The following is a 55,993-nucleotide window of genomic DNA, read 5'->3' as shown; positions in this document are numbered from 1 at the left end:
CTGATCATGATCTGCGGCGGGCGCGGCCTGCCGGTGCCGCCGGAAGTGCGGACCATGACCCTGGCCAGGGAACCGTCGTTCGTCGCGCTCCCGGCCGGGCACCCGCTCGCCGACGAGGAGGAGATCGAACTCGCCGACCTGGCCGGGGAGGACTGGATCGTGTCGAACGGTGGCGACGGCTGCCGGGTGGTGTTCCGCGAAATGTGTCTCGCGCACGGTTTCGACCCCCGGATCGCCCACGACGTCGACTTCGACACCGCGCGGGAGGATCTGGTCAGCGGCGGATACGGCGTCGGGCTGGTCCAGCCGACCCGCCCGCAGACGGACGGCCTGGTCATCCGGCCGCTGTCCGGCGCGCCGATGTGCGTGCGACACGTGCTCGCGTGGCGCGAAGACGGGCTGTGCACGACGGCCGCCGGAGAACTCGCCACCGAGGCGACCGCGGGATATTGGCGGCTGGCCGAGCGGACGGCGCCGTACCGGACCTGGCTGCGCCGGTACGGCAGGCTGGCCGTCGGATAACCCACTGGCATGCCGAGGCGGCACTAGAGCGTCCTTCGGGAAACGGCCGACGATGGAAATCGTCAATCACGGTCGTGGAGAGAAGGGGCACCATGCTGCCGTTGATCACTCGTACGGAACTGCGCTCCCGAATGGAGGCCGGAACGGTGGTCGTCGTCGACACCATGCCGGTCGCCTATTTCGAAAAGGAGCATCTTCCCGAAGCCCGCAACATTCCGGGATTCCCGTACGAACTGGCCGCCGAGTTCACCGACCGGCTGGCACCGAGGGTGTTACCGGACAAGGCGGCCGAGATCGTCGTCTATTGCGCGAACACACCCTGCCGCAACAGTGAATTCGTCGGACGGCGGCTGCTGGAGCTCGGATACACGAACGTCCGCAAATACCGCGAAGGCATCGAAGACTGGGTGGCAGGAGGATTGCCGACCAGTTCTTCGTCCTGAGTGGATTTCCCGCATCGAAGGAGAATGTCTTGTCGAAGTGTAAACGGTTCGTCTGCGTGCTGGCCGGTGTGCTCGCGCTCATCACCGGCTTCGGTTCCGGCGCGGCTTCCGCCGCACCGTCGCCGACGGCCGAAAACGTGGTCACGGTGACTTCGGCCAACTACGCCCAGGTCATGGACATCTCGCGGCAGAAGCTGGTCATCATGGACTTCGGCGCGACCTGGTGCCCGCCGTGCCGCCAGATGAAGCCGGTGATCGAACGGCTCGCCGCCGAATACGGCGGCCGGTTCCTGCTCGGCGAGGTCGACGTCGACCAGAGCCGTGATCTGTCCAGCCGGTACAACATCCGCTACCTCCCGACGCTGGTCGGTGTCCGCAACGCCGCCGAACTGCCCAACTCGCGCAACATCGGCTACCCGGGCGAGGCGCGGTTGCGTGCCTGGATCGACGCCCAATTGGCGAAGGGCTGACCAGGACTATCCGATGACGTCGGAGAGGAACGCTTCGACGGCACCGAGATAGGTCTCCGGCGCTTCGTCGTGCACCACGTGCCCGGCGCCTTGGACGACGATGTGCCGTCCAAGGCCGCCGGGCACCCGCGCGGCCAGTTCGGCCTGCTGGCCGTGCGGCATCGCCGTCCGCTCGCCTTCGATGGCGAGCAGGGGGCACTTGACACGCTCGACGTACTCCCAGAAATCGCGCCGACCCCATTCCGCGGCGATCTCGTACAGATCCGGAAGCGACGCGATCAGGTGATAGCCGTCCTCGCGTTCTTCGACGCATTCGATGAAGTAATCCCCGGTTTCGCCGAAGAACTCACGCACCTGGGCCAAGGAGCGGAACGGGACCGGCCAGGATTCGAAGTAGCCACGCCATTCGTCCACGGTCCGCCCGCGCTGGTCGGGCGCGAAGTCCTCGCAGACCACGGCGCGGACGAGGTCGGGATGGATGGCCGCGGTGACCCACGCGTGCAGGCCGCCCATCGAATGTCCGATCAAGACCGCGGGCTCGTCGAAGGTCCGCAGCACGGCGGCGACGTCGTCGGCGAACCGCTCGGTGCGCCACGGTCCGCCACGCGGGCCGCGTCCGTGCCCGCGTGCGTCCAGACCGTGGACACGCCCATACGGTGCGAGCCTTCGCGCGACCCGCCACCACGTCGTCGCCCTGCCCATCAACCCGTGCAGGAGGACGATCGGCGGCCCGTCACCGCCGAAAGTGATCAACCCGTCGCGCTGAATCACCACTAAGCTCCCCTCCATGCGCAGCCGTGTCCCCGCCGCCGGTCTGGTCCTGGGGGTCGTCAGCGCCCTGATTATCGGTTGCAGCGTCGATGATCCCCCCGCGGCGCCCCCTCCGCCGCCGCCGATGAACCCGGTGCCGGGTGCTTCCGGCGCGGGCGACCCGTACTACCCGATGGACGGAAACGGCGGTTACGACGCCCTCGAATACCAGGTGGGGATCACTTACGACCCCGCCAAAGGGCGTCTCGACGGCGACACCACGGTGACCGCGAAAGCGACCCAAGACCTCAATCGGTACAACTTGGACTTACGCGGCTTGACGGTGCAATCCGTTCAAGTGGAGGGAAAACCGGCCAAGTTCACCCGCGAAGGCGAATTCGAGCTGGTGGTGACACCCGCCGAACCGATCCGGACCGGGACCACGTTCAAGACGAAGGTCGTCTACGGCGGCGACCCGTCGGCGACCCCGAAGGCGGGCGGCAGCGAGAACGGCTGGCAGAGGTCGAAGGACGGCGGCGCGTTCATCGTCGGCGAGCCGCATTCGGCGTCGTTCTGGTATCCCGTCAACGAAACCCCGCGTGACAAGGCGATGTTCACCCTCACCGCCCGGGTGCCGGACGGCTGGACCGTCATCTCGAACGGACGCGAGATCCAGAAGACCACGGCCAACGGCTGGTCGACGACGTCTTGGCAGGAACGCACCCCCGTCGCGGCCTACCTGACCACGGTCGCGATCGACAAGTTCACCGTCGACCGGATGTCACTCCCCGACGGGACGCCGCTGGTCAACGCGTACGCGCCGGGCGCGGAGGACCGGCGCGACACCGGCAGGCGGCTGCCGGAGATCATCGGCTTCCTGACGTCGAAATTGGGGCCCTACCCGGTCGACGCGGCGGGCGGGATCTACCTCGACGAGGACATCCACTTCTCGCTGGAGACCCAGACCAGGCCCACCTACGCGAAATGGGCCGACCTGATCACCGTCGTGCACGAAACCGCACACCAGTGGTTCGGCGATTCGGTGACGCTGAACTCGTGGTCCGACATCTGCCTCAACGAATGCCTCGCCTCGTACGCGCAATGGCTGTGGCAGGAATCGAGGGACAACGAGAACCTCGACGACCGCTACCGCGCCGCACTCGACATCATGCGGGGCAGCCCGGACTTCTGGGCGTCGAAGCTGGTCGACATGGGGGCCGGTCAGGAATTCCACGGCGTGTACGACAAGGGCATCCTCGCCATCCACGCGCTGCGGCGGAAGATCGGCGAAGGGGCTTTCGCGCGGCTGCTGAAGGAGTGGCCGGCGGCGTACCGCAACGCCAACGCGTCGTGGGCGGATTTCGAGTCGTTCACGATCAAGCTTTCGGAACAGGACCTGCGGCCGTTCTTCGACGCCTGGTTCCACGGCACGACGATCCCTCCGGACGCCGAACTGCTGCCCGGCACCCTGCGGGGCTAGCGGTAGAACGCGTTTAGTCCTCTAAATGCGGGTAGGTGGGGGGCGGGTTGTGAAGGCCTCCTTGCTTACCCTCAAGGTAGGGAAGGAGGCCTTCACGGACTTCCTGGCTTGAGGCTTTCGACGTGGGGCGGGCTGAGTTGGTCGTGAGTGGCGATTCGGGTTAGAACCCGAATCGCCACTCACGACCAACTCGACCGACGACCCACCGCCGCCCTCCCGCCTTAACGCATTTAGTCCTCTAAATGCGGGTAGGTGGGGAGGTCGATGCCGCTGACGACGTCCTGCGTCTTCCGTGCGGCCAAAGCGGCGATCGGCTTGAACCGCATCGCCCGCATGGCCAGGTACTGCATCCGCAACGCCAGCCGCGACTTCGCGAACATCGTCTTCGCGTTGGCACGCCCCATCGCCTGCGTCTTCTCGACGAACTCGCGCATGATCGCCTCGTACCGCTTGAGCCCGGTGTCGAGGTCGGCGGCGAGTTCCCCGGCGAGGACGTACGCGCCGACGAACGCCAGGCTTGTGCCCTGTCCGGAAAGCGGCGAGGGGCAGAAGGCGGCGTCGCCCAGCAGCCCGATCCGCCCGCGCGACCACGAGTCCATGATCACCTGCGCGCACGAGTCGAAGTAGAAGTCCGGCGCGTCGTCCAGCTGTTCCAGCAGCCAGGGCGCCTCCCATTCCATCCCGGCGGCGAACCCGCGCACCAACGCCTTCTGTGCCTCGACGTCGCGATAGTCGTAGTCGACCTTCTCCGAGGCGAACCCGAAGTACCCCATCGCGACCTCGCCGTCGCGGACGCCGCGGATCCCGGCGGACCGGCCGACGTCGCTGAAGCCGATCGCCCAGTCCCGCAGGCCGAGCCGGTTCGGCACGGTGAAGAACGCCAGGTACGCGCCGAGGTGCCGCACATAAGCCGGCTCATCCCCGAAAGCCAGCGCCCGCACTCCCGAATGCAGCCCGTCCGCCCCGATGACCAGGTCGAACGTCCGCCGAGCCCCACTGGCGAAGGTGACGTCGACGCCGTCGGCCCGCTCATCCAGCGCGGTGATCCGATCGCCGAAGACGTACTCCGTCTTCTCCCTGGTCGCCTCGTACAGCACCTCGGTCAGGTCGCCGCGGAGGATCTCGATCTCGGCGATGAGGCCGTCACCGCCGAAGTCGTCGGCGCGCAGGGTGGCCTTCGTGCGGTTCTTCCGGTCGACGAGCGTCTCGCCCTTGGTGTCCGTGCACGCCGCGCGAATGCGCTCGTCCAGCCCCATGCGGCGGACGACCTCCTTGGCCGTTCCACGCAGGTCGACGGCCTGGCCACCGGGACGCAGGGACGGCGCGCGCTCGACGACGGTCACGTCGAAGCCGTATCGCGTGAGCCAAAAGGCCAAAGCCGGACCGGCGACACTCGCGCCGGAGATGAGAATCTTCGCGTCCACCATTCTCTGAAAGGTCCCACGCATCACATCGCGGCGCAAAAGAGTTTCGTCGTAGGCTGACGGCATGGCAGTCGTGAAGATCAACGCGATCGAGGTCCCCGAAGGCGCAGGCCCCGAGCTGGAGAAGCGGTTCGCCGCGCGGCTGCACGCCGTCGACAACCAGCCCGGCTTCCTCGGCTTCGAACTGCTCCGCCCGGTCTCCGGCGAGAGCCGCTACTTCGTCTACACCAAGTGGGAGTCCGAAGAGGCGTACCAGGCGTGGGCGTCCGGCCCGGCGCGGGAGGCGCACGCGGGCGAGCGCGCGAAGCCCGTCTCCAGCGGGGCGAACCTGCTGGAATTCGAGGTCGTCCAGGCTTCGAAGCCGGGTGAGTGAGCTCGAACGAGCCGCGGAACTGATCGACGGCGCCGGCGCGCTGCTCGTCTGTGCCGGCGCCGGGATGGGCGTCGACTCCGGCCTGCCCGATTTCCGGGGTGACGAAGGTTTCTGGAAGGCGTATCCGCCGTACGAACGGCTGGGCATCAGCTTCGTCGAACTGGCCGACCCGCGGCATTTCGCCGAAGATCCCGAGCTGGCCTGGGGTTTCTACGGGCACCGGCTCGCGCTGTACCGCGCCACCGTCCCGCACGCGGGGTTCCGGCTCCTGCGGTCCTGGGGAGCGCGGAAACCCGGCGGCGTACGCGCGTTCACGTCCAATGTGGACGGTCAGTTCCAGAAGGCGGGCTATCCGCACGTCGCCGAGGCCCACGGGTCCATTCACCACCTGCAATGCCTCGACCGGTGCACCACCGACATCTGGCGGGCGGACGAGGTCGAGGTCCCGATCGACGAAAACACGATGCGCGCGCTGAAGCCGCTGCCGTCGTGCCCGCACTGCGGCGGCCTCGCGCGGCCCAACATCCTCATGTTCGGCGATTACGAGTGGCTCGACCAGCGCAGCCAGGCTCAGCTCGACGAGCTGACCGCGTGGCGGCGCGCGCATCGCGACCTCGTGGTGGTGGAACTCGGCGCCGGGCAGGCCGTGCCGACGGTGCGGCGTTATGCGGAACTGGCCAGCGCCGCGACCGGTTCACTCATCCGGATCAACCCGCGTGAGCCGCAGGTCCGGCACGGCCGGGGTGTCTCGCTGGCGAGCAACGGCCTCGAAACCCTCGAAGCGCTGGACGCGCTGCTCACTCAGGGCAGGACGACCTCGGCGTAGACGGCGTCGTGATCGCTGCCCGGCGTCTCCAGCACTCGGAAGTCCGCGATGGCCGCCCGCTTGTCCGCCAGCACGTGGTCGATCGGCACCGGCGGCACCACACCGTTCGTCCAAGTGCCTGACAGTGCCTTCCCCACCTGGTCGGCCGCGTCCACATATCCCCTGGTCAGCAGCTCACGAAAGAGCGCGTGGTCGAGGCTGGCGTTGAAGTCGCCCGCCAGGATCCGGATGTCGTGCTCGGCGTCGGCGTAGGGCAGGTCCTTGGCCTCGTCGACCCACCGGTGCCTGTCCCACATCGGCGCGGCCGGATGGACCGCGACGACCTCGATCCGGACGCCGTCGCCGAGGTCGACACTCGCGCTCGGCTGCTTGAAGTTCGAAGCGCCGGCCAGCTTCAGCGGTGTGAGCGGATACTTCGAAACCAGCCCTGAGCCGGACGCCCACGCCGCCGGGTGCAGTACGTGGAACGGCAGGAGCTCGAACAGTCCGGCTCGCTCCAGCCCGGTGACCGCCTCGGGCGTCATCTCGGTCAGGCTCAGGACGTCGACCTGGTGCTCCTTCACATAGCCGACGATTCTGGCCGGGTCCGCCTGTCCCCCGAGCATGTTCGACGCCAGCACGCGGACGTGCTTGCCGTCGAGCGTCTTCTGTTCACCTCCGAAGGCGCGAGGCAGCACGAGCGCGGCGATCGTGCAGGTCAGCACCAGCGCGACGGCCCCGGTCCACCAGCGGCGCAGCCCGAGCGCGAAGAGAGCGAGCACCAGTGTCGCGATCCCCGCGTACGGCGTCAGCGCGAGCGCCGCGATCGTGTACGTGTTGCCGTCGTAACCGATCAGCCGCAACCCCGTCAGCACCGCGAACGGCACGACCGCCCCGATGAGCAGCCCGCTGACCAGCGTCCCGCGGGGGCCACCACGCGTCCGGCGGACGACCGCGGTCGCCCGTTCTTCGATCACCATGCCGTCGAGTATGCCGATCAAGGACGGCGTGACGGCGGTCTCCACAACACCTCCACAACCTCCTCACACCGCGTCTACCAGCGCTTATCAGCTCCTGCCAGCGCGCTGTGCGCCGTCTGCCAGCGAGGAAGGGCACCTTTGTCCGCGGGGCGAGATCCACAGGAGGAAACATGTCGCACGCGATCAGGGCCGAGGGCCTGGTCAAACACTATGGGGAGACGAAAGCACTCGACGGGGTCGATCTGGAGGTCCCGGCGGGCAAGGTGGTCGGGGTGCTGGGGCCGAACGGCGCGGGGAAGACGACCGCCGTCCGGATCCTGGCCACCCTGATCCGGCCGGACCGCGGTCACGCGAGCGTGTTCGGCTACGACGTCGTCAAGAACCCGATGCAGGTCCGCAGCATGATCGGGCTGACCGGGCAGTACGCGTCGGTCGACGAGGACCTGTCCGGCACGGAGAACCTCGTCCTGATCAGCAGGCTGCTGGAGCTGTCGAGGGCGGACGCGAAGAAGCGCGCGGCCGACCTGCTGGAGCGGTTCGAACTGACCGGCGCCGCCGGACGCGCGATCAAGACCTACTCGGGCGGCATGCGGCGGCGGCTCGACCTCGCCGCGAGCCTGGTCGGCCGTCCCAAGGTGCTCTACCTGGACGAGCCGACCACCGGTCTCGACCCGCATGCCCGCAACGAGGTCTGGGCCGTGGTCCGGACGCTGGTCGCCGACGGGACGACGGTGCTGCTCACCACGCAGTACCTGGAGGAGGCCGATCAGCTGGCCGACACGATCACCGTGTTCGACCACGGCCACGTCGTGGCGAACGGGCGGGCCGACGAGCTCAAGCGGCGGACCGGTGGCCAGACGCTGCAGGTCCGGCCGACCGCGCTCGGCGATCTCGACGCCGTCGAGCGCATCCTGGCCGGGCTCACCGGGGTCCGGCCGAACCGGGACGACGACACCGGGCTGCTCACCGCGCCCGTCGCCGACCCGGTCCTGCTGTCCACCCTGGTCCGCAAGCTGGACGAAGCCGGGATCACCGCGGACGAGCTGGCGCTGCGGCTGCCCAGCCTCGACGAGGTGTTCCTCGCGCTGACCGGCAAGAAGACCGACGAGTCCACCAAGGACACGACTCCGGAAGGGAGCCTGGTATGACGACCATCGCCGCGCCCGCACCACCACGGCGCGTTTCCCCGTCCAGCGGCGTTCAGCACGGGCTTTCCCTTGCCTGGCGCGGCATCCTGAAGATCCGGAAGAATCCGGAGCAGTTGGCCGACGTCACCATCGCGCCGATCATCTTCCTCGTCATGTTCGTCTACCTCTTCGGTGGCGCGATCATGGGCAGCACCGAGGGCTACCTGCAGATGATCGTGCCCGGCATCATGGTGTTCAACATCCTGCAGGCCAGCATGACCGTCGGCGTCCAGCTCAACACCGACGTCACCAAGGGCGTGTTCGACCGGTTCCGCGCGATGCCGATCTCCCGGTCCGCGCCGCTGGTCGGCGCCGTACTGGCCGACATCGTGCGGTACCTGGTGTGCATCACCGTGCTGATGATCGTCGCGACGATCATGGGCTACCGGATCCAGACCGGCCCGGCGGAATTCGCGCTCGCCGTCGTACTGGCCATCGCGTTCGCGCTGTCGTTCTGCTGGGCGTCGGTGTTCGTCGGGATGCTGGTGAAGAGCCCCGGCGCGGTGCAGGGCCTGATGTTCGTGGTCCTGATGCCGCTGACCTTCGGCAGCAACGTCTTCGTCCCGACCGGCACCATGCCCGGCTGGCTGAAGGCGTGGGCGGACATCAGCCCGGTGACGCAGATGTCCGACGTGTTGCGGGGGTTGATGAACGGTGGCGCGATCGCCGGTCCGCTGACCGGCTCGCTGATCTGGATGGCGGCCGCGATCGCGGTCTTCTTCCCGCTCGCCACCTGGGCTTACCGGAAGCGCGTCTAGAGATGTCGTGAGTGATTCGGGTCGTTCTAACGACCCGAATCACTCACGACATCTTCCACCCACGAGAGCAACGCGTTTCGGGACAGCCCCGCGTCCTGAACGAGCAGCGCTTCGTAACGCTCCTCGCCGAAACGCTCGCGGAGATCGTCGGTCAACCGCCGGATGGCGGGCTCGCCGAGGTCGAGCCTGCCGCGGAGAAGCTTCGCCGCGCCGAGCAGGCGAACGGCGACGCCCGCGCGGCCCTGCCGGAACCGGATCAGGCCGAAGACCTCGACGATCCGCCCGAGATCGGCCATGTCGGCCCGCTTCATGGTGGACTTCACGACGATCGCGGCAGCGCGCTCGGCCCCCTCCAGGTCTTCGGCGGCCAACGCCACCTCCGTGTCCATGTACCCGCCGTACTCGTCGGCGAACATGCCCGGCATCGGCACCTTGGCCATCGACTCCCGGAACCGGGCGGCGACCTCGCGCGCCTCCGCCACCCGGCCGGCGCGGCTGAACAGATCGGCCTTGCCCATCAGCACCATCACCGCGAGCTGATCGTTGCCCGTGTCGATCGAGTACCGCTCCGCCTCGTTGATCTCGCGCATCGCGGTGTCGAGGTCACCCGCCCGCGCGTATTCCGTCGCGAGCCGCCAGCGCTGCTGGATCACGTCGTCCTGCGAACCCAGTTCGAGGGCGAGGTCGAGCCCTTGCCGGTACAGCGACAACGCGGCCTCGTGGTCGCCGGACATCGAGATGTCGGACGCCTTCATCCCGACCGTCATCGCGGTACCCCAGCGGTCGCCCACGGCCGTGAATCCGTCGAAGGCCCGGTCCCTCGCCTCGTTCGCGCCCTCGGCGTCGCCTTGGTCGGCGAGGATGAAACTTCGGGCCCACAAAGCGGCGGAACGAGCCCACAGGTCCGGGCTCGTCAGGGCCCGCGCGACCTCGCGAAGGGCGAGTTCCTTTTCCTTGCAGAAGAACGCGAGCATCGGCAGGCCGATGGCCAGCCCGGCGAAGCGTTCGTAGGCCTTCGTCCGCACGCAGTGGTCGATGAGCGCGAGAGCCTCCTCCGGGTCACCGACACCGGGGGCCATCGCCATCATCGCGCGGAACGCCCGGAACGCGGCGACGAAGTCCTCGCCGAGGCGATCGCCGAAGGTGAGCACCTCGGCGACGAACGCCTCGGCCCTGGCGCTGTCCCCCTTGATCAGCCAGTACCAGAAGATGCCGCTGAACAGGCGGGCCGTCATTTCGACGTCGTCGGCGTCGATCGCCTGACGCAGCGCGGTCACGATGTTGTCGTGCTCGGTGTCGTACCGCGAGATGGCGGTGAGCTGGTCCCTCGTCCGCAGCGACGGCTCCAGCCGCTCGGTGAGATCGGCGTAGTAGCGGTGATACGCCTTCGCGAGCCGCTCTCGCTCATCGGCCTCGTCGAGCCGCTCCGCCGCGTAGGCCCGGATGGTCTCCAGCATGCGGTATCGAGGCTCGCCCTGTTCGCCGGCCACCGCGTCCACAATGGACTTCTCGACCAGCGAACCGAGGACGTACAGGACGTCTTCGACCGGCAGGTCGTCACGGGAGCAGACGGCTTCGACCGCTTCGACCTCGGCACCCGCGCCGAACACCGACAGCCGTCTGGCGAGGACGCGTTCGGCGTCGTCGAGCAGGTCCCAGCTCCACTCGACGACGGCACGCAGCGTGCGCTGCCTCGGCAACGCCGTCCGGCTGCCCGAGGTCAGCAGGCGGAACCGGTCGTCGAGGCGCTGCGAGATCTGCGCGACGGTCATCGAACGCAGTCGCGCGGCGGCCAGTTCCAGCGCCAGCGGCATTCCGTCGAGCCGTCGGCAGATCTGCGCGACGTCGTCCACAGTGGACTCGTCGAGGACGAAATCCGGGCGCACGGCCACCGCCCTGTCGACGAACAACCGGATCGCGCCCGCCTCGGCCGCCTGCGGAACGGTCGGTGTTCCGTCCGGAACGGACAACGGACCGAGCGGGCACAGCGTCTCGCCGTCGATGGCCAGCGCCTCGCGGCTCGTGGCGAGGATCCGCAGGGGCGGCACGCGTCGCAGCAGGGTGTTCGCCAGCTCCGCCGCCGCGTCGACCAGATGCTCGCAGTTGTCCAGCACCAGTACCGACTCACCGGCGCCGAGCGTCTCCACGACCCTGGCCAGCGCGTCCACCGGGCGCCGCATCGGGTCGCCGCCGTGCGAGAGTCCGAGGTCCCACAGTTCCAGCGCCGAGAAGACCGCCCCGGGCAGGTCGCCGGGGTCGCGGACGCCGGCGAGCGGGACGAACCAGACGCGTCCGCGCGCGTGCGCCGGATGCCGTGTCGCGACCTCGGTGGCCAACCGGGTTTTCCCGGCACCGCCTGGCCCGACCAAGGTCACCAGCCGGGCACCGGCGAGGAGTTCGGCGACCAGCTTCAACTCGTCGTCACGGCCGACGAAGCTGGTCAACCGCACCGGGAGATGGTCGGCGGCCGCGGGCGGCGGGCCGAGTTCCCCGCGCAGCGCGGCGAGGTGGAGCTGGCGGAGTTCGGCCGAGGGATCGACGCCCAGCTCGTCGGCCAGCGCCCTCCGGACCTCTTCGTAGACGGCGAGGGCGTCGGACTGCCGGTCCGCCGCGCACAGTGCCCGGATCCACAGCCCGGCAAGGCGTTCGCGCAGCGGATTCCGCGCGGCGGCCTCCTTGAGGTCCGCGAGGACCCGGTCGTGCCCGCCGATCCGGATCTCCGCCTCGAAGCGATCTTCGGCGGCTTCGAGACGCAGATCTTCCAGCCGCGTCGCCTGTGCCTGCGCGAAGGGGGCTCCGAGCACGTCGGCCAGTGCCTCACCACGCCAGAGACCGAGCGCTTCGGTGAGGATCGCGGCCGCGCCGGAGTCCCGGCCAGCCGCCAGCTCCGCGCGGCCATCCGCCGCCAGCCGTTCGAAACGGAAGACGTCGACGTCCTCGCGGGCGATGCCCAGCCGGTAACCGCCAGGCCCCGAATCGAGGGCGACGTCGTCGGCACGCAGCACCTTGCGCAACCGCGAGACCAGGGACTGCAGGGCGTTCGCCGCGTCGGACGGCGGTTCCTCACCCCAGAGACCGTCGATGAGCGCCCCCGCCGGGACCGGCCGTCCGGGGTCCAGCGCGAGCTTCGCCAAGAGCATGCGGAGGCGGACACCGCCGATGTCGACCGGGGTGCCGTCACCGGCCTCCGCTCCGACCGGGCCCAGCAGCTTGACACGCACGCCCCCAGCTTTCCAGAACGGCGAACGGATGGCCCGAACGGCGACGGAAGTGGGGATTATCCGGGCACGGAGGAGCTTTCCGGGCGGTCGGCCGAGGTCACCGGGTTAGGTTCGGGACCAAACGACAGCCGATCGACTGGGAGCGTGAATGAGGTACCGGAGTGTGGCCGTCATCGCCGCCGTGCTGGCCGCGAGTGTCCTCGGCGGTGGGACCGCCCTCGCCGACACCGGCAAACCCGGGGCCGACGGCGCGGGCGACAGCTACTACCCGCAGGACGGCAACGGCGGCTACGACGTCGGCGACTACCACCTGAAGATCGGCTACGAACCGGCGACCAAGCAGCTCACCGGCCTGCAGACGATCACCGGCCGGGCGACACAGGCGCTCAGCTCGTTCAACCTCGACCTGCACGGGTTGACCGTCGACTCGGTCAAGGTCAACGGACGGAAAGCGACCTTCACGCGGACCGGTGACCACGAGCTGGTGATCACCCCCGCGCGTCCGCTGCGGAACCACGAGCGGTTCACCGCCGAGATCGCTTACCACGGCGTCCCGCAACCGATCGAAGATCCGTCGCTGGGCCCGAACGGCTGGCAGTACGCGAAATCCGGTGGCGCGTTCGTCGCGGGCGAGCCGAAGTCGGCGACGACCTGGTACCCGGTCAACGACACCCCACGCGACAAGGCGACCTTCCACCTCGCGGTCACCGTGCCCTCGGAATGGGGCGTCATCTCGAACGGCCGCGAGCGAGGGCAGTTCGTTTCGGGTAAGGACACCACGTACGTCTGGGCCGAAGAGACCCCGGCCGTGCCGTACATGACGACGGTCGCGATCGACAAATGGGAGTTCGAGCGGACGAAGCTGTCCGACGGCACCCCGGTCGTCAACGCCTACGCCCCGGGCACGCCCGCCGCGACCAAACAGGCCGAGGCACGGCTGCCGGAGATCATCGACTTCCTGTCGTCGAAGTTCGGCCGGTACCCGGTGGACGCCGCTGGCGGCATCTTCCTCGCCGAGCCGATCGGGTTCTCGCTGGAGACGCTGAGCAGGCCGATCTACTCGGGCGCGGCGGGCAACATCCCGACGATCGTGCACGAGAACGCCCACCAGTGGTGGGGCGACTCGGTCGCCGTCGACAAGTGGAAGGACGTCTGCCTCAACGAATGCTTCGCCTCGTACGCGGAGTGGATGTGGTCCGAGGCCAAATCGGGTCAGGACCTCAAGGCGCGTTACCTGTCCGCCGTGCAGAAGGCGACGGACCGGTTCTGGGCCGGGAAACTGTACGACATGGGGCCCGGCAACGAGTTCACGTACGTGTACTCGAAGGGCCCGGTGGCGCTGCACGCGCTGAAGAACTACATCGGCGCGGCCCCGTTCGACCGCGTCCTGAGGACGTGGCCCGCCCTGCACCGGGACGGCAACGCGAGTCTGCCGGAGTTCCAGAAATTCGCCGAACGCGTCGCGCACAAGAACCTCCAGGGTTTCTTCGACGCGTGGTTCTACGGCAACACCAAGCCGGCGCCCGAGTTCCTCTACCCCGGGGACCTCAAGCCGGCCGCCTGACGACCATCACACGTTAGGGTGAGCGGCATGACGTCAGTGCTCCTCACCGGCTTCGAACCGTTCGGCGGTGAGCGGGTGAATCCGTCGTGGCAGGCGGTTTCCCTGCTCACCGGCCGACGGCGCGACACCGTGGCCGTCGAGCTGCCGTGTGTGTTCTCGCGTTCGCTGCTCACCTTGCGCGACGCGATCGACGAATACCGCCCGGAACTGGTGCTCTGCGTCGGACAGGCGGGCGGGCGCCCCGACGTCACCCCGGAACGCGTCGCGATCAACCTGATCGACGCGCGGATCCCGGACAACGCGGGCTCGCAACCCGTCGACGTCCCGGTGATCCCGGGCGGGCCCAACGCGTACTTCACCACTCTGCCGGTGAAGGCGTGCGTCGCGGGGATCAAGCACGCGGGTCTTCCGGCGTCGGTCTCGCACACCGCGGGGACGTACGTGTGCAACCAGGTCTTCTACGGGCTGATGCACTTGCTGGACAACGACTTCCCCGGCGTGCGGGGCGGTTTCGTGCACGTGCCCTACACGCCGGAACAGGCCGCGCGGACGACGGCACCGAGCCTTGCCGTGCATCGGGCGGCGGAGGCGCTGGGGATCATCGTGGACACCGCACTGTCGGTCACCGAGGATCTTTCGACCCCGGCGGGCACGCTGCACTGAGTTCAGTAGAGGTTGTGCCGGTAGTCCACAGCGGTTCCGGCGCGCAGTAGCCGTTCGCCCGCCATTTTCCGCACGGCACTCGCGGCGATCCCGGTGGTCTCGTTGAGCTTGACGTGGTCGGACCAGATCTCGGACGGCTTCGGCAGATCCTCGGGACCGACGTGGTTCTCCGCGTCCCAAAGCCGGGCGTCGCGCAGTGCGGTGCTGTGCGTGAGCCACGCATGCTCCACCTCGACGACCAGCGCCGCCTTGGGCGTGCGTCCGCGTTCGGACATCGACTCGCGCAGTGCGGTGTCGGTGCTGATGCTCGCGACACCGGTCAGTTCGAGCGTGCGTTCGTCACCGGGCGCGATGGCCACGATCGCCACTTCCGGGCGATCGAGAACGTTGTGGAACGTGTCGGTGCGGCGATTGCCGGGCCGGTCCGCGATCGCGATCGTCGTCGGCCCGATCCGCCGGATGACACCGGGCGGGTCGCCCTTGGGACTGGCGTCGGCGTGACCGTCGCCGTCCCGCGAGGTGATCACCGCCAGTGGCGCGGTGGCGAGGAAGGCGGCCGAAGCAGGGCCGAGGCCTTCTTCTTCGGCGTCTTCAGCCGAGCCGGTGGCGGGTCCCCAGACGTTCGAGCGGATCACCGCCTTGCCGCAATGCAGGAACACCTCCTCGACAGCGAGGCCGCCGTCATCGACAGTTCCGTTGATCCGCAACGTCTCCCGCCAGCCGGGGAGCAGAACCAGCAAGGCGGCGCCGGTGCCCTGGACGGCGTCCGGCGGCATCGGCAAGCGCAACCGGGCAGGCGTCTCCGGTACCGCGAAACCCGGTGTGCCGCCGACCACCGCCGCCCTCGGCCCGCCGCCGTCGTAACCGAGCACGGCCACGGGAGAACGCCCGAGCAGTGTGACGCTGTGGGGATCGAGCCTGTCAATCGACTTCAGCATCGCCGGCAGCTGTCTGCTCCCCACGACCCGTTCGAGTTCGGCCAGGTCACAGATGGGTTCCATGAGGCCAGGTTAGCGTTGCTCAAGGCTTGAGCTGTGCGGTGAAGAAGTCGACCATCTCCTGCGTGGTCCGCGCGGTCCCGTCATGGCGGGTCGAGACGAGCATGGCGCTCAACGGCGCGTCATCGGTCCCGAAGAGCACAATGCCGCTTCGCTTGCCGACACCGGCCAAGTAGCGGCCACGCAGTCCGTCGGCGGCCCAAGTGCCCTCCACGGGCTTGCCCTTGGTCATCTGCCGTCGCGCGTCGGCCTCCAGACCGGTCATCGCGACACCTTGGTAGTAGTTGATCGCGTTCGACGCCTCGTCGTTCTTGAACACGCAGGTGACCGCGGACGCGGCCCCCATCGCGGCGGCCGCGTCCGGCGCGTCCCGGCAGTCGTCCCGCTGCGGGATGACGGCGGCGATCCGGCGGAGACAGTCCGTGAACCCCTGAGCGTCCTTCTGGCCCGGTTGAGCGCAGTTCGGCTTCTGTGCCGGGACGGCGGGGTTCGGCGCCGCGACGGGTTCTTCCTCGCCGCCGGTGAGCAGGACGATGGTCGTCACGATCGCCGCGAGGGCGAGCGCGATGACGCCGTAGGCCGTGGGCTTCCGCCAGTTCGGGCCGGGCGGCGGCGGGGGCGGCGTCCACCGCGGCGGTTGGGGGCGCCGAGGCGGCTGAGGTGGCTGGTGGACGGGCCGTTGCTGGACCGGCGCGAACGCGGGCACGGTCAGCTGGGAGTCCTCACCGCCCACCGGCACGTGGTGCAGCCCGAACGCGACCGCCGTCTCCGGCTGGTCCTGTGTCGTCGGCGCGATCCGGAGCTGGTTCGCCAGCAGACTCGCCAGCAACGGCATCCGGCTCGGCCCGCCGACGAGGTAGACGCCGCCGAGCTGCGCGGGGGTGAGCCCGGCGCGGTGGATCGTGGTGGCCAGAAGCTCGGCACTGCGCAGGAAACTCGGCCGGACGAGCGCCTCGAGCTCCGTCCGCGTCACCCGCACGTCCCCGAACGGCTCCGGCATCGGGATCTCGGTCTGCTGATGCCGCGACAGGCTTTCCTTGGCATCACGGACGTCCTGGAGCAACGACCGGCGCGTCCGGCGGTCCACGACCGACTGCGGGCGCAGCACCCGCTGCCACACCGCGGGATCGGAATGCGAAACCTCGCGGCCGATGTGGACCAGTATCGCCTGGTCGATGTCGAGGCTGCCGAGGTCGGGCAGGCCGTCCTCGGCGAGCACGGCGAAGCCCTGAGCGCTGACCCCGACGACGGCGCAGTCGAAGGTGCCCGCCCCGAGGTCGTACACCGCGATCGGACCGGGCGGCCGGACCTGGCCGTGGTTGAGCGAGGCGTAATGCGCGGCGGCGGCGACCGGCTCGGGGATCAGCAGCGTGGTCCCGAACCCGGCCTTGAGCGCGGCGTCGCGGAGGATCTGCTTGCGATCCGGGCCCCAGCCCGCCGGATGGGAGATGCGCACCTGCGCGGGCGGACGCTGGAGAAGCAGCTCGGCCTCCTCGCCGACTCGGCGCAGGACAGCGGCGAAGGCGTCGGTGATGGGGAGCGTGACGTCGCCGAGCTGGAGAGCGCCCTCGTCGATACGGCGCTTCGGATTCGCTTCGAACCGGCTCGGATCCAGCCGGGCGCGGCGTTCGGCGTCGCGGCCGACGAAGACGGTGTCGTCCTTGTCGACGTAGATCGCCGACGACATCGTCACCGACCCGTCGATTTCGACGACCTGAGTCCCCCTGCCGTGGATCGAGAGCACCCCGACCGTGCTGGAGGTACCGAAATCGATCGCCAGAACGTCCACCTGACCCCCTCCCGGACCCGGTGGCATCGTCTCACGCGGCGATCAGACCTCCTGGAGCGGTCAGACGGCGGTGGAGATGGTGACGTCGTGATCGTCGAAATCGGCGACCACCCGCATTCGGCCACCCAAGGCGACGATGTATCTGCGGAGGGTGTCCAGCTCCATCTGGCTCGGATCCCCCTGTTCAAGCTGGCTGATTCGCGGCTGGCTCACGCCCATGCGCTTGGCGACCTCGGTCTGGCTCAGCCCGACGTCCTCGCGAAGTTGCGACAGGCGAAACCCGAAAATGTAAGCCTGCGTGGCTTCTCGCGCCTCGGCCCGGGCGGCTTCGACGTCGCGGCCCGCCTCGCGATCTGCAGCCAGCTTTTCGGCCTTGACCTCTTTCCAGGACCGACCCATTTCAGCTTTCCTCCGTCGCGTCCAGATGCCGCCGGTATCGCTCCTCCGCGATCGGGATGTTGATGTCGTACCACCGTTTCCAGTTTCCGGCTTTGTCCCCGGCGACCAGAAGCACGGCTCTCCGCGCCGGATCGAAGACGAACAAGATCCTGATCTCGCTGCGCCCGGCCGATGCCGGACGCAGCTCTTTCAAGTTGTGCCTGCGCGACCCGCTGATCCGATCGACCAGCGGCCGTCCGAGCCGCGGGCCCTCACAAGCCAGCATGTCGATCGCTTCCTCGACTCGATCCGCTGTACCAGGATCCTCTCTGCACAGCGACCCGAACCAACGATCCACTTCGTCGTGAAGCTCGATCTCCCACCTCATCAGACGACCATAATGCAGACCTTATATCTATTGACGCTCGAAGGCCAGAGTTCCCACGAAAGCGCGCACCGGCCTCGTGAGTGGTAATGACGGTTAGAACCGTCATTACCACTCACAAGACAGGGAAAGCCCGCCGCGGCGAACCTGCGACGGGCTTTCCCTGAACCACCGAAACTTACTCGCTCTCGGCTTCGCCGTTCTCTTCGCCCGTGCCGGCGCCGATGCTGACCGGCGGGGCGTCCGGGACCGACGAAGGCCGGGCCTCACCGCGGAAGACGAAGTGCGCCTTGTCGTCCTTCTCGCCCTCTTCGTCGTTCCAGCCTTCGACGTCGACCAGGATGATCTGACCGGCCTGGATCTCGCCGAACAGGATCTTCTCCGACAGCTGGTCCTCGATCTCGCGCTGGATCGTGCGGCGCAGCGGCCGCGCGCCCAGCACCGGGTCGAAGCCGCGCTTGGCGAGCAGCGCCTTGGCCTTGGGCGTGAGCTCGAGCTCCATGTCCTTGGCCTTGAGCTGCTTCTCGACCCGGGCGGCCATCAGATCGACCATCTGGATGATCTGGTCCTTGGTCAGCTGGTGGAAGACGATGATGTCGTCGATCCGGTTCAGGAACTCCGGCCGGAAATGCTTCTTCATCTCCTCGTTGACCTTTTGCTTCATCTTCTCGTACCGGTTGGCGGTGTCGCCTCCCTGCGAGAAGCCGAGCGACACGGACTTGGAGATGTCCGAGGTACCCAGGTTCGAGGTGAAGATGAGCACGGTGTTCTTGAAGTCGACCGTACGACCCTGACCGTCGGTGAGCCGACCGTCTTCGAGGACCTGCAGGAGCGTGTTGTAGATCTCCTGGTGGGCCTTCTCGATCTCGTCGAACAGCACCACCGAGAACGGCTTGCGCCGCACCTTCTCGGTCAGCTGGCCACCCTCTTCGTAGCCCACGTAGCCCGGAGGGGCACCGAAGAGCCGCGAAGCGGTGTAGCGGTCGTGGAACTCGCCCATGTCGATCTGGATGAGCGCGTCGTCCTCGCCGAACAGGAACGCCGCCAGCGCCTTGGACAGCTCGGTCTTACCGACGCCGGACGGGCCGGCGAAGATGAACGAGCCGGAGGGGCGCTTCGGGTCCTTCAGACCGGCGCGGGTACGGCGGATCGCCTGGGAGACGGCCTTGACCGCGTCCTCCTGGCCGATGATCCGCTTGTGCAGCTCGTCCTCCATGCGGAGCAGACGCGTGGTCTCCTCCTCGGTGAGCTTGAACACCGGGATACCGGTCCAGTTGGCGAGGACTTCGGCGATCTGCTCCTCGTCGACCTCGGCGACGACGTCGAGGTCGCCGTCCTTCCACTGCTTCTCCCGCTCACCCTTCTGCCCGAGGAGGGTCTTCTCCTCGTCACGGAGGCGGGCGGCGCGCTCGAAGTCCTGCGCGTCTATCGCGGACTCCTTGTCCCGGCGCACGTCGGCGATCTTCTCGTCGAACTCGCGCAGGTCCGGCGGCGCGGTCATCCGGCGGATGCGCATCCGGGCACCGGCCTCGTCGATCAGGTCGATCGCCTTGTCCGGCAGGAACCGGTCGTTGATGTACCGGTCCGCCAGCGTCGCGGCGGCCACGAGCGCCGAGTCGGTGATCGAGACGCGGTGGTGCGCCTCGTACCGGTCACGGAGACCCTTCAGGATCTCGATCGTGTGCTCGAGCGACGGCTCGCCGACCTGGATCGGCTGGAAGCGGCGCTCCAGCGCGGCGTCCTTCTCGATGTACTTGCGGTACTCCTCGAGTGTGGTCGCGCCGATCGTCTGCAGCTCGCCACGGGCCAGCATCGGCTTCAGGATCGACGCGGCGTCGATCGCGCCCTCGGCGGCACCCGCGCCGACGAGCGTGTGCAGCTCGTCGATGAACAGGATGATGTCGCCACGGGTCTTGATCTCCTTGAGCACCTTCTTCAGGCGCTCTTCGAAGTCACCGCGGTACCGGGAACCGGCGACCAGCGAGCCGAGGTCGAGGGTGTAGAGCTGCTTGTCCTTCAGCGTCTCCGGGACTTCGCCCTTGACGATGTTCTGCGCGAGCCCCTCGACGACGGCGGTCTTGCCGACGCCGGGCTCACCGATCAGGACCGGGTTGTTCTTGGTGCGCCGCGACAGCACCTGCATGACTCGCTCGATCTCCTTGCCACGGCCGATGACCGGGTCGAGCTTGCCTTCGCGGGCCTGCACGGTCAGGTTGCGGCCGAACTGGTCGAGCACCAGCGACGACGACGGGGTGCCTTCACCGCGTCCGGAGCCGGTCTCGGTCGACTCCTTGCCACCCTGGTAGCCCGACAGCAGCTGCAGAACCTGCTGACGCACCCGGTTGAGGTCCGCGCCGAGCTTGACGAGCACCTGCGCGGCGACGCCTTCACCCTCGCGGATAAGCCCGAGCAGGATGTGCTCGGTGCCGATGTAGTTGTGGCCGAGCTGCAGCGCTTCGCGCAGCGACAGCTCAAGCACCTTCTTGGCCCGCGGGGTGAAGGGGATGTGCCCGCTCGGGGCCTGCTGCCCCTGGCCGATGATCTCCTCGACCTGCTGGCGGACGCCCTCCAGCGCGATGCCCAGCGATTCCAGCGCCTTGGCGGCGACACCTTCACCCTCGTGGATCAGACCCAGGAGGATGTGCTCGGTGCCGATGTAGTTGTGGTTGAGCATCCTGGCTTCTTCTTGGGCCAGGACGACCACCCGCCTCGCGCGGTCGGTGAACCTCTCAAACATGTGCACTCCCTCGACTGCTGCGACGGCGGCCCGTTTCCATCGTGCTTTCACCGCGATGGATTCAGCACCGTGAGACCACTCTAGTAGCCAAGCGGTCGCGCTGGCGTACCACTACGGCTGATTGCGGCCCGTTCGCGCCCCGGCCGTTCTCCGGCCGTGCGCGCTTTCATCTTCCGGTTGCCCTGCACCTTTACGTCAAGCCCAACGTGCGAAGCCGCACTTGGATTCCGCTGAATACCCCTTGTCCGCTGAGCGCGAACATGACCGATCGAGGAGAGGGACACCCGACCGGAGTAGTCACGGACCGTGTATAAGGTTAGGCGTACCTAATGAAGGGAGGATCGTATGGGGCATCTGCGGTCCTCTCTAGCGCTCGCGCCGTCCGAAGACGGCCTCCGTGCCTCGATCTCGAGGATGCCCGAAGAGGCCGGGCTCCGCAGCGCGGTGCCGGAGGACGAGCCGGGCTGGGTCCACTGTGCCGACCTGCTGGGTGAACCGGCTCGTCTCGTTCGCTGGCGGGAGCGCCTCGGCGGCTGGCTGGCCGAGCGGTACCCGGAGGCGGCCGGGATACCCGAACGGATCCCGGCGAGCTGGATCCTTTCCTGGTACCTGCACGTCCCGGCGCTCGCCGGCGCGATGCTGCTGCACCACGAACGCCGTGTCCCGTCGCTGGCGCCGTCGGCGCTCGCCTTCCGGATCGGCGGCGACCGGCCGCATCCCGATTCGGTCGCCGTCCTCGGTGACCGGTTCCACTGCCTGCCGACCGATCCGGGTTCGGCGCGGCCGGGAGCCGTCGCCGTACCGGACGAGCGAACACTGGCGACCGTGCTGCGCGGCCGGTTCGTCGCACACGCGAACCGCTTCATCGACGTCTACGGGCCGCTGACGAGACTCGGACGGCGGCAGTTGTGGGCGGCCGCCACGGACGCCCTCGACAACGCGCTGTGGTCGGCGGGACGGCTGGGCGGGACCGCGGAGGCCGAGGGCGCCGGGGTCGCGGATGCCGCGCTGGTCCTCGAATCGCGGTTCCCGCCACTCACGTCGGCGTCGAAACTGCGGCTGGCCGAGGGTGCCGACGGGCGCCGCGAGTGGACGAGAAACCGCGAAAGCTGCTGTTACAACCATCTGTTGCCCGCGGAATCGGAATGCGGCGGTTGTCCGCGAATCCGGGAAAAGGGTTAACGCTTCCATCCCGGGTCACGGCCCGAAGCGCCCAAAGCGCGTTCGAAGGTCGACGCGTCTTCCGCCACGGCCACCTCTTCGCCGTAGACCTTCATCGCCCGCGCCTGCTCTCCGATCTCCAGCGCGATGGCGTGGACGGCTTCAGCGACTTCAGGGCGGACGGTGAACTCCGCGCCGGTCGCCTTGGCGAGATCCCAGCCGTGGAAGACGAACTCGTCCAGCACCATGTACCCGGCCATCGACGCGGGCATCGGGCTGTCACCGAAGGTGGTCTGCCCTTGCCACGCCTCGGGCGCCCCGAAGACGTCGACGAGCCGCGCGGTCTGTTTCTCGATGTCGCCGAGCCATCCGTCGCCGACGAGCGCCGCCTCCGCCTCACCGGAGGACACCGCGGGCGGCACCGTCTTGCGCCCGGCGGCTTCGAGCCAGGGACCCCAGTAGAGAAGGTGGTTCAGCAACGCGCGGACGTCGTATTCGGCGCACGGGGTGCGCGCGGCGAGATCGGTCTCGCCGATCCTCCGCAGGACGGCGGTGAACTCGGCGGCGGCGGGGGCGATCAGGGCAGCGTGTTCGGACATACGGGCATGAGTACCCGGAGACGGGCCGAGCCGTCTTGTAAAAACGCGACACGGTTACGTTGAGCGGATGAGCGGGCATCGGATCCCGGCAGGGATCGTCAACGCGCGGGAGGCGAGCGCGAAGTTCAGCCTCGTCCGGCATCCGCCCGCGCCGGAACTGCGCCCGTTCGTCGATCACCACTGGGTGCTGCGCTGGGAGCTGACCGGCCATGACCCCCATGAACAGCCGGTACTGCCGAATCTCGCGGTCAACGTGACGTTCTTCCGCGACGCGGCAGGCGCTTACGGGCCGGGAAAACGGCCTTTCCGCTACGTCGTCGACGGCGTAGACCAAGGTATCGGCGTGCGATTCCGGCCAGGGGCTTTCCGGGCATTCCTCACCGGGCCGGTCACGATGATCTCCGGCGGTTCCGTTCCACTCACCGATCTCTTCCCTGGCGCCGCCGGAGTGACGGAATCGGTACGCAATGCGACGAACGACTTCGAAATGGTTCGCGTCGCGGAGGAACTGCTCCTCGCGAAACGCCCCGTCCTCACCCCCTCGGCACGGACGGCCATCGAAGCGGTGGAAACAATCGCGGGCGATCCGGCCATTACCAGGGTCGGCGAGTTGTCAAGCCGAACAGGTCTGTCTCAGCGAAGCCTGCAACGACTGTTCGCCGAACACGTCGGCGCCGCCCCCAAATGGGCGATTCAGGTATACCGGTTGAACGAAGCGGCGGCACGGATCGCTGCCGAGGAACGGCCGGACTACGCGAAACTGGCGCTCACGCTGGGCTATAGCGACCAAGCGCACTTCACCCGGGATTTTCGCTCCGTGACCGGATGGGCGCCCACCGAGTACGCCCTCTTGAACCGTGTACAAGAACAAGAAAACCGCCGGGAATAGGTTCCCGGCGGCTTGAGGGTCAAGCAGACCTTCAGTTCTTCTTGTGGTACGCCTCCACGACCTCGGACGGGATACGTCCACGGTCGGAAACCTGGAAGCCGTTCTTGCGGGCCCAGGCGCGAATGGCCTGGTTCTGCTCACGGTCCACGGTCGCGGGGCGGGCGGCGGCCTTCACGCCGGCGACCGGACGAATGGCGGTGCGCTTACGGCCACCCGCGCGGCGGGCGTGCTCCACATACTGGGCCAGCGCGTCACGAAGCTCTTCCGCGTTTTCCGCGGAAAGGTCGATCTGGTAGCTCACACCGTCCAAACCGAACTCGACGGTCTCTTCCGCCTCGCTGCCGTCGAGGTCGTCAACGAGCGAGACGAGCACCTTCTGTGCCATCTGTTTCCTCCTGCTGGGGGCTTACACGAATGATCTGGTACGGGGCATGCCCCGGACAGAAGACTTTGTCTAGCGACATTAATACCCGCTACCGACACATAATGCAAATCTTGTTTACGAGAACGATCGAGGTATCTGTCACGCGGACGGGTTATTCAGGTCGGACGAGCGGGAACAGGATGGTCTCCCGGATACCAAGACCCGTCAGCGCCATCAGCAACCGGTCGATCCCCATTCCGACACCACCGCTCGGCGGCATTCCGTACTCCAGCGCACGGAGGAAATCCTCATCCAGGTTCATGGCCTCACTATCGCCCTGCGCACCCAGCCGAGCCTGTTCCACCAGACGCTGACGCTCTACCACGGGATCGACCAGCTCGGAGTATCCGGTTGCCAGTTCGAAACCGCGTACGTACAGGTCCCACTTCTCCGCAACACCCGGCTTGCTGCGGTGTTGCCTGGTCAGCGGGGATGTCTCGACCGGAAAATCACGGACAAAAGTAGGTTCGTGAAGATGATCGCCGACGAGGTGTTCCCACAGTTCCTCGATGAGTTTGCCGTGCCCTAACTTCGGGTCGAACTCCAGCTCTCGCGCTTCGGCATAGGAACGGAGCTTGTCCACCGATGTCTCGGGAGTGACCTCTTCCGACAACGCCTCGGACAACGACTCGTACATTCCGAGTGTGGTCCACTCGCCGGACAGGTCGTACTCCGAACCGTCGGCGAGAGTGACCACCTGGGTACCGAGAACGTTCTGCGCCGCCTCCTGGATGAGCTGCCGCGTCATCACCGCATTGGAGTCATAGGTCGCATACGCTTCGTAGTACTCCAGCATGGCGAACTCGGGCGAGTGGGACGAGTCGCTGCCCTCGTTCCGGAAGTTCCGGTTGATCTCGAAGACCTTCTCGATACCGCCGACCACGCAACGCTTGAGGTACAGCTCCGGCGCGATCCTCAAGTACAGATCGAGGTCGAAGGCATTCGAATGCGTCACGAATGGCCGAGCCGCGGCACCCCCGTGCAGCGTCTGCAGCATCGGGGTCTCGACCTCGAGGAATCCTCGACCGTGAAACGAGTCACGCAGGGAACGCAGCACACCGGCGCGGGTACGGACCACGTCCCTGGCCTTGGGACGCACGATCAGATCGACATAACGCTGCCGGATCCGCGTTTCCTCGGCCAGCTCTTTGTGTGCCACCGGCAGCGGGCGCAATGCTTTCGAAGTGATCCGCCACGAGTCGGCCATCACGGAAAGCTCGCCGCGCTTGGAGGTGATGACCTCGCCGGAGACGAATACGTGATCACCGAGATCGACATCGGACTTCCACGCGGCGAGCGCGTCCGCGCCCACCTTCGCGAGGCTGATCATCGCCTGCAACTCCGTGCCATCGCCTTCACGAAGACTCGCGAAACACAGTTTGCCGGTATTGCGCATGAACATGACCCGGCCGGTGACACCGACGATCTCGCCGGTGGCGGTGTCGACAGGAAGGTCCGAATGCTTCGCGCGTACTTCGGCAAGCGAGTGCGTCCTGGGCACCTCGACCGGATACGGATCGATACCCTCCGCGATTATCCGGTCGCGCTTGTCCCGGCGCACCCGCATCTGTTCCGGCAGGTCTTCGTCGGGGCTCACGCCCTCGGATGCGGGGATTTCAGTCATGGCGCACAGCGTACGAACCCGCCGCTTCCCTACGCCAACCGGATTACCTTTTCCGGCTCCGGCGCGGCCGGTTTTTCTCTCCATTAACCTCAGATCACGTGAACTCATCCACTCCCGGCATCGAAGCCGAACTGCACGCTCGCCGCGCCGCCTCGTTCGGCGCGAAGGCGGCCGCCTATGCCGCGCACCGGCCGGACTATCCGGAAAAGGCACTGGCCTGGGGGCTGGCGGGCGCGAGGAGAACGCCGGAACGGGTCCTCGACCTCGGCGCGGGGACCGGCAAGCTCAGCCAAGGGCTGCTCGCGCTGGGCGTCGCGGTCACCGCGGTCGAACCGGACGCGCAGATGCTCGAAGAGCTCACCAAGGCGTGCCCGGCCGTGACGCCGCTCATCGGGACCGCCGAGCGGATTCCACTGCCGGACGCGGCCGTGGACGCCGTGTTCGCCGGGCAGGCGTTCCACTGGTTCGACCTCGACCGGGCCTATCCGGAGATCGCCAGGGTGCTCAAGCCGGGCGGGGTCTTCGCCGCGTTGTGGAATCACGACGACGTGTCGGTGGGCTGGCTGGCGGAGTTCAACAAGCTGATCAAGACCTCGGTGAGCAGGCGCTGGCTGAGCGACTACGAATCGCTGCCGGAACACGAGGCCTTCGAGCCGTTCGAGAAGGAGACTTTCGGCCACAAACAGCCCAGGACGGCGGAAAGCCTGGTGGAAACACTCGCCACCCATTCGCACATGCTGGTGGCCCCGGCGGAGGAACGCGAAGCCAAACTCGGCCTGGCACGGGAATTCCTCGACCGGAACCCGGAAACCGCCTCGGGGGAATTCGACCTTCCGCTCACCACCAAGGTCTTCCGGACGCGGCTTCGATGAACACCGACTGGAAGGCCACGTTCACCGCGACGTTCGGCGCCCCCGCCTCCGCGGTGTCGGCGGAGATCTGGGCCGAGGTGTACGGCGACGACTACCCCGCCGAACTGGACACCTACAGCTTCGTGACCCGGACCGACCTGCACCGCATCGCGGCCGAAGCGCGGTTGGAGCCCGGAGGACGCCTGGCGGACATCGGCTGCGGGCGCGGCGGGCCCGGGCTGTGGGTCGCCGCGCGCACCTACGCGACGCTCACCGGCGTCGACATCGCGGAGACCGCACTGGCTTCGGCGCGACGTCGTGCCGAAGCGATGGACGTCGAAGCGGCCGAGTTCCAGGTCGGCAGCTTCTCGGACACCGGTCTGGACGACGCGTCGTTCGACGCGGTGATGAGCGTCGACGCGTTGTTGTTCGCGCCCGACAAGGAGCGCGCCTTCACGGAGTTCGCCCGGATCCTCGTGCCGGGCGGGCGGTTGCTCGTCACGACGTGGGACTTCGACGGCCGGCCCGAGAACCGGCCGCCGCAGGTGCCCGACCACCGGCCGCTGCTGGAGTCGGCCGGGTTCGAGGTCCTCTCTTACGAGGAGACGCCGGACTGGCGGGCACGGCAGCAACGGACCGCGGAACTGTCGCTGGAGCGCGCGGCGGAGTTGGCGGCGGAATCCGGCTCGGATCCGGCGAAACTGCGGGCGAGCATCGAACTGATGCTGCGGAACCAGGACCTGATGACGCGGCGGGTGCTCATGATCGCCTCGCGCCGCTGACCCCGACCACCCGCGTTTAGTCCTCTGAATGCGGTAGTTGCGCACGCAAGGACCGCATTCAGAGGACTAAACGCGGTGGTTGCGGTCGTAGACCAGGCGCAGGCCCAGTAGCGTCAGATCCGGCACGTGCTCGGTGATCGTCTCCGACTCCTCCAGCACCAGGGGCGCCAGGCCCCCGGTCGCGATCACCGCGACCGGGTCCGACCCGTCCGGCGAAAGCTCGCGCTTGATCCGCTTCACCAGGCCGTCGACCTGGCCGGCGAAGCCGTAGAGGATGCCGGATTGCAGGCATTCCACGGTGTTCTTCCCGATCACCGACCGCGGCGGCACCAGTTCCACCTTGCGCAGCGCCGCGGCCCGCGCGGCCAGGGCGTCGACGGAGATCTCGATCCCGGGGGCGAACGCGCCACCGAGGAACTCGCCCTTGGCGGAGATGGCGTCCACATTGGTCGAAGTCCCGAAATCCACCACCACACAGGCGGTGGTCGGGTGCAGATGGTGCGCGGCGAGGGTGTTCACCAGCCTGTCCGCGCCCACCTCCTTCGGATTGTCGACCAGGAGCGGCACCCCCGTGCGCACCCCCGGCTCGATGACGATCTTCGGCAACCTCCCGTAATACCGCGAAAGCATGACGCGCAGCTCTCGCAATACGGCGGGAACGGTGGACAGCGCGCTGATCCCGGTGACCGTGTCCGCGTGCGTGCCGAGGAGCCCGCGCATGGTCAGCGCGAGCTCGTCGGCGGTGATGCGCGCGTCGGTGCGCATGCGCCAGTCACCGATCAGCGTGGGCCCGTCGTAGAGCCCGAGCACGATATTGGTGTTGCCGACGTCGACCGTGAGCAGCAACGATTCAGCTTTCGGCGTGCAGCAGCGCGTCGAGACGGCGGGCGTCGGCGGTTTCGGCGACCGGGAAGGTCATCGTGTCGTCGTCGGCCAGCGTCACGGTGCCGCTCAGCAGTCCGGAACCCTCCGGCGCGTGCCCGGGGTTGGCGCCCTTCTCGACGATCCGGTTGTCCGCGTCGACGAAGATGACCCGGGGGCGGAACGCGGCCGCCTCGGCGTTCTCCATCTGCGCGTACGAAATCAGGATCACCAGATCACCGGGGTGCACCAGATGCGCCGCGGCACCGTTGATGCCGAGCACCCCGCTGCCGCGTTCGCCCGCGATCACGTAGGTTTCGAGCCGGGCGCCGTTGGTGACGTCCACAATGGACACCTGTTCACCCGGAAGCAGATCCGCCGCGTCCATCAGGTCTTCGTCGACCGTCACCGATCCGACGTAGTGTAGATCGGCCTGGGTGACCGTCGCCCGGTGGATCTTCGATTTCAGCATTGTGCGGTACATCGTGGACTCTCCCTTATTCCCCTGCGTCCAGCGCGTGTTCCGGATGGTCCGCGGCGGCACCGAGCACCACACCGACGTTGTCGATCAGCCGGGTACTCCCCACCCTGGCCGCGATCAGCAACCGCGCTTCACCGTCGACGGGCGCGGGCCCGAGGTCGGTTCCCCTCAATTCCAGATAATCGACCTCGACCGCCGGTCGCGCGGCGAGGGTCTTCCTGGCGGTCGCCAGCACGGCTTCCGCGCCGTCGCGTCCGACGAAGGCACCCGCGGTGAGTGCCGCCGACAACACGATCGCGTCCTCGCGCTGTTCGGGAGTCAGGTAGACGTTGCGCGAGGACAACGCCAGCCCGTCGCGTTCCCTGACCGTCGGCACCCCGATGACCCGGGTGTCGAAGTTCAGGTCACGCACCATTTTCTTGATCAGCACCAGCTGCTGGTAATCCTTCTCCCCGAAGAAGGCGTAATCCGGCCGCACGATGTTGAACAGTTTCGCCACCACGGTGAGCACGCCGGCGAAATGACCCGGCCGCACCGCCCCTTCGAGCTCGTCACCGAGCGGACCGGGATGCACCGTGACGGTGGCGCCGTCCGGGTACAGATCCGACGCCTTGGGCAGGAAGCCCAGTTCGACGCCGTCCTCCTTCAGCACCTCGAGGTCCTTGTCCAGCGGACGCGGGTACGCCTCGAAGTCCTCGCCTTCCCCGAACTGCAGGGGGTTCACGAAGATCGACGTCGCGACCACCGTGTTCGGCAGCCGCTTCGCGCGGCGGATCAGTTCGCGGTGTCCCGCGTGCAGGGCGCCCATGGTGGGCACCAGCGCGACCTTGCGGCCGACCCCGTGCAGGGCACGCGTCACCTGGCTCACCTGTTCCGGCGGCTGGAAGGTGTGCAGCGTGCCTCGGGCGAATTTCGGTGTGGTCACTGGTTTTGCTGCCCTTCGGCGGGATCTGCGGGGTCATTGAGGAGTTCGGTGAGCTCGGCGGCGGCCGAGGCGTCCAAGAGCCCGGCGGCGTCGCCGCGCGCCAGCGTGCGCTTGGCCAGCGCGCGATAACTCGGAGCGACGTCGGGACCACGTTCGGCCAGCACCGCGAGATGCTTACGCACGGTGCCGAGATCACCACGGGCCACCGGCCCGGTCAGCGCCCGGTCCCCGTGCCGCAGAACATTATCCAACGCCGCCGACAGCAACGGAGCCACCAGGCGTTCGGGCTGGGCGATTCCCGCTTCCCGCAACAATTCCGCGCAGTCGGCAACCAAGGTCATCAGGTGATTCGCGCCGTGCGCCAACGCCGCGTGATAGAGGGCTCGCGCTTCGTCAGGAACTCGGACGGGCTCCGCACCCATCTCCACGGTGAGCGCCTCACCGACATTCCAAGCGGCTTCGTCACCCTCTGTGGCGGTGACACCGACACTGCAGGTCGCCAGCCTGTCCAGGTCCTCCGTGCGGCCGGTGAAGGTCATCACGGGGTGCAGGGCCAGCGGCAGCGCCCCGGCCTCGGCGGCGGGCGCGAGGACGTCGATGCCGTGCGCTCCGGACGTGTGCACGACGATCTGCCCCGCACGCAGGGAACCTGTCGCGACGAAGCCACGCACCATCCCGGCGAGGGCGTCGTCGGGCAGCGCGAGCAGGACGAGATCGGCGCGGCGGGCGACCTCGTCGGGTGGCAGGAGTGGCACGCCGGGGAGCAATTGCTCCGCTCGGCGTAGCGAAGCGTTGGAAAGGCCCGAAGCGGCGACGACCGTGTGCCCGGCCCTCGTGAGGGCGGCGCCGACGACGCTGCCGACCCGGCCCGCGGAAACGACACCCACGGCCAGGCGAGCGGGCCTTGTCATGGCGTGCGCCAGTGGACGCTCATGGTCGAAAACTCCTCAACTCGTTCCAGTCCCGCTCGGTGGTCGCGGGTACCAGACGACGGCGCGAGAGTAACCCTCGAGCCCGTGTCTGAAACGACCGTCGTGACCAGCTTCACCTGACCGAGGTCACCTGCGGGGAGCGGCGTCCGCCAGCCGTACGGCCTCGGCGCGCGAGGTCTTGAGCATCCGCAGCAGCTCACGCTGCCGCTGTTTCCCCTCGTCGGTGAGTTTCCGGCCGCGGCGCAGGAAGGCGAGTTCGGTCACGCTGGCCTGATAGCGGCCGACGGCCTTCGCCGCGTCCCGTCCCGACTGCTTCCGCGCCTGCTTCCGCCACGACCGCCGTCCGGACAGGCTGGCCAGCAGCGGCACTTCCGACGGCGCGATCCAGCGCGCGTCGACCATCATCGGCAGCGCGGCCGCGACGATCCGCTGCTCGCGGCGCCGCTGCATGACCACCACCGAGAAGACCCCGATGAACAGCGGCACCATGATCAGGAAGTAGACGTTCAGGAAGGTCTTGGCACCACCGAGGAGCGCGGCGCCGTTCCAGAGCGCGTGCAGCAGGACTGCGACGACGTAGCCGCCGATCGGCGCCAGTATCCGCAGGGAGCGCACCTTGCTGCTCGCGGCGATGCCGAGCCCGATCCCGGTCATCACGGCGAACAGCGGATGTGTGAACGGCGAAAGCACCCCACGGAGGAAGAACGCCGCGAGCACGCCGGCGCTCGTGCCGTCACCGAAGCCGTGCTCGGCGAAGGCGCGGCCGAAGTAATAGATGTTCTCGGTGAAGGCGAATCCGGCCGCGGTGAAGCCGGCGTAGACGATGCCGTCCACGACGCCGTCGAACTCGATCGGACGGCGCCACCACAGCAGGAGGATGAACGCGGCCTTCGCGGCTTCCTCGACCAGCGGCGCGGAGACCAGACCGCTGATCTTGCCGCCCGCACCGGTGCCGAGCAGCAGGTCACCGACGGCCTCGGCACCACTGTTGAGCAGCAGCGCGATGATCGTCGCGACGCAAGCGCCCCAGACGAAGGACAACAACAGGAGCTTCGGCGGTTCCGGTTCCCAGCGGTCCACCCACAGGAACGCCGTCACCACCACGCCGACCGGGACGAGTGCCGCGAGCACACCGATCGTCACCGCGGGCAGACCGACCTTCGCGGTCACCGTGCCGAAGACGAACAGCCCGCACAGCGCGACGGCGATCAGCCCGAGCACCGGCAGCAGCACGGTGATCGACCGAGACCGGCGAGGCCGGTCGAGACCGGGTGCCGGGGAGGAAGGCTCGCTCACAGCGGGTCACCCTACCGTCGGTACGGGACACGAGCGGGACGTGGAGTTGAAGTCCGCGGCAGTACCCGACCACACGCGTGAACCCGCTGTCTCGATTGCGGTCGCGGGTTCACCATCTGGCGGGGTCAGTCCTCTGCGCGCCGCCTGCGCCGCGGTGTGGACTCGTTCGCGCCGTTGGCGGCGAGCAGGTCCATCACCGATCGGCCGGAGGCGTGCGAACCGGCGGCGGACGTTTCAGGCTCGGGACGGCTGTGCGACGACCCGTTGCGGGACGGCGCCTCGTCGTCGGGCTTCGCTCGCTTGCCACCGTGACGGCCGCCTGTCTCGGCCGCGGCGCTCTGCCACGCCGGAGGCTCGCCATCCGGACGGCGGCGACGGCCACCACCGGTGGGCTCCGCCACGTTGGGGGCGGGCGTGAGGGAGGTCGAGGAGTCCTCAGCTGCCCGGCGACGACGTCCGCCGGGACGGCTCTGCATCGCGCGGACCTCTTCGGGCAGCGTCGGGTTGACCGCGGGCGGCTCCTCGCCGCCGCCACCGTGCCGCGAAGGCGTCTCGGCGGCCGGAGGGCGCACGGGTTCGGGCTCCGGCGGGCGCACCGGCTCGGCGCGACGCGGCGGCGGCTCGGACACGATCGGGATCGGCAGAGGAATCGACAGGGGGGTCGGGGGCTCCGGCTCGCGGCGAGGCTCAGGGCGCGACTCGGGACGCGGCGGAGGGTTGGTGGCCTGAGGCCTCGGCAGGGAGGCCGACGACTGGGGCTTCGACGGCGGGGGCTTCGACGGCGGGGTGGGGCGCAGCCGGTCCTGGAAGTCGTCCTTCCTGGGGAACGCGGCGCTCAGATCGGAGACCGGGCGCTCCTGCGTCCACGACGGCTTCCACTCGCCGGTGGCCTCCATCGGCTCCGGCTCGGCGGCGGGCTTGTTCACCGGCGGCGGCGTGCCACCGGCCGGACGCGGCCGTTCGACCGGCTTCATGCCGGGCCTGGTCAGGCCGAGCTCACGATTCGGCCGGGGACGGTCCGGCTCGACCTTCTTGACCGGCTTCGCCTGCGCAGGGGGCTTCACCGGTGGAGTCTGCTTGCGCGTCTGCTCCTCCGGCCGCGGGGCGGGCGGACGCTGGACGGTGCCGGCGTCGAGACGCTGCTGCAACGAAGGCTGCTGCGGACGTCGCTGCGGCTCCGGGCGCTGGGCCTCTTGACGCTGGGCTTCCGGTCGCTGCGGCTCCGGGCGCTGGGCCTCTTGACGCTGGGCTTCCGGTCGCTGCGGCTCCGGACGTTGGGGCTGCCTGCCGATGGCAGGCATCGACGGCTGCGAGACCTCGGCGCGTGAAACGCCCGGCATCGACGGGCGGGACACCTCGGCCGGGGTCACCGGTGGCGGGGTCTTGCGCTTGGCGTCGACCCTCGGCATCGGCCGGGAGACCTCGGCGGGCGACATACCGGGGTTGGACAACTCGAGCCGCTCGCGACGGGCGGCTTCGGCTGCGAGCGCCTCGGCGGCCTTCGAGGCGCGGGCGTCCGCCTTGCGCATGCTGCGGCGAGTCGATTCGTCGACCGGCTTCGGCCGCGGGACCTGGTTGCTCTGGCCGTAACCGCCGCCGCCGTTGTTCGAACCGTTAGTTGCGCCGTTGTGGCCGTTGAGCTGACCGTTCGACGGCTTGCGGCGCGCGGCGGGCGGCGTACCGACACGGGCGGACGCGGGTTCGAGGACGCGGTCGATCAGCTCGGTCGGGCGGTCTCGCCCGCGGTCACGGTCGTCCACGTCGATCGTGGTGCCGTTGGCGGCCATGAGCTGGGGTTTGCCGTTGCCGTTGTCGGAGCCCGCGCTCATCAGCTGCTTGTTGTCGAGGGACCGCATCCGGGTGGCCTGCGCGGTGAGCGCGACGCGTTCGAGGAGGACCTCGCCGCCGAAGAGCGACTGGAGGCTTTCACGCAGGGCGCTCACCTCGGCTCTGAGCGCTTCGAGCTCGTCATGGGAGCGGCTCTCGGCGGCCTGCCGGGTCTCCGCTTCCATCTCCAGCTCGAACTCGCGGCGGGCGGCGATCTCGCGTTCCAGCTCCAGCTCGTAGACGGCCTGCGCCTCGGCGACGGCTTCTTCGCTCTGTGACACGTGCTTGCGGTAGCGGACCGCCAGGAAGGCGCCGATCAAGGCGGCCCACAGCGCCGCGACGATACCCAGCCGCAAGTAGCGGAGGTCGTCGGAAAGCACCAATGCGAGAGTCGCGCCGACGGCGAGAACCAAGCCGACGACAAGCCACGGCCTACCCGCAAGGCGGCCGCGCGAGTCGTCACCCACCCCGGTCATGCCCAACACCGTACCTTCTAGTAATCCGAACGAGACCTAGTCGGTACTTCGAGCGGCGCTTCTCGAGCGTTAACCGGTCGGCTCGGGATCGGGGCCCCGATCACCGCCCTCGGGGGTCCGGCAGCAGTGTTCGAGCCACAAAGCCGCAGCTACCAGGGCCACCGAGCTGACGATCCCGACCGTCGCCGAACGGAGGTCACCGCTCGCCGCGAGGAGTTCGTCACGTCGCGGAAAAAGATACGCGAAAGCCGCCAGCCAGACACCCGTCATGGTGGATCCGGCGAGCGAAGACGCCTTCGCGAGTGCCACCGATCGGGCGACGGAGATCGCGGCCAGCACCCGGCCCTCTTTGATCCGCGAACGGATGATGAAGGCGAGCACGACCTCACAGAGCGCGAGGACGAGCAGCGTCATTCCCGCGAAGAGCGGAAGCGCGGGGATGGAGCCGTAGGCGACCTGGAAGAGCAAATAGGCCAGGACCAAACCCAGTAGGCCGGCCACCGCCAGCTCGCGTGGCCGGGTGAAGTGCATGAGACAACGCTACCTGGCAGGCTTGACTCTCCACCAACTGGAGAGTCGAACATGAAGCACATGGGCACCGCAGCGGTTTTCACCATCGGGGAGCTGGCCAGACGGACCGGCCTGCCGGTGAAGACCATCCGCTTCTACTCCGACGAAGGACTCCTGCCACCGACCGACCGCACCGATTCCGGCTACCGCCTCTACGACGCCACCGCGATGGCGCGTCTGGAGCTGGTCCGGACACTGCGGGAACTCGGGCTGGGTCTCGCCGACGTGGAGCGGGCGCTGACCAGGGAAGCGACCATCGGCGACCTCGCCGTGCAGCATGTCGCCGCCCTGGACGAGCAGATCCGACGGCTGGAATTACGCCGGGCGGTCCTGCGAGCGGTGGCCAAACGGGACTCACCACTGGAGGAGGTCGAACTGATGAACAAGCTCGCGTCGATGTCGGACGAAGACCGCAAACGTCTGCTGGACGAGTTCTGGGCGGACATGGTCGAAGGGCTCGAACTGGATCCGGAGTTCTACGAGCGGATGCGCTCGGCGAAACCGGAATTGCCCGACGACCCGACCCCGGAGCAGCTGGAGGCCTGGATCGAGTTCGCCGAACTCGTCCAGGACGAGGAGTTCCGCGCGTCCATCCGCCGGATGAGCGAGTGGCACTCCCACCTCCGCGAGGAGGACGGGGCCGACTTCGGCCAGAAGCAGCAGCAGCTGTGGATGGCGTGGAGCGAGAAGGCGTCCGAAGCGCTCGAAGCCGGCATCGCGCCCGACTCGGCGGAAGGCCGGGAACTCGCCGAGACGATCTTCGCGGAGTCTTCGCGGAACGGGCGGGACTCGAACGACCCCGCCTGGCGGAAGCGACTGACCGACGGGATGGCGATCAGCATGGACCCGCGCGCCGAGCGCTACTGGTTCCTGCTGGGGAAGATGAACGGCTGGCCGTCGTTCCCCTCCCAGATGCCGCAGGCCGAATGGATCATCGCCGCCCTGCGCGCCACCCTCGCCTGAGCCGCATTTCGTCCTCTGAATGCGGTAGTTCGTGGCACCAACCACCGCATTTAGAGGACTAAACGCAGGGAGGTCGGGCGGACGGAGTCGCGGTCCGAGGCGGGGCGGGCGGCGAGGAGGTCGGCGACGGGACCGTGGCCGGAGAGTTCTGCGTCGGGCTGGATCTCCAACCACGGGATCAGCACGCTCGCACGTTCCGGCGTGCCGGGATGCGGGAGCAGCAACCGCGGATCGTCGGAACGCACCCCGTCCACGGTCACTATGTCGACATCCAGCGTGCGCGGACCCCAGCGGAGTTCGCGCACGCGCTCCGCCGCCTGCTCGGCGGCCTGTCCGGTGCGCAGCCAGTCCCAGTGATCACGCGCCGGGTCGTCGACCAGCACGACGGCGTTGAGGAAGTCCGGCTGGTCCTCCACACCCCACGCCTTCGTCTCGTAGACCGACGACACCGCGACGACCGCGGGCCGGACGGCGTCGACGGCCGACTGGAGGAACGCGAGCCGATCCCCCAGGTTGGAACCGAGCGAGAGGAGCGCGCGGCTCATCGCTCCCGCCGTCTCGGCTCGCGCCCCGTGGGCGCGTTTTCGGCAGCGCGCGCAGAAAACACCGTTACGGCGACGTCGTCGAAGTTCAGCGGGATCGGCGCGGACGGCTTGTGCACCGTCACCTCGACGGCGGTCAGCCGCTCGTCCCGCAGGACCTCTTCGGCGATCTTCCCGGCGACACTCTCGATGAGGTCGTACGGTTCACCGGCCACGATCCCGGCCGCGAGTTCGGCGAGTTCGCCGTAATGCAAGGTCTTGGTCAGGTCGTCGGACGCGGCGGCCGGGCCGAGGTCCAGCCACACGACGATGTCGACGACGAACTCCTGCCCGTCTCGCTTCTCGTGATCGAAGACCCCGTGCCTGCCGAAGACCCGCAGACCGGTCAGCGTGATGCGATCAGACATCGGGACTCCCCTTCCGCCAAGCGGCCGCGACGGTCACGGCGTCCAGACTGGCGCCGACCTCGTGCACCCGGACACCCCACGCGCCCGCCGACGCGGCCAGCGCGGAGACGGCGGCGGTGGCATCCTCCCGGCCGTCCGGCGGAGCGGGCTTTCCGTCCTTTCCGGACAAAAGGCGACCGAGGAACCGTTTGCGCGAAGCACCGACGAGCACCGGAAAACCCAACGACAAAAAGGAACTCAGGCCGTTCAACAGCGCCCAGTCATGTTCGGCGTTTTTCGCGAACCCGAGTCCCGGATCGAGCACGACGGCACCCGGGTCGACCCCGGCAGCGATCGCTTCGTCCACTCGGGACAGCAGTTCGGCGCGAACATCCCCGACGACGTCCTCATAGGACGCCAGCGCGTTCATGTCCTTGCTGTGCCCGCGCCAGTGCATCAGCACCCACGGGACACCGGCCTCCGCGGCGACCTTCGCCATGTTCGGATCGGCCAACCCGCCCGAAACATCGTTGATCACCGACGCGCCCGCCTCGATCGCGGCGGCCGCGACCTCGGCACGGGTGGTGTCCACGGACATCGCGAGACCGTCCACCGCCAGCGAACGGATCACCGGCAGGATCCGGGAAATCTCGGTCTCGGCGTCCACTCGGGACGCACCCGGCCGCGTCGATTCCCCGCCGACGTCGATCAGATCCGCCCCGCGCGCCCACATCTCGTGCGCGTGCTCCAACGCCTGCTCGACCCCGAGATAACGGCCACCGTCCGAAAAGGAATCCGGGGTGACGTTCAGAATGCCCATCACCGCGCACCGACCCGGCCGGGGCAGGGCGTTCATCGACGGCCCTTGATCAGGTCCAGCGCCTCCGCCCGCGAGGACGCCGAAGACTGCAGCAGCCCGCGCACGGCCGACGTCGTCGTCCTGGCACCGGGTTTGCGGATGCCGCGCATGGCCATGCAGAGATGCTCGGCCTCGACCACGACGATCGCGCCGCGGGGGTTGAGCTTGCGCATGAGCGCGTCGGCGACCTGGGAGGTGAGGCGCTCCTGGACCTGGGGGCGCTTGGCGTAGAGGTCGACCAGCCGGGCCAGTTTGGACAGTCCGGTGACCTTGCCGTGCTCGTTGGGGATGTAGCCGACGTGGGCGACGCCGTGGAAGGACAGCAAATGATGTTCACAGACCGAAAACATCGGGATGTCCGTCACGAGCACGAGTTCTTCGTGCGCCTCGTCGAACGTGCGGTCCAGGACGTGGTCCGGTTCGGTGTAGAGCCCGGCGAACATTTCCCGGTAGGCGCGAGCGACCCGGGCCGGGGTCTCAAGGAGACCGTCCCGGTCCGGGTCCTCACCACAGGCGAGCAGGAGTTCGCGTACGGCTTTCTCCGCCCGGTCCTGGTCGAAGACCGGGCTCGCGCCGTTACCGCTTGGTGTCGTCCTGTCCGTCGGATTCACGCCGTTGTCGTCCTTCGTCCTGCTGCTGACCGCCGGGCTGGCCGGGCTGGTCCGCGAACCAGCCGTCACGCGGGCGGTCTTCGGCGGGACGCCAGGGCTGGCTCGGCTGGCCGCCCGGCTGGGTCGCCGGGGTCCATCCGGGAGGAGCCCCGTAGTTCGGCGGGCCGCCGACGGGCCCACCCTGGTAACCACCTGCCGGACCGCCCGGCTGCTGACCACCATATGCCTGCGGCCAGTGGGCGGTGCCGTTCGGCCCACCGTTCGGGCGGCCACCGTTGGGGTGCGCGCCCGGCTGCGGCGGAGCGTAGGGGTTGGCGTTCGGATCCGGCGGCGGAACCGGGGCGCCGTACGGCGGACCACCGGGGAGGTCGCCGCCACCCTGCGCGGTGCCGACCGGGGTCGGCGCCGGCTGCAGCACCGGCTGCTCCTTCTTCTCCTCCGGCGGCGGCCACGGCTCGCCGCGCTCCATCGCCAGCTCGCCGGGGGTCTTGATCGGCGGCTTGTCCGACGGCTTCCGCTCGCCGAACTCGTTGAAGATGGTGATGTGCGGGCGTTTCTCGACGGTCGCGAAGATCCGCTCGAGGTCCTTGCGGGTCAGCGTCTCCTTCTCGAGGAGCTCGATGACCAGCTCGTCCAGCACGTCGCGGTAGGTGCTCAGCACGTGCCACGCCTCGGTGTGCGCGGTCTCGATGAGCTTGCGCACCTCCTCGTCGATCTCGTGCGCGACCTCGAGCGAGTAGTCCGCCTGGCGGCCCGCCGAGCGGCCGAGGAACGGGTCGCCCTGCTCCTGGCCGTACTTGACCGCGCCGAGGCGGGCGCTCATGCCGTATTCGGTGACCATCGCGCGGGCGATCTTGGTCGCCTGCTCGATGTCGGAGGAGGCACCGGTGGTGGGCTCGTGGAAGACGAGCTCCTCCGCGGTCCGGCCGCCCATCGCGAAGACCAGGCGCCCGATCATCTCCGAACGGGTCATCAGCTCCTTGTCGTCCTCCGGGACGAGCAGGGCGTGACCGCCGGTGCGTCCGCGCGGCAGGATCGTCAGCTTGTAGACCGGTTCGATGTCCGGCATCGCCCACGCGGCGAGCGCGTGCCCGCCCTCGTGGTAGGCCGTGATCTTCTTCTCCTTCTCGGAGATGATCCGGCTCTTGCGGGCGGGGCCGCCGACGACGCGGTCGACGGATTCCTCCAGCGCGGCATCGGTGATCACGTGCCCGTTCTCGCGGGCGGTGAGCAGCGCGGCCTCGTTGAGCACGTTCGCGAGGTCGGCGCCGGACATGCCGACGGTCCGCTTCGCGAGACCGCTCAGGTCGGTGCCCTGCGCGATCGGCTTGCCCTTGGCGTGCACCTCGAGGATCGCCTTGCGGCCGCGCATGTCCGGTGCGGACACCGGGATCTGGCGGTCGAACCGGCCGGGACGCAGGAGCGCCGGGTCGAGGATGTCGGGGCGGTTGGTCGCGGCGATCAGGATGATGCCGCCGCGCGCGTCGAAGCCGTCCATCTCGACGAGGAGCTGGTTCAGCGTCTGCTCGCGCTCATCGTGGCCGCCGCCGAGGCCGGCGCCGCGCTGGCGGCCGACCGCGTCGATCTCGTCGACGAAGATGATGCAGGGCGCGTTCTGCTTGGCCTGCTCGAACAGGTCGCGGACCCGCGAGGCGCCGACACCGACGAACATCTCGACGAAGTCGGAACCGGAGATCGTGTAGAACGGCACGCCCGCCTCGCCGGCGACGGCTCGGGCGAGCAGCGTCTTACCGGTACCGGGCGGCCCGTAGAGCAGGACGCCCTTGGGGATCTTCGCGCCGAGTGCCTGGTAGCGCGCCGGGTTCTGCAGGAAGTCCTTGATCTCGTACAGCTCTTCGACGGCCTCGTCCGCGCCCGCGACGTCCCCGAAGGTCGTCTTGGGCATGTCCTTGTTGAGCTGTTTGGCCTTCGATTTGCCGAAGTTGAGGACGCGGTTCCCGCCGCCCTGGGCGTTGTTCATCATCCACATCAGCAGGCCCAGCACCAGCGCCAACGGGATGGCGAAGATCAGGATCTGGGTGAGGACGTTCTGCTGGGTGACCTTGGTGGTGAACTTGACCGGGTTGTCACCGTTCTTGAGGCCGATGAGCTGCCCGTAGACGGTGCCCGCGACGTTCGCCGGGTATTGGGCGATGATCTGGTCGACCTGCTGGCCCTCGACCTCGATCTTCTTGTTCAGGAGCAGCTTGATCTGCTGCTCCTTGTCCTCTTGCGAGGCTTCCTTGACGTTGTTCGCGGTGATCTGCTGGTTCGCGACCGAGATCGGCACCTGGGTATAGCCACGATCACTGTCGAAGATCGTGTTGTACGCGAGAAACGCCAGTACCGCCGCGAGAATCCAGAGCACTGGGTTCTTGAGCACGCTCTTCCGGTTCATACGACTCGGCCCTGGTGGCCTCGACCCTTCCTGGTTGGGCGGCTGCTGTGATACCCGCCATCATGATCTTGACGACCCATGGTGCTCCGACACCCACCCCTCAGGATACCGCCCGCCTGGACGGACGAGGGCGGTGAGCCTCTCGGACGTCAACGGCGGACACCTCGCGAGGGTTCCCGGACGGGGGATGCGCCGGTCACCCTAACGTGTGTCGACCGCCACACCGGCGACCATTTCGCCCAACCGCGTGCGCAGTGCTTTGACGTCGGCGGGTGAGACGGTGACCCATTCGCGGCCGTCCGGTCCGGCCTGTGACGTGCTGAGGTAGCGCCCGCTGGCGGTGTCGAACCAGCCGAGGACGCGGGACCGCTGCTTCGCGCCCACGTGGGACCGGCTGTTCGCCGCCAGCTGACCGCCGCGCAGCCGCGGCTGGCCGGTGAGCTTGCCGAACGCCTCGCGTGGGTCCGCGGTGATGCGTTCACTGAGTGAGACGCGGGACTTCTCCTTGCGACGGGCCTTCGCCGCTTCAGGCTCTTCGGTCTGCTTCGTCGGATTGACGGCGGCGCGGATCGGCGGGGTACGGCGAGCGTCGTCTATCGGCAGGGTGACGGACGCCTCCGAGCCCCGCTGTCCCGGCGGCAGCAGGTCGACGACCGCGGTCGGCAGTCCGTCGGCCGGGGCCTCGCGCAGCCAGATCCCGGTCTGGTCCTGGATCGCGAGAACGCCGTCGCGGCCGTCGGTGGCGCCGAGCACGGCGACCGTCGGGGCCTGGAACTCGGGGATGTGCAGCGCGTCGATGGTCAGCGAGCCGCGGGCGAGGAGATAAAGCCAGTCCTCGATCCTCGGATCCAACCGCCCCCGGCTGTCACGGATGCCGCGGGCCTTGAGTTCGACGTCGGTGCGATTGCGCAGTGCCCGGCGCTCGGCCTCGGTCGCGCCGTGCGAGCGGTTCCGCAGCGGATACGGCAGGTCGCCGAGTTCGGCGGACTCCCAGAGGAAGTCGAACGCCATCGGCGTGAAGTGTTCCTGATGCATTGCTCCGTGCCCTCCCGGCACCTTGGCTCTTGCTGCGGGGCCTTGTACGCGGCTGGTCGCTGTGCGTCAGGGCGGCCCCGAAGGTTCACGATAGCGAAGGGGTACGACAAGCGGCGGGCGGATGGGCGAAAGGGCACGGGTCTTGCCCACCGAACGCCATGAAAGGTCCTTTCCTTGCGAAATTTGCAAGGAAAGGACCTTTCATGGCACGCGAGAGGTACTTATCGAGGGTAAGGCGAACGTGTCGTGGCTCGGACGAGAGCGGCAGGCTGGGTGACGCGACACCGCACTCGCGTGCTCAGACCCGGATCTCGCGTGTTCAGACTCCCCGCCCCGAGTGCCGAAGTACGTGAAGGGGACCTTCATGTACTTCCCGACCGGGCGCCAAGGTCACAGCCGCCCCACCGACACCAGCGATCACATCCGAAAGTAGCGAAAGCCTCCTTCACTACCCTCAGAGTAGGCAAGGAGGCCTTCACTACCAGGAGAACGCGTACGCAGAAGCGGCACCGGTCCCACGCCACGACACCTTTGACTTACCCCTACTTAAAGCGCGACAGAAGCTTCGGAAGCGATCTTCCCCAGCATCTCGGTGAGCCGGTGCCGCAGGGTGGCCGGGTCCGCGGGCGCGACGGTGATCCAGTCCCGGCCGTCGGAGCCGCGGGTGGCCTGGGTGAAGTACCGGCCCGACTGCGTGTCGAACCAGCTCAGCACGGCGGACCGGCTCCGCGTGCCGTGGCGGCTGCGCGCGTTGGCGCCGAACTGGCCGCCGCGCAGCCGCGGCTGGGCCTGGAGCCGAGAGAGGGCTTTGCGGTCCTCGTCGGAGGTGGCCCGGCCGTCGACCTGCGGCTGGCGCCGCTGGAGGAAGTCCGCTCCCGAAGCGCCGACGAGTCCGTCCAGCGGAAGGGTGATCGACTTCTCCGTGCCGCGCGAACCCGGCGGCAGGAGGGAGACGATCGCGCTCGCGAGGCCGTCCGGGGCGATGGGGTGGAAGTGGAAACCGCGCGGGTCCTGGACCGTCAGCAGGCCCTGGCCGCCGAGCATCGACGCGACCGCGAGCAGCGGTTCGGTGTTGGGGTTGTTGAGCTGGACGCAGTCCAGGCTCAGGTCCGGCCTCGCGAGGACGCCGAAGAAGTCTTCGATATGGGGTTCCGGTCGCCCGCGCTCGTCGGCGAGACGGCGCTGGTTCAGCGACTGGAGAACCTGCTGTCGCAAAGCACCGCGCTCGTCCACGGTCGCCCCGTGCGAACGGAGCCGCAGCGGGTACGGCAGCTCACCGGCGTTCGCGCCCTCCCACAGGAAGTCCATTTCGACTCCCGTGAGCAATTCACCGTTCGCCATAAAACGCCCCCATACAGGTCAGCGGGCGCGCGGCCGGTTCGGCCGCGCGCCCGGTGAAAACCGTCTCTAGCGATCGTCGTCTTCGGTCCAGGCGCCGATGACCGGCGGCGGGGTCGCCTCGTTGGCGCCGAAGGCGTCGTCCGGGTCCGGCTCGATGAGGAACGACGCGTGCGTGTGCTCCTCTTCCTGGTCGGCCTGCGCGCCGTGGGCGCCCATGCCCATGCCGCCGCCCATGCCCTGCATCGGCGGGGTGGCGCCGCCACCGATGGTGCCGCTGGAGGACACGATGCCCTGCTGCGGCACGGCCTGGGACGCGGCGCTCTGCGCGGGAGCGTTGTCGGTCGCCGCGGCACCGGTGCCCTCGGTTTCCTTGGCGCCGGACTTGTTGCCCTGTCCGAGCGCCTTCGCGCCGGCGTAGCCGAGACCGCCGCCGAGCGCGGCCGCGGTGAGTGCCTGGCCGAGCCCGTTGCCGCCCGTGGCGGGGGCGGGCGAGGCCATCGGGGCACCGGCGCCGGAAGCGACACCGGCGCCAGGTCCGGTCGCGACACCCGAAGCCGGCGCGGCCGGGGTGTAACCGGCCTGCGAGAACACGCCCGAGTCCGGTCCGCCGTGGACGGCCGCGGCGTGCGGGCCGCCCTGCGCGCCGCCGTAGCCGTGCGTGCCGGCGAGAACGGGGGTGCCGGAGACGGCGCCGGAGTTGATGCCGCCGCCGACGTTGCCGACCCCGCTGAACGAGGCGCTGTTGTGCGTGGCCGTCGGCTTCATGCCGAGGGATTCGGGGCCGAAGCTCGGGGTCGAGCTGTCGACCTCGCTCATCTCCTTGGTGTAGGCCTCGAGGAACCTGGCCTGCTCCGCCCGCACTTCCTTGTCCTGGTCGGCGAGGGGCTTCTGGTCGGTGACCATGCCGAGCGGGCCCGCGGCGAGGGCCTGGCCCATCGCCTTTTCCGGGCTGTAGTCGGTGGGCTTCGGCATCAGCTTGACCTTGGTCGCGGCGTCGGCCTGCTTCTGCAGCCTGTGCGACATCGTGACCGCGGCTTCGGAGGCCTGCGAGCCCGAGTTCGCGATGGCGACCAGCGCGCCCTGCGCACTCGCCGCGCCCTGGCCGATCCAGGCGGCGCCCAGTTCGGAGATCGCGTTGTAGAGATCGTTCGAGGCCTGGTTCAGCTGGCCGCCGTGCGCGTTCCACGTCTGGCTGAGCGCGGTCGCCGTGCTGGGGTCGTTGCCCAGGTTGGCCTGGTTCCACAGGTCCTGGCTGGTCGGGGCGTTCTCCCAGTTCGGCGGGTTCGTGATGGCGCGGTCGGCGCCGATCTCGAAGCCGTCCGAACGGCCGCGCGCGGACGAGACGATGCCCTCGGACTGCCCGTTGTCGCCCAGCTGGACCGGGGTGCTGCTGCTCTCGCCGTAAGAGTCGGCGCTGTGCTTCGGTGGCATGGCTTTCTGACTCCCCCTCAGACGTTACGGAACGGCCGGGCCGCGTCCTGGTCGATCTCGTGATAGCGCGCCATGGCGGTCACGATGCCGGACTCGGCGGCCTCGTACTGCTGGTACAGGTTCTGGAGGGCGGCGGCGTACGAGTCGCCTCCGCCGTCGGCGCGGTTCGCGACCTTCGCGGCGATGGCGTGCCCGACCGGGTTGTCACCCAGCTTCGGCGCCTGCCCCAGGTCCCCCGACCGGTTCAGCAGCGCCTCGATGGCGTCCTTGCCGGTACGGATCTTGTTCAGGACGGTCTGGGCCGCGTCCGGGTCGATCCCGACCTGACCCTGGGCCGCGGCGTTCTTGAACGCGTTCGCGTCCGCCAAGCTGCTGTTCCCCATCTGAGCTCTCTCCGTTTCCCCCGGGCCAGGCCACACGGCTGCGTCGGCATTGGTCTTCGCATAGGTTAACGCACTCGAACGCTGCCTATGACGCGTTCCCGGTGCTCAGGGTTCCGCATTTCCGCGGCCGCGGGCAAGCCGTTCTCACGAGGTGTAGACGTGCGGATCCAGGGTGCCGATGTAGGGCAGGTCCCGGTAACGCTCCGCGTAGTCGAGGCCGTATCCGACGACGAATTCGTTGGGGATGTCGAACCCGATGTACTTGACCGGTACGTCGACCTTGACCGCCTCCGGCTTGCGCAGGAGCGAGACGACCTCGAGCGAGGCCGGGTTGCGGCTGGCGAGGTTCTTCAGGAGCCAGGACAGCGTGAGCCCGGAGTCGACGATGTCCTCGACGATGAGCACGTCGCGGCCGGCGATGTCGCGGTCGAGGTCCTTGAGGATCCGCACCACACCCGACGACGAGGTCGCCGAGCCGTAGGAGGAGACCGCCATGAATTCGAGCTGGGAGGGAAGAGGGAGTGCCCTGGCGAAGTCGGTCATGAACATCACGGCGCCCTTGAGCACCCCGACGAGCAGGAGGTCTCCCTGCCCGGCGCCGGGTCCGTCGGCCGGGTAATCCGCGGCGACCTGCTCGGCCAGCTCGGCGATCTTGTCGTTGATCTGCTGCTCGGTGACGAGCACGGAGGCGATCTCGCCTTCGTACACGGGAGTTCCCCTCTAGGTGGTGGAATGGGGTGCTGACACCGAGAGCCTGCCATGCGCCCGCCCGGCCACCAAGTCGCCGGGTAGCCAGACCCCGCCCTGACCCCGCCAGTTCCCGACCAGCGCGTCGACCGAACGCAGGTGAGCGTCGGTGAGTTCGCGGACGCCGGAGTCCAGCAGCCACCTGCGGAGGACACGCCGTCGCAGCGCGGGCGGCTCGGTGGCGAGCACCGCGACGTCGAGCCCGTCCTCGGTGAAGGCATGCAGGTAAACGTCTCCGGCGAGTGTGTCCAACGCCTCGGTGTCCTCGCGTAGTTGCGCCGCCGTGCGGGCCAGCGAGGCCGCGACTCCGCCCGACAGCACATCCTCCAGAAGGGGCAGTACTTCCGTTCGCAATCGGACACGGGTGAACCGCGGGTCCTCGTTGTGCGGGTCCTGCCAGGGGTCGACGCCGAGCGCGCGGCACGCCTGCCGGGTGGTGGCGCGGGTGACGCCGAGCAGCGGTCGTCCCCAGGGCGGGTCGTGCGGCCGCATCCCGGCGAGCGATCGCGGTCCCGAACCCCGCCCGAGGCCGAGAAGCACGGTTTCGGCCTGGTCGTCGAGGGTGTGGCCGAGGAGGACGAGACCGTGTCCCTCCGGCAGCGCCGAACGCAGCGCGCCATACCGGGCCCGGCGTGCCGCCGCTTCCGGACCGCCCGCGCCCACGACCTTCACCGTGAGGACCTCGGCGGTGTCGACGCCCAGTTCACTCGCGGTACTCGCCGCCTTCGCCGCTGTTTCGGCGGAGCCGTCCTGGAGGCCGTGATCGACGACGAGCGCCCGCACCTTCAGCCCCGCGCGGGAGCCCGTGAACGCGGCCGCTTCGGCGAGCGCGAGCGAGTCCGCCCCACCGGAAACGGCGACGCACACCTCGGCACCGACGTCGGCCGACGCGAGGAAGTCCCGCACGGCCGTCCGCACGGCCGCGACCGCGGGATCCGGCCCGCTCACCCGTGCAGGCGCCGTACCCAGGCCGCCGGATCGGTGATCTCGGCCCTGGTCGGCAGTGTGTTCGGCGACGTCCACACCGCGTTGAAGCCGTCCATGCCGACGGCATCGACGACGTGCTTGGTGAACTTCGCGCCCTGTTCGTACTGACGCATCTTCGCGTCGACCCCGAGCAGGCTGCGCAGTACGCGATCGATCAGCCCGCCGCCCTTGCGCCGCGCGGTGAACCGCGACCGGATCAGCTCGACACTCGGCACGACCTGTGGCCCGACGGCGTCCATCACGAAGTCGGCGTGCCCCTCCAGCAACGTGGAGAGGGCGAGGAGCCGATCGAACACCGCGCGTTCGCCCGGGGACTGCAGCAGTTCGGCGAGACCGGCGCCGCCCGTCTTGCCCTTGCCGATCTGCTTGATGGTGTCCGGCAGCCGTCCGACCAGGTCGCTCAGCCCGTCCGCGTCGCGGCCGGCGAGCCCGCCGATCAGCCGCTCGACCTCGTCGGCGAAGTAGTCGCGCAGCCAGGTGACCGCGGTGAACTGCAGCCGATGGGTGCACTCGTGCAGGCAGACCCACAGCCGGAAGTCGTGCCCCGGCACGTCCATCGCGCGCTGGGCGGCGACCACGTTCGGCGCGACGAGCACCAGCCTGCCACGGCGGTCCGGCCCGCCGAACGGGTCGTACTGGCCGAGTACGCGGGAAGCGAGGAACGCGAGCACCAGCCCGGTCTGGACGCCGGCGCCGGAGGCCAGCACGGGTCCGAGCGGCCCACCCTGCGCCTGCGGCAGCGCGCGGCCGGTGAGCGCGTCGAGCCCGGAGGCGGCCGAGCGGACCCAGCCGGGCCTGTCGACGACCTCGGCGGGCAGCAGCGGCAGGTCGAGGCCGAGACCGGTCAGCTCGCGGACGTGTACCTCCGCCTCACTGGTCAGCTCGCGTAGATCGGCGACGGCTTCTTCGGCCTCTTCGCGATCGACCACCGGGCCGCCGCGCACCAGGAGGGCACCCGTCGAGGCGGCCAGGGACCAGTCGACCATCGAACGTGTCTTGGTCGGCGCTTCCTCAGTCACTCTTATGACGCTACCCGCTGAAAGGCCGAATTCAGCCGCGACTTCCTCACGCTCCGATTCCGGTCGTGCGCTCAGCGGCAGCCGCACTTGTGCAGCGTCGCCGCGACGACGTCGAGCGCGGCCCTGCCCTTGTTCTGATCGGAACCGGACGACATCAGCGCGAACACCAGCATCCGGCCGTCGGTGTCGAGCACCACGCCGGCCAGGGTGTTCACCCCGGACAGCGTCCCGGTCTTGCCGCGCACCCAGCCGCGGCCCGCCGCCGACGCCGGATCGCCGTAGCGCTTCTCCAGCGTTCCGCTGCCACCCGCGACGGGGAGACCGGCGAGCATCGGCCGCAGTTTGGCCGTCCTCGGGTCCTGCCCGTCCGGCGCCGCGGCGACGGTGAGGATCTCGCTGAGCACCTTCGCCGGGATCTTGTTCTGGTCGGACAGCCCGCTGCCGTCGTTGATCTGGACACCGGTGAGGTCGAAACCGGCCTGCTTCAACACGTCCATCGTCGCGCTCGCGCCCCCGGCGAACGAAGCCTCTTTGCCCTTCGCCAGCGCGATGTGGCGGGCGAGGACGTCACCGAGCAAGTTGTCCGAAAGCTGCAGCAGCGAGTTGGCGAACTCCGTCAACGGCTGCGACTTGACCTCGCCGAGCACCTTCGCGTCCTTCGGCGCCGTCGCCGTGCCGCCCGCTTGGGCTTCGAGCTTTCCGGCGATCTTCTGGGTCAGCGCCATCGCCGGATTCGCGACGCGGGGCGAGTGGTCGTTCTTCGGATCGGTGCGGCCGCCGTCGGCCATCACCGGGACGACCGGCGCCATGTAGGTGTTCCCGGCGGCGGTGTCCTCGGGATCCCAGCCCACCGCGGCCGTCGGCCCCTTGAACAGGCTCGCGTCGAGCTGGACCTTGGAGATCTTGCCGCCGGAGGCCTTCTTGACCTGGGCGACGAGGTCGTCGACGTGGGCCGCGCCCGGGTACAGCGGCGAGTCGGTGCCCAACGGGAGCGAGGTCAGGGTCGGGTCGCCGCCCGCGACGAGGATGGCCGTGCCCGGATCCGCGCCCTGGACGATCTTCGTCGAAATCTGCGTCCCGTGGTCGAGTGACAGCAGCGCGGCCGCCACGACCAGGATCTTCGTGGTCGACGCCGGGGTCAGCGGGGTGGCGGAGTTCTTGTCCCAGAGGACGTCGCCGGTCGCCGCGTCCACGACGGTGCCGGTGAGCGTGCCGAGGTCGGGGGAACCGGCGGGGCCCTTGAGCGCGGCGGCGAGCCCTTCCTTCGTGGGCCCGGAGCCGTTGACGTCCGGACCGTGCAGGACGCGGGTGACGCCGGCGGGCTTCGGGATGTCGCCCTTCGGCGCGTTCGGCGCCCACGGCAGGCCGAGCCGGTTCGACACCTTCGGCATCGCGGCGGCGCCGCCCAGCCCGGCGAGCAGCAGGACGACGACCACGGTCGTGATCACGAAGACCTTGCGCTTGCGCTTCTTCGGCGCGGGCGCGGCCTCGGTCTCGGCGGCCGGGGGAGTCTCCGACGGCGGTTCGGGCTGCCGCATGCCGACGGTGGCTTCGGAGTCGAGGCGCTCCTCGGTCGGCTCGATGCGGACCGGCCGCGCGTGCATGCTCGCCGACGGGACCGGCGCCGGACGCGGCGGCTCGACCCGGTTCTGCTCAGGACGGCGCTGCGGCTCTTGCCGCGGAGGCTCTTGATTCGGCGGTGCCGGGGGTTCCTCCAGACGCGGCTCCTGGCGCTGGGGTTCCTGCTGCTGAGGTTCCCGAGGGTCCTCGGGCGTCGGCTCGGGGTCCCGCGACGGGGTGCGGGCGTTGCGGTCGAACTGGTCCCAGTCCGGTTCGTCCGCGTGCTGCTGGACGGGTTTGACGAAGAGCGTCTTCGGCTCCTCGGGCTCCTTTGGCTCGACCGGCGTCACCGGGGCGAAAGCGGACCACTGCGGGGTCGGGGTCTCGGGGACGTCCGGTTCGTCCTCGACCTCGACCACGGGCTGGAACCAGGAGCCACTTTCAGGTGTGACCTTCGGCACGGACAGCTCTTCGGTCTTACCGCTCGCCAGGCCCGACATCGGCAACCAGACGGTGGACTCGCCGTTCCCTTCGGCGCCCTTGGGCTCGGTGGATGAGGTGTCCTTGTCGTCCGACGGCCACCTCGGGTCATCGTTTTCCGGCACTCCACACTCCTTCATCCACCGCCCGGGGAAGGGGCCAAGCTCACATACGGCCACATCGATGCGACCGTCCGGGGCCCCGTGGTCCACACTAGTGAAGACAAGACCATGATTTCGGTGAGCCGTCGCGACGGCGGGGCGTACCAAAGACGAGAGCAGCGAGGCCGGCGTGGAATTCGACGTCACTATCGAAATCCCCAAGGGGGAGCGCAACAAGTACGAGGTGGACCACAAGACCGGTCGGATCAAACTCGACCGGACGCTGTTCACCGCCACCCAGTACCCCGCCGACTACGGCTTCATCGACGACACCCTCGGTCAGGACGGCGACCCGCTCGACGTGCTGGTGCTCGTCCAGGAGCCGACCTTCCCGGGTTGCCTGATCCGCTGCCGCGCGATCGGCATGTTCCGGATGACCGACGAGAAGGGCCCGGACGACAAGGTCCTGGCGGTCCCGACGAACGACCCGCGCCTGGAGCACCTGCGCGACATCCACCACCTGAACGAGTTCCACAAGCTCGAGATCCAGCACTTCTTCGAGGTGTACAAGGACCTGGAGCCGGGCAAGAGCGTCGAAGGTTCGTCCTGGGTCGGGCGTGCCGACGCCGAGGCCGAGATCAAGCGTTCCTTCGAGCGTGAGACCGACCGGCTGGCCAAGGAAGCCATCGACGGTCCCGCGGCCCACTAATGCCGTGCGTCTGAAGTTCGTGTCGTAAGTACGTGCACCCTGTTCTCCGAACTCGCGTGCTCAGAGACGTGACTCGCGTGCTTGGAGGCGGATTTCGCGTGTGCGGTCTCCAAGCACGCGAGATCCGCCTTTGAGCACGTGGGATACGGCTCAGAGCACGTGAGTGCGGGGTTTGATCCAGGTTCCCGCTGGACGCACGAACCTCCGGCGCGGCCCACTAAGTCGCTGAGCCGAAAGGGCCCTCCACCGCGTCTGACGTGGTGAAGGGCCCTTTCGCGTTCGGTACAGGTGGTCGTGAGTGATTTGGTCCTGACGACCCAAATCACTCACGAGCCCACTAGGCCGAGTAACCCGGGATCGGGAACGGCGCGAGGAATTCGCGGATCTCGGCGGCGATGGTGTCCAAAGCGGACTGTTCCTCGGCCGCCGCCGCGGTGATCGTGCGGTCGATCCAGTCCGCGACCTGTACTTGGTGCTCCGGCTTGAGCCCCCGCGTCGTGATCGCGGAGGTGCCGAGCCGGATGCCCGACGGGTCGAACGGCTTGCGCGGGTCGAACGGCACCGTGTTGTAGTTCAGTTCGATCCCGGCGCGGTCCAGCGCCTGCGCGGCGGGTTTGCCCGGCACGTTCTTGTTCGTCAGGTCGATCAGCAGCAGGTGGTTGTCGGTACCGCCGGACACGAGGTCGTAGCCGCGTTCGGTCAACGCCTCCGCCAGCGCCTTCGCGTTGGCCACGATCGCGTGGGCGTACTCGGCGAACTCAGGCTTCTGCGCCTCACCCAGCGCCACCGCGATCGCCGCGGTCGTGTGGTTGTGCGGGCCGCCTTGCAGGCCGGGGAACACGGCCTTGTCGACGGCCTTCGCGTGGTCGGCGTCGGAGAGGATCATCGCGCCGCGCGGGCCGCGGAGTGTTTTGTGCGTGGTCGTGGTGATGACCTGCGCGTGCCCGACCGGCGACGGGTGCGCGCCGCCGGCGACGAGCCCGGCGATATGCGCGATGTCGGCGACCAGGACCGCGTCGACCTCGCGGGCGATCTCCGCGAACGCCGGGAAGTCGATGGTGCGCGGGATCGCGGTGCCGCCCGCGAAGATCAGCTTCGGCCGGTGCTGGAGCGCCAGTTCACGCACCTGGTCGAGGTCGACGCGGCCGGTCTCCTTGCGGACGCCGTAGCGGACCGGGGTGAACCACTTGCCGGTCGCGGACACGCTCCAGCCGTGCGTGAGGTGGCCGCCGTCCGGCAGCGCCATGCCGAGGACGGTGTCGCCCGGCTGCGCGAAAGCGAGGTACACCGCGAGGTTCGCCGGGGAGCCGGAGTACGGCTGGACGTTGGCGTGGTCGACGCCGAAGACGGCCTTCGCGCGCTCGATGGCGAGGTTTTCGACCTGGTCGATGAGCTGCTGGCCCTCGTAGTACCGCTTGCCGGCGTAGCCCTCGGAGTACTTGTTGGTGAGGACGGTGCCGGTCGCCTCCAGCACCGCCTGCGAGACGTAGTTCTCGGACGCGATCAGGCGGATCTTGTCGTGCTGGCGTTTCGCCTCGTCCTCGACCAGTCCCGCGATCTGCGGGTCGGCGGCGGCGAGCGCGGAGAGTTCGGGCTGGTGTGTCATCGGACGTACTCCTGCCAGAGACGGCCGGACCCAGGCGCGCGGTACCGGCCTTGTCGTCGCTTCCCGGTGGTGCTCCACCTCAAATGGCGCCAGTCGCTGGTGCGGACCAGCCTAGAGCACGGGCCGGGGCTCGGTGTGCGGACGATGTCCGGCGCACCACCGGCGGCTGCAGCCCGCCGTGCGATCGCAGAACGCCTGTGCGCAGACGGCGCAGCGTTTGAGCCGCCGCCAGCCGCCGAACGCGACCAGTTCGGCCAGCCCGGAGGCGGCCGTGACCAGGTCGCCGCAGCCCGGCCACGATGTCACATGCACCACGCGCCAAGCGTTTCCGGCGTGGGAGAGCCGTGGCGCCGCACCGGTGGCCGCCAGGATCCGGTTGAGCCGGTCCGCGGCCGCGTGTTCGTCCGGCAGTGCCGCCACTACCCCGGCGAGCCATGGATTTCCCTGTGCCAGCAGCCTTTCCGCGACCTCCAGTTCCGGGTCGAGGTCGCGGAAAGGCGGGACGATCACGTGCTTGCGCCTCACGGTTCTTCGATCGCGACGCCCATCGAGCGGGCGGTGCCCGCGATCGTGCGCATGGCCGCTTCGAGATCGCCGGTGTTGAGGTCCGGCAGTTTCCGTTCGGCTATCTCGCGCAGCTGATCCTGGGTGAGCTTCCCGGCGACCTCATGCCCCGGACGGCCGGATCCCTTGCCGCCCAAGGCTTTCTTGATGAGGAACGACGCGGGCGGCGTCTTCAGCCGCAGCTCGAAGGAGCGGTCCTCGAACACCGACACGACCACCGGGACGATGTCGCCGCGCTGCGAGGCGGTCGCCGCGTCGTAGGCCTTCTTGACCTCGACGAGGTTTACGCCGGTCTGACCGAGCGTCTTGCCGAGGTCGACCACCGGCGCGTTGCCCGCGGTCAGTTCGAGAGTCGCCTGGTGGGTTTTCTTCTTCGCCTTCGGTGCCATGCGACCGAAGCTAAGGTCTCCAGTTACTGGAGAGTCAATCGATCTGCTTGACGCTCTCCGCGTGCCTGCGCGCCAGCTCCTGGTAGATCGCCGCGTTGTGCTCGACCCAGCCGCGGGCGGCGCCATCGAGCGGGACGTGCTTCTTCGCCGGGCTGCCCATGGCGACGGTCTCGGGCGGGATGATCATGCCGGGCGTCACCGTGGCACCGGCCGCGACGAGGGCCTTCGCCCCGATCTGCGCCTTGTCGAGCACGGTCGAGCCGTTGCCGATCAGGGCCTGCTCGCCGATCGTGCAGTCGTGCACGAGGCACTGGTGCCCGACGGTGACGTTCTTGCCGACCTCGGTCACCCCGCCGTTGACGTGGATGACCGAGTTGTCCTGGATGTTGGCGCCCTCGCGGATGAGGATCCGCCCGAAGTCGGCGCGCAGGACGGCGCCGTACCAGACGGAAGCGCCCTTTTCGACGACGACGTCGCCGATCAGGGTGGCGGTGGGGGCGATCCACGCTTCGGGATCCACCTGGGGACGGTGCCCCTCGAATTCGAACATCGGCATGCCCCGCACCCTATGCGGAAAGTCCGTGAAGGCCTCCTTCCCTACGCTGAAGGTAGGGAAGGAGGCCTTCACGGACTGTCGCTGTCAGCCGATGGCGGTGTTCAGCAGGAGGTCCACGGCCTTGTCGTTACGCGTGGTCTCCCGGACGATCACCTCGTCGGGCGGGTAGAAACCGGGGTTGGAACCCCGCGGGTACATCTCGAAGGTGAAGCTCAGGATCTTGTGCGTGCCCCACATCCAGTCGTCGATCGTCCCGTCCGTGATGTACAGGTCGCTCGACTGCTGCGGCGTGTAGCCGTTGGTCGCGGCCAGCTGCCTGCCCACCGTCTGGAAACGCTGCGCCTCGGCCGCGGTCATCCCGGGCGCGGTGTCGTTGTAGGTGAAGCCGAACGGCCACAGGACGAGCTCCGAATAGGTGTGGAAGTCGATGCTCGCCTTGATCTGCTGGACGCCGCCGATCTTGCGCGAGTTCACGAAGTTCGACACCGCCCTGGTCTCCGGTGCGGAGAAGGCCGAGGGACCGCGGTAGGTCTCACTGGTCGTCGAGCCCGACGAACCGCCGCAGCAGCCCCAGTTGTAACCCCAGTTGCGGTTGGGGTCGGTGCCGTTGCCCTGCCGGTTCTTGCGCCAGTACTTGTAGCTGCCGCCGGAGATGTCGTACTCCGAGCCGTCCGGGTTGACGTTCGGGATCACGTAGATCTCGGTGCTGTCGACGAAGCGCTTGATCGCCGGGTCGGACGCGTAGCCCTGGGTGAACCGGTTCACGATCCGCAGGCACATCTCGGTGGTGAGGTGCTCGCGCGCGTGCTGACCGCAGGTGAAGAGGACTTCGGGCTCGTTCTCGTCGGTCGCGACGTTGTCGCTGATCTTGAACATGTTGAGCGCGCGGCCCTGGTACGAATTCCCGACACTGCTCAGGCGCCCGATCGACGAGTAGGTCGAAGCGGCGTTGCGCAGGACCGTCGTGACCTCGGCGTAGTTGTGGAAACCGGAGTCCGACGGCGGGAAGTCGTTGATCGCGTTCGTGCTGACCTCTGGCGAACGGTCGACGACGCCGCGCTGCTCGACGCGGAAGCCGAGCGAGCGGACCTTCGCCGCGTCGGACGCTTCGCCGATGAACGTCGTGGTGCCGCCCGCGGAGCCGAGGACGTCGACGCCCAGCCGGGAGATCTGCGTGCGCTGCTGTGCGGTGCCGGTCCCGAAGACCTCGTAGATCTGGACCTGCGCGTCTTCGGCCTGCTGGTCGGCGGTCGCCGGGCTCGCGGCGACCGGGATGGTGAACGCCGCGACGGCCGCGATCGCCGCGGCCATGCACCGTCTGATGCGCATCGTCGTCTCCTAGCTGTGGGGCAAGGGAAGGGAACCCCACCATGGCCGGAGCCGGCCGGACCGAACAATCCGTAACGGTACGGATCTAATGCGTATTTCTAGCCGTAGTTCGCGAAACAGAGCGCTTCGATGTCGCCGCGCAGTGCGGCGAACGGCCGCCGCCGGACGCGCTGCTGGACGATCGCGCCGAGCAGATAGGACAGCAGTGCCCTCGCCCGGGCCCGCGGGTCCTCGACGTCCAACGGCGCGAGCAACTCAGCGAGCAGTTCGGTGATCGAGGTCAGCATGACGTCGATGGCCTGCGGATGCTGCGCGCGGCCCGCGGCGATCCAGTACTCGAACCAGAGGAAGGCCGCGTTCGGGCGGCCGGAGAACTCGGCGAGGAACGCCTCCAGCACGGCGAAGAGCCGCTCGTCCGGGTGATCGTGCTTCGCCGATATTTTGCGCAAATCGGCCGTGAACGTTGTGATGTGCGCCGCCATCGCGCGGTCGATCAGAACGTCGATGTCCGCGAAGTAGTAATGAATCGCACTCTTCGTGAGCGGCCCGGCCTCCGCGATCGCACGGACGGTGCAACCGGCGAGCCCGTCCCTGGCCAGCACGATGCGCGCCGCTTCGACGATCTGTTCCTGTTTCTGCAGCTGATTGGGGGAGAGCCGCGCGCTGCGGCCGGGAACGGCGGTCACGAAGTTCCTTACACCAAGTAGTCAGGACACGGGCCCTGAAGCTTAGGGCAACCGTCCTGGACGATCACAGCGGGTGAAAAATCTAGGTGGCTCGCGGCCGATCTGTAGCGGACAATGCCCGGCATGGTGACCACAGGGGACAACGGGTTCAGCCCGGCGGCACGCCGGCAGCTGGAAAAGGAACTCGCCGATCTGCGTGCGCAGCGCGACGCGATGGCGCCGCTCGTCGGCGAGCAGGAACGGACCGGCGACGCGGCCGATCAGGCGGAGGTGCTGGACCGCGCGGAGGCCGCCGCCTACCTCGACCGGCGCATCGCCGACGTCGCCGCGAAACTCGAGCACGGCGGGCGCAACAGCAAGGGTCTGCTTCCCGACGGCACCACCGTCACCCTCAGGTTCGCCGACGGCGACGAGGACGAGCTACACATCGTCACGATCCCGGGCGAGGACGCCGACGCCTCCACGGTCACCTCGGACAGCCCGCTCGGCCTCGCGCTCGTGGGCGCCAAGGAGGGTGACGAGATCAAGTACCGGACGCCGCGCGGCGAGACCAGCGCGACCGTCGTCACGCTGAAGCCGCCTGCCTGACCTCGGTCCAGGTGGTCGTGAGTGGCGATTCGGGTTCTCACCCGAATCGCCACTCACGACCGGCCGTCCGCGAAGGAGTGGTCGTCTAGGGTGAAAAA

Annotated in this window: 55 protein-coding genes (1 of these 55 only partly in view); 17 read left to right on the top strand and 38 right to left on the bottom strand. The window is 68.5% G+C overall.

The window, feature by feature from the left end; all coding sequences use genetic code 11:
• The 3 genes from ACZ54P_RS04730 to ACZ54P_RS04720 form a co-directional block, all read left to right on the top strand.
• A protein-coding gene (locus ACZ54P_RS04730; protein ID WP_465460165.1) for a LysR family transcriptional regulator crosses the window boundary here: on the top strand, positions 1–522 show its 3' portion. Its footprint begins 432 nt before the window's first position; 522 of the gene's 954 nt are visible here — the last part of the coding sequence; its start codon lies off the left edge, out of view; its stop codon occupies positions 520–522.
• A 92-nt stretch (positions 523–614) separates the two neighbouring features.
• Positions 615–965, top strand: a complete 351-nt coding sequence (locus ACZ54P_RS04725) for a rhodanese-like domain-containing protein (protein WP_465460164.1) — start codon at positions 615–617, stop codon at positions 963–965.
• A gap of 29 nt (positions 966–994) precedes the next feature.
• A complete protein-coding gene (locus ACZ54P_RS04720) occupies positions 995–1,435 on the top strand; it encodes a thioredoxin family protein (protein ID WP_465460163.1) in 441 nt (146 codons plus the stop codon).
• Positions 1,436–1,441: 6 nt separating this feature from the next.
• Here the strand turns inward: ACZ54P_RS04720 and ACZ54P_RS04715 are convergent, their stop codons facing one another.
• Complete coding sequence (locus tag ACZ54P_RS04715) at positions 1,442–2,224, bottom strand: alpha/beta fold hydrolase (RefSeq protein ID WP_465460162.1); 783 nt, start codon at positions 2,222–2,224, stop codon at positions 1,442–1,444.
• On the opposite strand from ACZ54P_RS04715, the gene ACZ54P_RS04710 reads away from it, so the two are divergent.
• Entirely contained in the window at positions 2,223–3,665 is a 1,443-nt protein-coding gene (locus ACZ54P_RS04710) for a M1 family metallopeptidase (RefSeq protein WP_465460161.1), read from the top strand. The two genes, ACZ54P_RS04715 and ACZ54P_RS04710, sit on opposite strands and share 2 nt — an antisense overlap.
• Positions 3,666–3,895: 230 nt before the next feature.
• Here the strand turns inward: ACZ54P_RS04710 and ACZ54P_RS04705 are convergent, their stop codons facing one another.
• Positions 3,896–5,092, bottom strand: a complete 1,197-nt coding sequence (locus ACZ54P_RS04705) for an FAD-dependent monooxygenase (RefSeq protein WP_465460160.1) — start codon at positions 5,090–5,092, stop codon at positions 3,896–3,898.
• 61 nt (positions 5,093–5,153) lie between these two features.
• On the opposite strand from ACZ54P_RS04705, the gene ACZ54P_RS04700 reads away from it, so the two are divergent.
• Together ACZ54P_RS04700 and ACZ54P_RS04695 are read left to right on the top strand one after the other, a co-directional pair.
• The gene (locus ACZ54P_RS04700; RefSeq protein ID WP_005165349.1) at positions 5,154–5,462 is read left to right on the top strand and encodes an antibiotic biosynthesis monooxygenase family protein; all 309 of its coding nucleotides are present in this window, start codon (positions 5,154–5,156) and stop codon (positions 5,460–5,462) included.
• On the top strand, positions 5,455–6,288 hold the full coding sequence (locus ACZ54P_RS04695) for an SIR2 family NAD-dependent protein deacylase (protein ID WP_465460159.1): 834 nt from the start codon (positions 5,455–5,457) through the stop codon (positions 6,286–6,288). The genes ACZ54P_RS04700 and ACZ54P_RS04695 overlap by 8 nt, the downstream gene beginning before the upstream one ends.
• On the opposite strand, the gene ACZ54P_RS04690 is transcribed toward ACZ54P_RS04695, so the two are convergent.
• Positions 6,264–7,292, bottom strand: coding sequence for an endonuclease/exonuclease/phosphatase family protein (locus tag ACZ54P_RS04690; RefSeq protein WP_465460158.1), 1,029 nt, complete (start codon positions 7,290–7,292; stop codon positions 6,264–6,266). The two genes, ACZ54P_RS04695 and ACZ54P_RS04690, sit on opposite strands and share 25 nt — an antisense overlap.
• A gap of 125 nt (positions 7,293–7,417) precedes the next feature.
• Here ACZ54P_RS04690 and ACZ54P_RS04685 point away from each other — a divergent pair, with 125 nt between their 5' ends.
• Both ACZ54P_RS04685 and ACZ54P_RS04680 read left to right on the top strand, forming a co-directional pair.
• The gene (locus ACZ54P_RS04685) at positions 7,418–8,395 is read left to right on the top strand and encodes an ATP-binding cassette domain-containing protein (protein WP_465460157.1); all 978 of its coding nucleotides are present in this window, start codon (positions 7,418–7,420) and stop codon (positions 8,393–8,395) included.
• Positions 8,392–9,192, top strand: a complete 801-nt coding sequence (locus tag ACZ54P_RS04680) for an ABC transporter permease (RefSeq protein ID WP_465460156.1) — start codon at positions 8,392–8,394, stop codon at positions 9,190–9,192. The genes ACZ54P_RS04685 and ACZ54P_RS04680 overlap by 4 nt, the downstream gene beginning before the upstream one ends.
• 26 nt (positions 9,193–9,218) lie before the next feature.
• On the opposite strand, the gene ACZ54P_RS04675 is transcribed toward ACZ54P_RS04680, so the two are convergent.
• Positions 9,219–12,413 carry an AfsR/SARP family transcriptional regulator gene (locus ACZ54P_RS04675; RefSeq protein WP_465460155.1) on the bottom strand — a complete coding sequence of 1,065 codons (3,195 nt, stop codon included), beginning with the start codon at positions 12,411–12,413 and terminating at the stop codon, positions 9,219–9,221.
• A 148-nt stretch (positions 12,414–12,561) separates the two neighbouring features.
• Here ACZ54P_RS04675 and ACZ54P_RS04670 point away from each other — a divergent pair, with 148 nt between their 5' ends.
• The gene (locus tag ACZ54P_RS04670) at positions 12,562–13,977 is read left to right on the top strand and encodes a M1 family metallopeptidase (protein WP_465460154.1); all 1,416 of its coding nucleotides are present in this window, start codon (positions 12,562–12,564) and stop codon (positions 13,975–13,977) included.
• A gap of 27 nt (positions 13,978–14,004) precedes the next feature.
• The gene (gene pcp / locus ACZ54P_RS04665; protein ID WP_465460153.1) at positions 14,005–14,640 is read left to right on the top strand and encodes a pyroglutamyl-peptidase I; all 636 of its coding nucleotides are present in this window, start codon (positions 14,005–14,007) and stop codon (positions 14,638–14,640) included.
• Between the two features lie 2 nt (positions 14,641–14,642).
• Here pcp and ACZ54P_RS04660 read toward each other — a convergent pair whose 3' ends face one another.
• The 5 genes from ACZ54P_RS04660 to ACZ54P_RS04640 form a co-directional block, all read right to left on the bottom strand.
• Positions 14,643–15,641 carry a pyridoxamine 5'-phosphate oxidase family protein gene (locus tag ACZ54P_RS04660; protein ID WP_465460152.1) on the bottom strand — a complete coding sequence of 333 codons (999 nt, stop codon included), beginning with the start codon at positions 15,639–15,641 and terminating at the stop codon, positions 14,643–14,645.
• Between the two features lie 19 nt (positions 15,642–15,660).
• Positions 15,661–17,427: an Hsp70 family protein gene (locus ACZ54P_RS04655; RefSeq protein ID WP_465460151.1), complete on the bottom strand. Its 1,767-nt coding sequence runs from the start codon at positions 17,425–17,427 to the stop codon at positions 15,661–15,663.
• Positions 17,428–17,487: 60 nt separating this feature from the next.
• A complete protein-coding gene (locus ACZ54P_RS04650) occupies positions 17,488–17,826 on the bottom strand; it encodes a helix-turn-helix domain-containing protein (RefSeq protein WP_465460150.1) in 339 nt (112 codons plus the stop codon).
• 1 nt (position 17,827) lies between these two features.
• Positions 17,828–18,193, bottom strand: a complete 366-nt coding sequence (locus ACZ54P_RS04645; protein ID WP_465460149.1) for a type II toxin-antitoxin system RelE/ParE family toxin — start codon at positions 18,191–18,193, stop codon at positions 17,828–17,830.
• A 175-nt stretch (positions 18,194–18,368) separates the two neighbouring features.
• Positions 18,369–20,927 (bottom strand): ATP-dependent Clp protease ATP-binding subunit, encoded by a 2,559-nt coding sequence (locus ACZ54P_RS04640; RefSeq protein ID WP_465460148.1) that lies wholly within the window; start codon positions 20,925–20,927, stop codon positions 18,369–18,371.
• Positions 20,928–21,272: 345 nt separating this feature from the next.
• Here ACZ54P_RS04640 and ACZ54P_RS04635 point away from each other — a divergent pair, with 345 nt between their 5' ends.
• Positions 21,273–22,109, top strand: coding sequence for a (2Fe-2S)-binding protein (locus ACZ54P_RS04635; protein ID WP_465460147.1), 837 nt, complete (start codon positions 21,273–21,275; stop codon positions 22,107–22,109).
• On the opposite strand, the gene ACZ54P_RS04630 is transcribed toward ACZ54P_RS04635, so the two are convergent.
• Positions 22,106–22,687: a TIGR03086 family metal-binding protein gene (locus ACZ54P_RS04630; RefSeq protein WP_465460146.1), complete on the bottom strand. Its 582-nt coding sequence runs from the start codon at positions 22,685–22,687 to the stop codon at positions 22,106–22,108. The two genes, ACZ54P_RS04635 and ACZ54P_RS04630, sit on opposite strands and share 4 nt — an antisense overlap.
• Positions 22,688–22,754: 67 nt before the next feature.
• Between ACZ54P_RS04630 and ACZ54P_RS04625 the strand changes: the two genes are divergently transcribed.
• Complete coding sequence (locus ACZ54P_RS04625; RefSeq protein ID WP_465460145.1) at positions 22,755–23,576, top strand: AraC family transcriptional regulator; 822 nt, start codon at positions 22,755–22,757, stop codon at positions 23,574–23,576.
• A 31-nt stretch (positions 23,577–23,607) separates the two neighbouring features.
• Here ACZ54P_RS04625 and ACZ54P_RS04620 read toward each other — a convergent pair whose 3' ends face one another.
• Positions 23,608–23,961 (bottom strand): histone-like nucleoid-structuring protein Lsr2, encoded by a 354-nt coding sequence (locus ACZ54P_RS04620; RefSeq protein ID WP_037318336.1) that lies wholly within the window; start codon positions 23,959–23,961, stop codon positions 23,608–23,610.
• Between the two features lie 151 nt (positions 23,962–24,112).
• Positions 24,113–25,624 carry a lysine--tRNA ligase gene (gene lysS, locus ACZ54P_RS04615; RefSeq protein WP_465460242.1) on the bottom strand — a complete coding sequence of 504 codons (1,512 nt, stop codon included), beginning with the start codon at positions 25,622–25,624 and terminating at the stop codon, positions 24,113–24,115.
• A gap of 98 nt (positions 25,625–25,722) precedes the next feature.
• Here lysS and ACZ54P_RS04610 point away from each other — a divergent pair, with 98 nt between their 5' ends.
• Together ACZ54P_RS04610 and ACZ54P_RS04605 are read left to right on the top strand one after the other, a co-directional pair.
• On the top strand, positions 25,723–26,496 hold the full coding sequence (locus ACZ54P_RS04610; protein ID WP_465460144.1) for a class I SAM-dependent methyltransferase: 774 nt from the start codon (positions 25,723–25,725) through the stop codon (positions 26,494–26,496).
• Positions 26,493–27,257 (top strand): class I SAM-dependent methyltransferase, encoded by a 765-nt coding sequence (locus ACZ54P_RS04605; RefSeq protein WP_465460143.1) that lies wholly within the window; start codon positions 26,493–26,495, stop codon positions 27,255–27,257. Before ACZ54P_RS04610 ends, ACZ54P_RS04605 begins: the two co-directional genes overlap by 4 nt.
• A 66-nt stretch (positions 27,258–27,323) precedes the next feature.
• Here the strand turns inward: ACZ54P_RS04605 and ACZ54P_RS04600 are convergent, their stop codons facing one another.
• The 7 genes from ACZ54P_RS04600 to ACZ54P_RS04570 form a co-directional block, all read right to left on the bottom strand.
• The gene (locus ACZ54P_RS04600; RefSeq protein ID WP_465460142.1) at positions 27,324–28,103 is read right to left on the bottom strand and encodes a type III pantothenate kinase; all 780 of its coding nucleotides are present in this window, start codon (positions 28,101–28,103) and stop codon (positions 27,324–27,326) included.
• A gap of 4 nt (positions 28,104–28,107) precedes the next feature.
• A complete protein-coding gene (panD, locus tag ACZ54P_RS04595; RefSeq protein ID WP_076155888.1) occupies positions 28,108–28,602 on the bottom strand; it encodes an aspartate 1-decarboxylase in 495 nt (164 codons plus the stop codon).
• A gap of 13 nt (positions 28,603–28,615) precedes the next feature.
• Positions 28,616–29,524 (bottom strand): pantoate--beta-alanine ligase, encoded by a 909-nt coding sequence (gene panC, locus ACZ54P_RS04590; protein WP_465460141.1) that lies wholly within the window; start codon positions 29,522–29,524, stop codon positions 28,616–28,618.
• Positions 29,521–30,435, bottom strand: coding sequence for a Rossmann-like and DUF2520 domain-containing protein (locus ACZ54P_RS04585; RefSeq protein ID WP_465460140.1), 915 nt, complete (start codon positions 30,433–30,435; stop codon positions 29,521–29,523). The genes panC and ACZ54P_RS04585 overlap by 4 nt, the downstream gene beginning before the upstream one ends.
• 147 nt (positions 30,436–30,582) lie before the next feature.
• A complete protein-coding gene (locus ACZ54P_RS04580; RefSeq protein WP_465460139.1) occupies positions 30,583–31,752 on the bottom strand; it encodes a PrsW family intramembrane metalloprotease in 1,170 nt (389 codons plus the stop codon).
• A gap of 125 nt (positions 31,753–31,877) precedes the next feature.
• Positions 31,878–34,055, bottom strand: a complete 2,178-nt coding sequence (locus tag ACZ54P_RS04575; RefSeq protein ID WP_465460138.1) for a DUF6779 domain-containing protein — start codon at positions 34,053–34,055, stop codon at positions 31,878–31,880.
• Between the two features lie 69 nt (positions 34,056–34,124).
• Positions 34,125–34,586, bottom strand: coding sequence for a DUF3180 domain-containing protein (locus ACZ54P_RS04570; protein ID WP_465460137.1), 462 nt, complete (start codon positions 34,584–34,586; stop codon positions 34,125–34,127).
• Between the two features lie 60 nt (positions 34,587–34,646).
• Here ACZ54P_RS04570 and ACZ54P_RS04565 point away from each other — a divergent pair, with 60 nt between their 5' ends.
• Positions 34,647–35,588, top strand: coding sequence for a MerR family transcriptional regulator (locus tag ACZ54P_RS04565; protein ID WP_465460136.1), 942 nt, complete (start codon positions 34,647–34,649; stop codon positions 35,586–35,588).
• Positions 35,589–35,638: 50 nt separating this feature from the next.
• On the opposite strand, the gene folK is transcribed toward ACZ54P_RS04565, so the two are convergent.
• The 13 genes from folK to dacB form a co-directional block, all read right to left on the bottom strand.
• A complete protein-coding gene (gene folK / locus ACZ54P_RS04560; protein ID WP_465460135.1) occupies positions 35,639–36,133 on the bottom strand; it encodes a 2-amino-4-hydroxy-6-hydroxymethyldihydropteridine diphosphokinase in 495 nt (164 codons plus the stop codon).
• Complete coding sequence (folB, locus tag ACZ54P_RS04555) at positions 36,130–36,537, bottom strand: dihydroneopterin aldolase (RefSeq protein ID WP_465460134.1); 408 nt, start codon at positions 36,535–36,537, stop codon at positions 36,130–36,132. Before folB ends, folK begins: the two co-directional genes overlap by 4 nt.
• The gene (gene folP / locus ACZ54P_RS04550; protein WP_465460133.1) at positions 36,530–37,372 is read right to left on the bottom strand and encodes a dihydropteroate synthase; all 843 of its coding nucleotides are present in this window, start codon (positions 37,370–37,372) and stop codon (positions 36,530–36,532) included. Before folP ends, folB begins: the two co-directional genes overlap by 8 nt.
• Positions 37,369–37,986 (bottom strand): GTP cyclohydrolase I FolE, encoded by a 618-nt coding sequence (gene folE / locus ACZ54P_RS04545; RefSeq protein WP_465460132.1) that lies wholly within the window; start codon positions 37,984–37,986, stop codon positions 37,369–37,371. The genes folP and folE overlap by 4 nt, the downstream gene beginning before the upstream one ends.
• Complete coding sequence (ftsH, locus tag ACZ54P_RS04540; RefSeq protein ID WP_465460131.1) at positions 37,952–40,384, bottom strand: ATP-dependent zinc metalloprotease FtsH; 2,433 nt, start codon at positions 40,382–40,384, stop codon at positions 37,952–37,954. Before ftsH ends, folE begins: the two co-directional genes overlap by 35 nt.
• Positions 40,385–40,585: 201 nt before the next feature.
• Positions 40,586–41,419 (bottom strand): ESX secretion-associated protein EspG, encoded by an 834-nt coding sequence (locus tag ACZ54P_RS04535; RefSeq protein WP_465460130.1) that lies wholly within the window; start codon positions 41,417–41,419, stop codon positions 40,586–40,588.
• A gap of 546 nt (positions 41,420–41,965) precedes the next feature.
• Entirely contained in the window at positions 41,966–42,760 is a 795-nt protein-coding gene (locus ACZ54P_RS04530) for an ESX secretion-associated protein EspG (protein WP_465460129.1), read from the bottom strand.
• Positions 42,761–42,826: 66 nt separating this feature from the next.
• Positions 42,827–44,191, bottom strand: coding sequence for a WXG100 family type VII secretion target (locus tag ACZ54P_RS04525; RefSeq protein WP_465460128.1), 1,365 nt, complete (start codon positions 44,189–44,191; stop codon positions 42,827–42,829).
• 17 nt (positions 44,192–44,208) lie between these two features.
• Positions 44,209–44,574, bottom strand: coding sequence for a hypothetical protein (locus tag ACZ54P_RS04520; protein WP_465460127.1), 366 nt, complete (start codon positions 44,572–44,574; stop codon positions 44,209–44,211).
• Between the two features lie 144 nt (positions 44,575–44,718).
• Positions 44,719–45,282 (bottom strand): hypoxanthine phosphoribosyltransferase, encoded by a 564-nt coding sequence (hpt, locus tag ACZ54P_RS04515; RefSeq protein WP_465460126.1) that lies wholly within the window; start codon positions 45,280–45,282, stop codon positions 44,719–44,721.
• A 12-nt stretch (positions 45,283–45,294) separates the two neighbouring features.
• Complete coding sequence (gene tilS / locus ACZ54P_RS04510; RefSeq protein WP_465460125.1) at positions 45,295–46,269, bottom strand: tRNA lysidine(34) synthetase TilS; 975 nt, start codon at positions 46,267–46,269, stop codon at positions 45,295–45,297.
• Entirely contained in the window at positions 46,266–47,294 is a 1,029-nt protein-coding gene (locus ACZ54P_RS04505) for a zinc-dependent metalloprotease (protein WP_465460241.1), read from the bottom strand. Before ACZ54P_RS04505 ends, tilS begins: the two co-directional genes overlap by 4 nt.
• A gap of 104 nt (positions 47,295–47,398) precedes the next feature.
• Positions 47,399–49,507, bottom strand: a complete 2,109-nt coding sequence (gene dacB / locus ACZ54P_RS04500; protein WP_465460124.1) for a D-alanyl-D-alanine carboxypeptidase/D-alanyl-D-alanine endopeptidase — start codon at positions 49,505–49,507, stop codon at positions 47,399–47,401.
• 151 nt (positions 49,508–49,658) lie between these two features.
• Between dacB and ACZ54P_RS04495 the strand changes: the two genes are divergently transcribed.
• Positions 49,659–50,177, top strand: coding sequence for an inorganic diphosphatase (locus ACZ54P_RS04495; protein ID WP_465460123.1), 519 nt, complete (start codon positions 49,659–49,661; stop codon positions 50,175–50,177).
• A 337-nt stretch (positions 50,178–50,514) separates the two neighbouring features.
• Here the strand turns inward: ACZ54P_RS04495 and ACZ54P_RS04490 are convergent, their stop codons facing one another.
• The 6 genes from ACZ54P_RS04490 to ACZ54P_RS04465 all read right to left on the bottom strand — a co-directional run bounded on the left by ACZ54P_RS04490 (position 50,515) and on the right by ACZ54P_RS04465 (position 55,307).
• A complete protein-coding gene (locus tag ACZ54P_RS04490) occupies positions 50,515–51,783 on the bottom strand; it encodes a serine hydroxymethyltransferase (RefSeq protein WP_044853713.1) in 1,269 nt (422 codons plus the stop codon).
• Between the two features lie 111 nt (positions 51,784–51,894).
• Positions 51,895–52,293 carry a CGNR zinc finger domain-containing protein gene (locus ACZ54P_RS04485; protein ID WP_465460122.1) on the bottom strand — a complete coding sequence of 133 codons (399 nt, stop codon included), beginning with the start codon at positions 52,291–52,293 and terminating at the stop codon, positions 51,895–51,897.
• An 11-nt stretch (positions 52,294–52,304) separates the two neighbouring features.
• Positions 52,305–52,736 (bottom strand): uL11 family ribosomal protein, encoded by a 432-nt coding sequence (locus tag ACZ54P_RS04480; protein WP_465460121.1) that lies wholly within the window; start codon positions 52,734–52,736, stop codon positions 52,305–52,307.
• Between the two features lie 34 nt (positions 52,737–52,770).
• Positions 52,771–53,292 (bottom strand): gamma carbonic anhydrase family protein, encoded by a 522-nt coding sequence (locus tag ACZ54P_RS04475; protein ID WP_465460120.1) that lies wholly within the window; start codon positions 53,290–53,292, stop codon positions 52,771–52,773.
• A gap of 84 nt (positions 53,293–53,376) precedes the next feature.
• Positions 53,377–54,603, bottom strand: coding sequence for a M14 family metallopeptidase (locus ACZ54P_RS04470; protein WP_465460240.1), 1,227 nt, complete (start codon positions 54,601–54,603; stop codon positions 53,377–53,379).
• A gap of 116 nt (positions 54,604–54,719) precedes the next feature.
• Complete coding sequence (locus tag ACZ54P_RS04465; RefSeq protein WP_465460119.1) at positions 54,720–55,307, bottom strand: TetR/AcrR family transcriptional regulator; 588 nt, start codon at positions 55,305–55,307, stop codon at positions 54,720–54,722.
• A 123-nt stretch (positions 55,308–55,430) separates the two neighbouring features.
• Here ACZ54P_RS04465 and ACZ54P_RS04460 point away from each other — a divergent pair, with 123 nt between their 5' ends.
• Positions 55,431–55,895, top strand: coding sequence for a GreA/GreB family elongation factor (locus tag ACZ54P_RS04460; protein ID WP_465460118.1), 465 nt, complete (start codon positions 55,431–55,433; stop codon positions 55,893–55,895).
• Positions 55,896–55,993: the final 98 nt, after the last annotated feature.

The organism is Amycolatopsis sp. NPDC034160, assembly GCF_055575355.1.
This window is presented reverse-complemented; position numbering and strand designations above follow the sequence as displayed.

Coding starts and splice junctions, on each gene's coding strand:
- ACZ54P_RS04725 (WP_465460164.1), top strand. CDS start 615: ATGCTGCCGTTGATCACTCGTACGGAACTGCGCTCCCGAATGGAGGCC.
- ACZ54P_RS04710 (WP_465460161.1), top strand. CDS start 2,223: ATGCGCAGCCGTGTCCCCGCCGCCGGTCTGGTCCTGGGGGTCGTCAGC.
- ACZ54P_RS04715 (WP_465460162.1), bottom strand. CDS start 2,224: ATGGAGGGGAGCTTAGTGGTGATTCAGCGCGACGGGTTGATCACTTTC.
- ACZ54P_RS04705 (WP_465460160.1), bottom strand. CDS start 5,092: ATGGTGGACGCGAAGATTCTCATCTCCGGCGCGAGTGTCGCCGGTCCG.
- ACZ54P_RS04700 (WP_005165349.1), top strand. CDS start 5,154: ATGGCAGTCGTGAAGATCAACGCGATCGAGGTCCCCGAAGGCGCAGGC.
- ACZ54P_RS04685 (WP_465460157.1), top strand. CDS start 7,418: ATGTCGCACGCGATCAGGGCCGAGGGCCTGGTCAAACACTATGGGGAG.
- ACZ54P_RS04680 (WP_465460156.1), top strand. CDS start 8,392: ATGACGACCATCGCCGCGCCCGCACCACCACGGCGCGTTTCCCCGTCC.
- ACZ54P_RS04670 (WP_465460154.1), top strand. CDS start 12,562: ATGAGGTACCGGAGTGTGGCCGTCATCGCCGCCGTGCTGGCCGCGAGT.
- pcp (WP_465460153.1), top strand. CDS start 14,005: ATGACGTCAGTGCTCCTCACCGGCTTCGAACCGTTCGGCGGTGAGCGG.
- ACZ54P_RS04660 (WP_465460152.1), bottom strand. CDS start 15,641: ATGGAACCCATCTGTGACCTGGCCGAACTCGAACGGGTCGTGGGGAGC.
- ACZ54P_RS04650 (WP_465460150.1), bottom strand. CDS start 17,826: ATGGGTCGGTCCTGGAAAGAGGTCAAGGCCGAAAAGCTGGCTGCAGAT.
- ACZ54P_RS04645 (WP_465460149.1), bottom strand. CDS start 18,193: ATGAGGTGGGAGATCGAGCTTCACGACGAAGTGGATCGTTGGTTCGGG.
- ACZ54P_RS04640 (WP_465460148.1), bottom strand. CDS start 20,927: ATGTTTGAGAGGTTCACCGACCGCGCGAGGCGGGTGGTCGTCCTGGCC.
- ACZ54P_RS04635 (WP_465460147.1), top strand. CDS start 21,273: ATGGGGCATCTGCGGTCCTCTCTAGCGCTCGCGCCGTCCGAAGACGGC.
- ACZ54P_RS04630 (WP_465460146.1), bottom strand. CDS start 22,687: ATGTCCGAACACGCTGCCCTGATCGCCCCCGCCGCCGCCGAGTTCACC.
- ACZ54P_RS04625 (WP_465460145.1), top strand. CDS start 22,755: ATGAGCGGGCATCGGATCCCGGCAGGGATCGTCAACGCGCGGGAGGCG.
- ACZ54P_RS04620 (WP_037318336.1), bottom strand. CDS start 23,961: ATGGCACAGAAGGTGCTCGTCTCGCTCGTTGACGACCTCGACGGCAGC.
- lysS (WP_465460242.1), bottom strand. CDS start 25,624: ATGACTGAAATCCCCGCATCCGAGGGCGTGAGCCCCGACGAAGACCTG.
- ACZ54P_RS04605 (WP_465460143.1), top strand. CDS start 26,493: ATGAACACCGACTGGAAGGCCACGTTCACCGCGACGTTCGGCGCCCCC.
- panD (WP_076155888.1), bottom strand. CDS start 28,602: ATGTACCGCACAATGCTGAAATCGAAGATCCACCGGGCGACGGTCACC.
- ACZ54P_RS04585 (WP_465460140.1), bottom strand. CDS start 30,435: ATGACAAGGCCCGCTCGCCTGGCCGTGGGTGTCGTTTCCGCGGGCCGG.
- ACZ54P_RS04575 (WP_465460138.1), bottom strand. CDS start 34,055: ATGACCGGGGTGGGTGACGACTCGCGCGGCCGCCTTGCGGGTAGGCCG.
- ACZ54P_RS04570 (WP_465460137.1), bottom strand. CDS start 34,586: ATGCACTTCACCCGGCCACGCGAGCTGGCGGTGGCCGGCCTACTGGGT.
- ACZ54P_RS04565 (WP_465460136.1), top strand. CDS start 34,647: ATGGGCACCGCAGCGGTTTTCACCATCGGGGAGCTGGCCAGACGGACC.
- folK (WP_465460135.1), bottom strand. CDS start 36,133: ATGAGCCGCGCGCTCCTCTCGCTCGGTTCCAACCTGGGGGATCGGCTC.
- folB (WP_465460134.1), bottom strand. CDS start 36,537: ATGTCTGATCGCATCACGCTGACCGGTCTGCGGGTCTTCGGCAGGCAC.
- folP (WP_465460133.1), bottom strand. CDS start 37,372: ATGAACGCCCTGCCCCGGCCGGGTCGGTGCGCGGTGATGGGCATTCTG.
- ftsH (WP_465460131.1), bottom strand. CDS start 40,384: ATGAACCGGAAGAGCGTGCTCAAGAACCCAGTGCTCTGGATTCTCGCG.
- ACZ54P_RS04535 (WP_465460130.1), bottom strand. CDS start 41,419: ATGCATCAGGAACACTTCACGCCGATGGCGTTCGACTTCCTCTGGGAG.
- ACZ54P_RS04530 (WP_465460129.1), bottom strand. CDS start 42,760: ATGGCGAACGGTGAATTGCTCACGGGAGTCGAAATGGACTTCCTGTGG.
- ACZ54P_RS04525 (WP_465460128.1), bottom strand. CDS start 44,191: ATGCCACCGAAGCACAGCGCCGACTCTTACGGCGAGAGCAGCAGCACC.
- ACZ54P_RS04520 (WP_465460127.1), bottom strand. CDS start 44,574: ATGGGGAACAGCAGCTTGGCGGACGCGAACGCGTTCAAGAACGCCGCG.
- ACZ54P_RS04505 (WP_465460241.1), bottom strand. CDS start 47,294: ATGGTCGACTGGTCCCTGGCCGCCTCGACGGGTGCCCTCCTGGTGCGC.
- dacB (WP_465460124.1), bottom strand. CDS start 49,507: ATGAAGGAGTGTGGAGTGCCGGAAAACGATGACCCGAGGTGGCCGTCG.
- ACZ54P_RS04490 (WP_044853713.1), bottom strand. CDS start 51,783: ATGACACACCAGCCCGAACTCTCCGCGCTCGCCGCCGCCGACCCGCAG.
- ACZ54P_RS04480 (WP_465460121.1), bottom strand. CDS start 52,736: ATGGCACCGAAGGCGAAGAAGAAAACCCACCAGGCGACTCTCGAACTG.
- ACZ54P_RS04475 (WP_465460120.1), bottom strand. CDS start 53,292: ATGCCGATGTTCGAATTCGAGGGGCACCGTCCCCAGGTGGATCCCGAA.
- ACZ54P_RS04470 (WP_465460240.1), bottom strand. CDS start 54,603: ATGGCCGCGGCGATCGCGGCCGTCGCGGCGTTCACCATCCCGGTCGCC.
- ACZ54P_RS04460 (WP_465460118.1), top strand. CDS start 55,431: ATGGTGACCACAGGGGACAACGGGTTCAGCCCGGCGGCACGCCGGCAG.